Below are 57,671 nucleotides of genomic sequence, written 5' to 3'. Positions count from 1 at the left end.
ATGGGTTAAAAGCTACAACGCCACAAAACCGGCCGAGCAATATTTAAAGAAAGATTGGAATACCCTTTACCCCATAAATACTTACGTACAAAGCGCGCCGGATAATAGCCCGCGATACGAAGGTAAATTTAGTGGTACCGATGCCCCAACATTCCCGATAAAAACATCGGAGTTGTATAAAGGCAAGGCAGGTATGATCCGCTCTACGCCATACGGTAACAGCATGACGCTTGACCTGGCAAAGGCCGCTATAGAGAATGAAAAATTAGGCGCCGATTCGGTTACCGATTTCCTGGCCGTGAGCCTTTCATCAACAGATTATGTTGGCCACCAGTTTGGTCCAAACTCGGTTGAGGTTGAAGATACTTACCTGCGTTTAGATAAGGACGTAGCCGCTTTCTTCACCTATTTAGATAGCAAATTGGGAAAAGGAAATTATACCGTATTCTTGAGTGCAGACCACGGTGCTGCTCACAACTCTAACTTTTTAATTGACCATAATATCCCTGCAGGCGTTTGGAACGAGGGTGGTGTGCTTACGCGATTAAACAAAATGCTGGAAGAGAAATACAAAGTAAAAAACCTGATTATAGGCCTCGGCAATTACCAGGTTAACTTTAACAATGCCGCCATCAAAAAGGAAAGCCTGAACAGCGATGCGCTAAAATTTGAATGTATCCAGTTTTTACAGCAGGAGCCCGAAATTGCTTACGCGGTTGATATGCAACGCATCCAGATAGCGACTATTCCCGAAGAACTTCGCCTGCGCATCCAGAATGGTTACAATACGGAGCGCAGCGGAGCTATCCAAATCATCCTGAAACCGGGATGGTACAGCGGCCATGGCCAAACAGGCACAACACATGGTACCTGGAACCCGTATGATGCACACATCCCATTGGTATTTATGGGGTGGGGCATTAAACATGGCAGCCTTACCCGCGAAACCCACATGACAGATATTGCTGCAACCGTTGCCCAGCTATTACATATCCAGGCGCCGAACGGCAATATTGGTACTGCTATTGGCGAGGTGCTTAAATAGAGATTCGTGGATGGATGTCAGAGATTAGAAGAAGCTTAAATTCCCCCTCTTTCCGCGCAGCGAAGAGAGGGTCGACCAGCGAAGCGATGTCAGGGTGAGTAGAAGCGTTTGTTAAGTGTACGTGATGTCATTCTGAACTTGTAAAAAACCTTTTCAGCTTTTAATGGTTCGACAAACTCACTATTACAAAACTACCCTCTTTCCGCGAAGCGAATAGAAGGTGGTGGCGAGCGAAGCAATGACCGGGTGAGTAACTGTGCGATAGGCAACCTTCACCCACTTCTTTCACCGTTGTTGGTGTTGTCAACAACATTTAGGACGGTCTAAAAGGTGAGAGCCGTAATTGTGGACGAAAGTCAGAAAAACAGGATTTGCTTGTTCTATAATAATTACTGCCATTGGCGCAAAGCCGACGGTTTAAACCTTTCGCTCTTTTCCGACTTTCTGACTACAATCATGAAAAAATACATCTCCAAACTCCATTACCTAACGCAGGACCTGCCAAACCGCAGCCATATAGAGCAGGCCCAAATAGCCTGCGAGGCCGGTGCCAACTGGGTTCAGTACCGCTGCATGAGTAAAAGCGACGAAGAAATGATGGCCGAACTGCACCAAATAGCGTCCATCTGCGATGATTGGGGCGCTACGCTGATCCTTGCAAACCATTATCACCTGCTGGATAAAGTAGATGCGCAAGGCGTACACATCGAAGACTTAAATGCTGATCTCGCCGCCATCCGCGAAGCTGTAACAGATGAAAAAACTTTAGGCGCATCGGCCACCAATATGGAAGGGTTACTACGCATTCAAAACAGCGGCGTGGTAGATTATTGCGGCTACGGCCCTTTTGCCCACACCACTACCAAAGCGAATGATAAGCCATTATTAGGCTACGACGGGTACCGCGAACTTGAGCGACAACCTATCGAGATCCCGGTGATTGCCGTGGGCGGTGTGCAGTTACAAGATGTGGAACTATTGATGCAAACCGGCGTGTACGGCATCGCGGTATTCGGCAGTTAACCTATCGCCAGATCCGGGTGGGGTGGTTAAAGAGATCTATCGGAAGATTTATTGATTAAAAGCCTGTCAGTCTGAGCTTGTCGAAGACGTAGGTGCAATGCTAATGATTCGACAGGCTCATCGTGGCAGGCGGCTATTTATACACCACATAAACATGCTCATCCATCACTTCGCCTGCTTTAATTACGGTTTGTTTTAACACACCCTGCTGCACATACCCGGCCTTTTCCAACACCCGCATCGATGCCTTGTTTTTACCGAAAATGAATGCCAGTATGCAGTTGATATCAAAATTGGCAAAGGCATATTTGGTCAATAGTTTAACTGCTTCGGTAGCGATGCCCCTGCCCCAATGCTCCTCGCTAAGCCAGTAACCTATTAATGGAGATTTGCGGTAAACATCAGCCCTAAATTCTAAACCGATGCCTCCGGCTACCTCTCCGTTTATTTCAATGGCAAAGTTGGTAACTGTAATTTGATTGATCATAATATCTATAAAAGCCTCCGCATCGTCCAAAGAATATGGCGACGGGAACCTGTCCAGTAAATAAGCGGGCACCCTGGGGTTATTGGCGTGTTTTTGCAGGGCCGCTGCATCGGCAATGCGGAATGGGCGCAGTATAAATTGGCTTCCTTTTATTTCCATTTTGTAACAATCCAAACGTTAAAAATAGTAATATTAACTAAACTGCTAAATTGCAGCGTCTAACAGCATTTTGTGATATGAAAACACGCTTTACCTTATTGTTTCTTTGCTTCGGTTTTACCGCTTCTGCCCAATCCCTCGGCACACTAACTGTCGAAAAAATTATGCGCGACCCTAAATGGATGGGCGTATCGCCAAGCAACATCCGTTGGAGCGACGACAGCAAAAAGATCTATTTTAACTGGAACCCGGACAAGGCCGAGCGCGACGAGCTGTTTTTCATCACCCCCAATAATATCAAACCACAAAAAACAAGCACCACCGAGCGCCGCGACATGGTTCCTGAAAACGGTAAGTGGAATAAAGTGCGCACGCTGAAAACTTATGAAGAGGATGGCGACATTTACCTATGGCAGGCGGGCAGCGGTAAAACTGTGCAACTAACCCACACCGCAGGCCGCGAAAGTAACCCAACCTTTACCGGCGACGAAGGCAGCATTATTTATACTTACGAGAACAACATTTACAAGCTAAAGCTGAACAAAGCCGAGCTTACCCAGCTAACCAACTTTGTAAAAACCGCTACCACCGAAAAGAAACCTGCCAAAGATACCGAGCAAGCCCGGTGGCTAAAAAAACAGCAAACCGAACTTTTCGATATCATTAAAGTGAACGAGAAAGACCGCAAGCTGGACTCTGTGGAGCAGGCACAGGATAAACCGGCAAAAATAAAAGAGATAGCTTTTGGCGATAAACGCCTGAACGGCGTACAGCTTAGTCCGGATGGCAGGTATGTGACCTACAGGTTGATCCAGGCGGCGGAGGGCGCAAAAGCCGGGATCGTCCCTAACTATGTAACCTCATCGGGATATACCGAAGATATCCCTAACCGTACCAAAGTGGGTGCCCCGCAATCCACATCAGAGAGTTTTATTTTTGACACGCAGGGCGATTCGGTTTACGCAATCAGCACTAAAGACATCCCTGGTATAAAAGATATTCCCGCTTTTTACAGCGATTATCCTAAGCAATTGGAAGCCCTTAAAAAGGCAAATAACGACCGCAAAACGGATATTACCGCCCCGTATTGGAGCCCCGATGGCAAGTATGCGGTAGTAAATGTAGAATCGCAGGATAATAAGGACCGCTGGCTCATGAAACTGGATGCGGCGACTGGTAAACTTACCCTGTTGGACCGCCAGCATGACGATGCCTGGATAGGAGGCCCAGGTACCGGCGGGTTCTTTGCCGATGGTAGCCTGGGCTGGGCCGATAACACCCACTTCTATTTCCAGAGCGAGGCAAGCGGTTACTCGCACCTGTATATCGCCGATGTGGTAAGCGGCCAGAAAAAGCAACTTACATCCGGGCATTGGGAAGTGCAAACCCTTCACCTGTCTAACGATAAAAAAACATTTTACTTTACCGCTAATATCGAACACCCCGGAATCACCCATTTTTACCGTATCCCGGTAACGGGTGGCGTTCCGGTTAAGCTAACCAACATGAAAGGCGGTAACGAGATAGACCTTTCGCCCGACGAGAAATGGCTGGCTATCCGCTACTCATACTCCAACAAACCCTGGGAGCTTTACTTGCAACAAAACAAGCCCGGCGCAAAAGCCGTGCAGGTTACACACTCCACCACTCCCGAATTTAATACCTACCCGTGGCGCGAGGCGGAAGTGATCCGCTTTAAAAACCGTTACGGCAAAGATATTTACGCGCGGTTGTATCAGCCCAAAAATCCCGACCCTGCAAAACCCGCTGTGGTGTTTGTGCATGGCGCGGGCTACCTGCAAAACGTGCATTACTGGTGGAGCACCTATTTCCGCGAGTATATGTTCAACAATATGCTGGTTGATAATGGCTACACGGTATTGGATATCGATTATACTGCAAGCTCGGGCTATGGGCGCGACATTCGTACAGGTATTTACCGCCACATGGGCGGCGCCGACCTTACCGATCAGGTGGACGGTGTGAAATTACTGGTAGAAAAATATGGTGTAAACCCTAAACATGTTGGGTTATACGGCGGCTCGTACGGTGGCTTTATTACGCTTATGGCGATGTTTACGCAGCAAGACGTTTTTGCATCAGGCGCGGCCATACGCTCGGTTACCGATTGGGCGCATTACAACCACGGCTATACCTCAAATATCCTTAACGAACCATTTAATGACGAAAAGGCCTATCGCCAAAGCTCGCCCATTTACTTTGCCGATGGTTTAAAAGGCCGCCTGCTGATGCTGCACGGCATGGTAGACCAGAACGTAAACTTCCAGGATATTGTAAGGCTTACCCAAAAGTTGATAGAGTTGCATAAAGATAACTGGTCGCTTGCGCCATACCCGGTAGAAGACCACGGCTTTATACAACCCAGCAGCTGGACTGATGAGTATAAACGTATTTTTAAACTGTTTGAGGAGACGCTGAAGTAGATTGATGGCCCCCCGGCAAATTGACTCACTCTGTCTTTGCTTCGCTCGACCACCCTTTCTCCGTAAACGAAAAGAAGAAAAAAATAGAAATTCTCACCCTCTTTGCGCAGCAGAGAGGGTCGACCAGCGCAGCGTAGTCGGGGTGAGTAAACTAATAGATATGCAATCATGAAAAAACTATTCTACATACTTCCATTTTTAATTGCCCTTGCCTGCACCCCCGCCAAACACCCCGCTGCAGTTCAACTGTCGGTAATCGACAACGGCCAATCCATTCAATTTAAAGGGCTGGATTATGTGGTGATGCAGGATATTGCCCGCGACAGTGATAAAAATGTTTGGCAAAATCTGGTGCCCGTTTACCGTATGCCTGCCGATACCGACATGAAGAATTACCAGCCTGTGCAGCCCGGTCGCTACAGGTTAAAAGATAGCGCGGTTGTTTTCACACCCGACACCCCGTTTGTAAAAGGGCAGGTTTACTTTGCACGCAACTATCGTTTAGGAGAGGGCGCAACCCTGACGGATTATATAAAAGGCCATTCCCAACCCGGTAGAGTGCATTTTATCGATTTGATTTTTAAGCAATAAGCTTGCTATAACCAAAAAAACATCTTATATTTGCATCTGAATTAAAAAAGAGGGGGCATTTGTCCCCTCTTTTATTTTATCAATCAAATTATCAACCGCCCTGTTATCTATCGGGGGCAACCGGTAAAAACACACGATAATGAATATTGAAAAAAGAACAATTGAACTGGTAGAGGAAAAAATAGCCGATATGCCAAACTTGTTTTTGGTGGACGTTAAAATGCATAGCAACGGCCAACTGATAGTACTGGTTGATGGGGATAACGGGATAGGGATTGCGGATTGTGTTGCCATAAGCAGGCATGTAGGCTTTCACCTCGAAGAAGAGAACGTAGTAGATACCCCATATAACCTGGAAGTTTCCTCGCCGGGTATCGATACACCGCTAACGCTTAAAAGGCAATATGCTAAAAATATAGGCCGCACGTTAGCCATAAAAATGGATGATGACACCAAGCGCGAAGGCATATTGAAGGAAGCGGGCGACGACACCATCGTAATTGAAGAAACAATAAAAGAAAAAGGGAAAAAGGCTGTAACTGTTGAAAGCACTATCCCGACAGATAAAATAACAGAAACAAAAGTTTTAATATCATTCAAGTAGAACATGAGCAATATTAATTTAATTGATTCTTTTCAGGAATTTAAAGATTTCAAGAACATTGACCGCCCAACCATGATGAGCGTTCTGGAAGACGTCTTCAGAAGCATGATCAGGAAAAAGTACGGCACCGATGAAAATTGTGACGTTATAGTTAACACCGATAATGGTGACTTAGAAATTTGGCGCACGCGTGTGGTGGTTGAAGACGGTTTTAGCGAAGATGACGACCTTGAGGTTGAACTTGCAGAAGCTAAAACAATTGATGCCGACCTTGAAATTGGTGACGAACAAATTGAGCAGGTTACTTTAGAAAGCTTTGGCCGCAGGGCTATCCTTGCTGCCCGCCAAACTTTGGTTTCTAAAATTTTAGAACTGGAGAAAGACGAGATCTTTAAAAAATATAAAGACCGCGTTGGCGAAATTGTTACAGGCGAGGTTTACCAGGTTTGGAAAAAAGAAACTTTGGTATTGGATGATGAAGGCAACGAGCTTTTATTGCCAAAAACCGAGCAGATCCCTGCAGATTACTTTAAAAAAGGTGACAGTGTAAGGGCGATAATCAGCAAGGTTGATATGTTGAACAGCAACCCTAAAATTATTATATCACGTACCGCCCCTGAGTTTTTACAGCGGTTGTTTGAGATGGAGGTTCCCGAGATCTTCGACGGATTGATCACCATTAAGAAAATTGTCCGCGAGCCGGGCGAAAGGGCTAAAGTAGCTGTTGAATCTTATGACGACCGTATAGACCCGGTTGGTGCCTGTGTGGGTATGAAGGGTTCACGTATCCATGGTATCGTTCGCGAATTAAAGAACGAAAACATAGATGTTATAAACTTTACCAACAATATCCAGTTATACATCCAGCGTGCATTATCGCCTGCAAAGATCACTTCTATTAAATTAGATGATGAGAAAAAAACAGCGGCAGTGTACTTAAAGCCAGACCAGGTATCGTTAGCTATTGGCCGTGGGGGCCATAACATTAAACTGGCAGGTAAATTGACAGGTTACGAAATTGATGTTTACCGCGAGGCTGATGAGCATGACGAGGATGTGGACATCGAAGAGTTCTCTGATGAGATTGATAGCTGGATCTTAGACGAATTTAAACGCATAGGGCTTGATACCGCGAAATCTGTATTGGCATTATCTGTGGGCGAATTGGTTAAACGTACCGACCTTGAAGAGGAAACAATAAAAGAAGTTTTATCGGTTCTGCAGGCAGAATTTGAATAAACGAGATAACACAAATAAAAAATCGTATTTTTGCGATAATTAGCGAGAAAATTTAATAAATGTCAGAAGACAAATCCATAAAATTAATAAAAGCAGTAAAAGAACTGAACATTGGTATGGGTACCATTGTCGATTTTTTAGCTACTAAAGGCTATAAGGTTGAAAAGCAACCTATGGCGAAGCTGGATGCCGATATGTACACAACCCTGTTGAAGGAATTTGCTGTAGATAAAATTATTAAGGAGGAGGCCAAGCAGATCAAGATCGGTAACATCCGCAAGGAAGAAGGTGTGCAAACGCCTGAAAAACCTGTAGAGCAGCCGCGTCGTTCCCGAGATTTCGAGAACGAAGAGATCCTGATCAAAAATACCGGCCATTTTTCCTCGCCGCAGGCTGAAAAGCCAAAACCGGCCGAACCTGTACAGGAGAAAGCCGAAGAACGCAGCAGCGAAGGATTACCCGGTGTAAAGGTGATTGGTAAGATAGATCTTAATAACCTTAATGCTAAACCACCGGTTGAGGAAAAAGCAGCACCAATTGCTGAAACCCCGAAAGCACCGGAGCCTGTTGCAGAAAAACCTGCACCCGTAGTTGAAGCACCTAAAGCAGCAGAACCTGTTGCAGAAAAACCTGCACCCGTTGTTGAGGCGCCAAAAGCGCCGGAGCCTGTTGTAGAAAAACCTGCACCTGTTGTTGTAGAAACGCCAAAAGCACCTGAGCCTGTTGCAGAGAAACCTGCACCGGTTGTTGTTGCGGAAGCCCCGGCAGTAGTAGCAGATGTTACTCCTGAGGCGGTAGCGCCGGCAATAGCAGAAGGCGAAGGCGACGACGTTATCCGCGCAAGCGCAGAGCGTTTAAGCGGCCCCAAAATTATTGGTAAGATCCAACTACCGGTTAACCAGCCTAAACGCGGTGGCCCTGTTGCATCTTCATCAAGCGCGGCAGGTAACGCGGCAGATCAAAAACGCAAACGTAAGCGTAAAGATCAGCAAGGTGGCCCTGGTGGTGGCAATGGCGCAGGCCAGCAAGCCCCGCCAAGTGGTACAATTAACCCTAACCGTCCCGATTTCAGGAACCGCCCACCGGGTGCTCCTGGTGGTGGTGGCAACCGCCCCGATTTTAGAGGAGGCAGGCCTGCACCAGGCGGAGGCCCTAAAGAAGAACCTACAGAAAAGGATATACAAGACCAGATCAAGGCTACACTTGCACGTTTAAGCGGTGCAGGTAAGTCGGGTAAGTTTGCACAGCGTGCCAAATTCCGCCGTCAAAAGCGTGATGATGTTGCCGCGAATGCCGATGAACTTGCAATGGAGCAGGACGCGATGTCTAAAGTAATTAAGGTTACCGAGTTTGTTACGGCAAACGAGTTGGCTTTGATGATGGACGTATCGGTAACACAAATTATCTCAACTTGTATGAGTTTGGGTATGTTTGTGTCTATCAACCAGCGTTTAGATGCCGAAACCCTGAGCATTGTTGCTGATGAGTTTGGTTACCAGGTTGAGTTTGTGAAACCACAGGACGAGGAGTTTATACTCGATCAGCCTGATGAGCCTGAAGATCTTATCCCACGTGCACCTATTGTGACTATTATGGGCCACGTAGATCACGGTAAAACATCCTTACTGGATTTTATCCGCAAAACAAACGTAATAGGCGGCGAGGCCGGGGGTATTACCCAGCACATTGGCGCTTATGAAGTTACTTTGGCAGATGATAAGAAAATTACATTCCTGGATACACCGGGCCACGAGGCGTTTACCGCCATGCGTGCAAGGGGTGCACAGGTAACAGATATTGTTATTATAGTAATTGCTGCTGATGACAGCGTGATGCCGCAAACACGCGAGGCCATAAACCACGCGCAGGCTGCAGGTGCACCTATCATCTTCGCTTTCAACAAAATTGACAGGCCGGGTGCTAACGCCGATAAGGTACGTGAGCAACTATCTGCCATGAATATTTTGGTTGAAGAGTGGGGCGGTAAATACCAAACGCAAGAAATATCGGCTAAAACTGGTTTAAATATCGAGCTGTTGTTAGAGAAAGTATTGCTTGAGGCAGAATTGCTTGAGCTTAAAGCTAACCCTAATAAACGTGCCGTTGGTACCGTTATAGAAGCAGCCTTAGATAAAGGCCGTGGTATTGTTACTACGATATTGGTACAGGCAGGCCGCCTAAAAGTGGGCGACGCGATATTAGCGGGTTGTTACAGCGGGCGTGTTAAAGCTTTAACTAACGAACGCGGCCAAAGGGTTGAATCTGCAGGGCCGTCTACACCGGTACAGGTGTTGGGTATGCAGGGCGCGCCTACAGCCGGTGATAAATTTAACGTATTAGATACTGAGCCTGAAGCTCGTGAAATTGCAAACAAACGTTTACAGTTACAACGCGAACAAGGTTTACGTACCCAGAAACACATTACACTTGATGAAATTGGCCGCCGTTTGGCAGTTGGTAACTTTAAGGAACTTAACATTATTGTTAAGGGTGACGTGGATGGTTCTATCGAAGCGCTGTCAGATTCGTTACTGAAACTATCTACCGAGCAGATCCAGGTAAATATCATATCGAAAGCAGTTGGTCAGATCTCCGAGTCGGACGTTCTGTTAGCTTCTGCATCAGATGCGATCATCATCGGTTTCCAGGTACGTCCTTCGGGAAGTGCGCGTAAACTTGCCGAGGCCGAGCAAATTGATATCAGGCTATACTCTATCATCTACGATGCTATCAATGAGATAAAATTGGCGATGGAAGGTATGCTTGCACCAACCTTTGAAGAGAAAATTGTGGCTAACGTAGAAATCCGCGAAACCTTCAAGATCAGCAAGGTGGGTACAATTGCAGGTTGTATGGTGTTAGATGGTAAAATTACCCGTAACAGCAAGATCCGTATCGTACGTGATGGTGTGGTAATACACACAGGCGAACTGGCTTCACTAAAACGTTTCAAAGACGATGTAAAAGAAGTTGGAACAAATTACGAGTGTGGTTTGAACATCGCTAACTACAACAACATCGAAGTAGGTGACATTGTAGAAGTATACGAAAACGTAGAAGTAAAACGTAAATTAGCTTAAGCGCTAGTTACCAAATATTAAAAGGGCTGCGAATTTCGCGGCCCTTTTTGTTTATACCAATTGAAGCATCATTGCGAGGTACGAAGCAATCTCTACATAGGCAGGTCCGCTCTGTATAGTAAAGAGATTGCTTCGTACCTCGCAATGACGCGTTTTTTGAGCGGTTCTTAAAACCCCTTCTTCCTCGTAACGCCCGGTTTTCTACTTTTAGATGATGGCCTGTCGGCAACCTCATCGGCACCGTAACGACGCGCCATTTTGGCGATGCGTTCTTCCATCGTTTCGGTACTAAGGCGTTCGCGGCCAAGGCTGTCTACCAGTATCGGGAAGGCAAATGGTGTTGGGCGTTCAATTACTTTTAAAACGATGCTTTGCGTTTGGATGCGCTGTAAAGCAGCCCGCAGGCGAAACTCCTCTAATTGAAACGCCAGCGCCTCATTATTGGCCTGTCTGATCAAAAGATTATCCGGCTCGTACTCATTAAACACCTCGAAAAGCAATGACGTGGAAGCCTGCAAATGTTTATTCTTCACCTGTTGTCCCGGATATCCGGTAAATACTAAGCCGCCGATATGCGCGATATCCCTGAACTTACGCCTCGCCATTTCGTTGGCGTTCAAACTATTCTGTATATCATCTATCAGGTTTTTAATAGAAAAGAACTCGACATCTTCCAAAGCCTCTTCTATCGGGATATCCTCGTCGGTAAGTAATTCAAAGCCATAATCATTCATGGCAATGGAGAAACTGGCGGGTTTTATTTTAGAGATGCGGTAGGCCAGCAAACTTGCCATACCTTCATGCACCAACCGCCCTTCAAACGGATAAAATAACAAATGGTGGCCCTCGCGCGATTTAAACGACTCGATCAAAAACTCGTGGCTTTGCGGCAGGTGCGATAGTTTTGCCTGTAACTCAAATAGCGGTTTAAGCGCTTTTACTTCGACATCGGTTTCAATTCCGTGAGCTACTTCATCCAATTTATCGCGGAAGACTGCAGACAGTTGCGATGATAAAGGCATCCTCCCCCCAGCCCAGCTTGGTATCAACCCTTTAGTTTTGGTTGACTTTTTAACGTAGGCCGTCATTTCTTTCACTTTAATAAATTCAAGGCTGCGGCCCGCAAACCAAAAGGTGTTGCCCGGTTTTAATTTGGATATAAAACTTTCTTCCAGTGTGCCCAGGCTACCGCCGCTCAACCATTTTACACGGATGCTTAGTTCGCTGGTTATGGTGCCAATGCTGAGGCGATGGCGCATGGCCACGCGGCGGCTGTTCACTTTAAACAGGCCGTTCTCTACCTCAACCTTTAAAAATTCGTCGTATTGGGCCAACGTTTTTCCACCGTTGGTAATAAAATCAAGCAGTTGGTTAAATTCATCACGCCTAAGATCGGCAAAGGCAAATGTACTTTTAACCTGTCGGAACAATTCATCAGCCCTAAACCCGTCTGATACAGCCAGCGTCACCATGAATTGGATCAGTACATCAAAGGTAAGCAGCATAGGGTCCCGGCTTTCGAACACGCCCTTTTTGATGGCGCTTTTTAACGCGGCCCCTTCCAGTAGCTCTAGCGAGTGGGTAGGCACAAAGTAAGCTTTGGATATAGCCCCCGGATGGTGCCCGCTTCGCCCTGCGCGTTGCATAAACCTGGCTACACCCTTGGGGCTGCCAACCTGCACAACGGTATCTACAGGCCTAAAATCAACCCCCAGGTCTAAACTGGAAGTACACACCACTACCTTTAAAGCTTCGGCATGCAGGGCTTGTTCCACCCAGTTGCGTAACTCGTTATCAAGCGATCCGTGGTGCATTGCCATAATGCCGGCATACTCCGGATAGTTATCAATAATAGCATGATACCAGATCTCGCTTTGTGACCGCGTGTTGGTAAATATCAGCGTGGTTTTGCTCTTGGCTACTATCTCCATTACCTGCGGCAATAATTTTACTCCGATGTGTCCCGCCCAGCTATAGTTCTCAATATTCTCGGGGATAACGGATTCTATCACTAGTTTCTTATCCACATTAGCCTTCACCATTTTTATCCGCTCCGGCGGGAAATCGTTACCCAACAAAACCTCGGATGCCTGTTCCAGGTTGCCAATAGTAGCGGAGATGCCCCAGATGCGGAGATTTGACAGGTGTGAAGTTTCCGGAGCTGAGGGTGCGGTATTGGCGGCACTTACCATACCACTCCCCGCACTTAATCCTTTCAGTCTGCTTAAGCCAAGTTCAACCTGCACGCCGCGTTTTGTGCCAAGCAACTCGTGCCATTCATCGCATACCATCACCTGCAGGCCTTTAAACACCTTGTCGTAGTCTTTCTGGGCCAACATCAGGTGCAGGCTTTCGGGCGTGGTGAGCAGTACTTCGGGCAGTTTGCGTTTAAGTGCGGCTTTTTCGGCGGCAGATGTATCGCCGGTGCGGGTCATGATGCGCCAGGGCAGGTTTAGATCGTCACAAACTTCTTGCATGGCTTTGCGGATATCATTGGTAAGCGCGCGCAGCGGCGTGATCCAAAGCATTAGCAGGCCGTTGTTTTTTTGCGTGGTGTAGGTATCGGGGTATTTGTTGATAAAATCGGCCAAAAAAGGCAGGAACAATGCAAAGGTTTTACCACTTCCCGTAGGTGCGTTCAGCAAGCCCGAAAAGCCGGATAGATAGGCCGCTTCCATTTCTTTTTGAAACGGGAATTGTTTCCACTGCTTTTGCTTATACCATTCCTGTATTACCTTTTGCCCTTTAGATGCCATCGTTTTAACTAACAAAACCCGCTTTTACGGGTTATATGTATCAACTGTAAATTAAACAAATTGTTACGATTATGAAGATCTCAAAATATTTAATACTACCGGTACTTGTTCTTAACGTTACAGCATGCCAGCAAAACAAGACACCAAAATCGGCAGATACGGTTACCAAGGCAGATACCATATCTAATACCGATAATACTAAAACCGCCGATACCACTACCGTTGATATGCCCGGCGATAAACCGGTGCCGTTGGCGCAATTGATAGTGCCCGGCATCAGCGTAGGCCAAACAGCTATAAACCAAAGCGGCGAAGATGTACATAAAAAATTGGGCACACCCGACGGCGGGGATGCGGCCATGGGCAAAAGCGTTTCTATCTGGTATGCCAACCACGATACCACGGGTTACGTTACCCAAATGTATTTCTCCCGAGGGCAAGGTAATGATGAAGTTAAACGTGTTAAACAGATTAGGGTGACGTCGCCATTCTTCAAGATTAGCAGTAAAGTATATGCGGGCACGCATTTTAAAAACGTATGGCCGGCTTATAAATTAACAAAGGTGGCCACGTTTAATGATAAAGGCAAAGCGCTAAGCCTTTATGATGATGTTAAAGGAGGCATCGCTTTTGATGTAGACGAGAAGGATATTATTACCGGCATTACGGTACATGAGCCGGGCCGCGAGGCGGCATCAACCTACCTGCCATTCTTTTCTGACTTAAAACAGCTTAAATAAAAATGCCCCGTTAACTAACGGGGCATTTTTTATAATTTACCTAAAGTCTATTTCTTCTCGGGCATCAGGATAACTTTTGCCAGGTTGGCATTGTTCAAATACTTGATGGCCGCATCTTTAGTGCTTTGCACGGTAACATTCTCCAAGTTTTTAACGTGGCTCAGAATGTCATCCGGGTTTTGGTCGTTTTGTACTGCGCCGGAAAGTAAGCCTGCCCATGATACATTTTGTTTAAGCTGTACCTGGGTAGAGCGCGCTTCTTCGGCAGCAAATTTTTGGATGTCGGCAGGTAGCGCGCCTGTTAGTTTTATCTTACCAATCTCATCAAGCGTAGCGGCTACCAGTTTATCAACATTGGCAGCAGCACAGGTGAACGCTATGGTTACGGTGTAACGGCCTTCGGGGTTTTTAGTATAATTTGCCCTAATGCCGGGCGCGTAAATACCGCTTTCCTGTTCGCGTAAACGCTCAACAAGTTTAATGTTCAATATTTCTTCCAGCGCATCCAACTGCATATTGTTGGCCTCGTTAAACTGATATGCGCCGCTGTATATCATTTGTACATTCGCTTTATCATCCAATCCTTTATAAACGGTTTTAGTGATCTGCCCCGGTGCCGGATACATTTTAAGGTTACGGAAGGTTTCCTTTTTATGGGTTGATGGCAGGCCACCAAGGTAGGTAGAAAGGAAAGGTTTGATCAATTCCACATTAAAATTACCTACCACTACAAACGTAAAACCACTTGCATCAGCAAACCGGTCTTTATAAAAGCTGAAAGCTTTATCCTGGTTAGTAGTGTTTAAACGCTCAACCGTGGTAGCGCCAAAGCGGAAGTTGTTGTTACTTAAAACATTTGATAAAGTATCCTGGTAAACGCTCTGCGGGTCCACCCCGCGGTTTGCCAATAATGATTTGGTTTGCAGTATAGTGCCTTTCCAAATATCGGCATCCTTACGTGGCTGTGTAAAATAAAGATACACCAGTTGAAGAGCGGTTTCCAGATCTCGCGGAGACGAATTTGCACGTATCCCATGTGTAATATCGCTGATGTATGGAGATACATTAACATCCTTACCGGCCAGCATCTTATCTAATTGCCCCTGGTTAAATTCGGAAATACCGCTGCTGCCTACTATAGAGGCAGCAAAACTTGCCGAAGTAAAATCAGCATCACTTGCCAGTGATGTGCCGCCAAATGCTGCGCCATTTATCAGGATCTGGTCGTTCTTAAATTCGGTGGGTTTTAAGATAACTTTAAGCCCATTCTCGAATGTTAAGGTTGTTGTACCAATAGCCTCGTCTTTTAATTCGGAAACTATTTTTGAACCCTCGGGTGCTTTTTCCATTAAGGGCTTGCTTGTAACGTTATCTACGTAAGCAGTAACACCGTTTCCCGCCGCGCCTATCCAGCTTAGAATAGCTTTTTCATCGGGCAATTTATCTTTATCTTTTTCCGGGCCTTGTATTAGTATCACCCTGTTTTGATCGCTTATGAACTGGCCTGCAAGGGCATTCATTTCGGCAAGAGAAATTTTGCTGATGTTGCTTACATAAAAGTTGTATTCAAAATTGATACCGGGCACAGCCTCGCCGGTTAAAAAGTTTTGGGTGTATTCCCTAACATAATTAACAGAATTTGTTTTGTTACGTTCATAAAAAGCATTTTGGATGCCCACCAGTGCTTGTTGTTTAGCACGCTCCAGCTCGGTTAATGTAAAGCCAAACTTGCGGGCACGTTCGGTTTCGGCAACAACGGCTTTAACAGCAGCCTCCAAACCGTCGGGTTTAGATACTAAAATAGATGAAAAAGCGTCTTGCTTGCCAATTAGAGCGCCATAGCTTGTGCGGCCATATAAAAATGGCGGCTCTGGCTTTTGTTGCAATTCGCCAAGCCTTTGGTTAAGCATAAAATTAAAAAGCGAAATACGGATGCTTTGCATGTAGCCCGTAGTAGTGCGTATCACATTGTGCGGGTGCTTAACGATGATCTGCGCCATGGTGTACGGGAATTCCTTATCGGTAGCCACTTTTACAACAGTGCCCGGCGTTGGTGCAACATTATAATCGGGGCGTGGTTTTTTAGCGATAGGGCCTTTTAAACCCGAGAAGTTCGCTTTTATAAGGGCTTCTACACGTTTTACATCAAAATCACCAACCACAATTACAGCTTGCAGGTCGGGCCTGTACCAATCGCTGTAAAAGCTTTTTATGGTAGCTGCATCAAAGTTTTTAAGGATAGCTTCCTGCCCTATAGGCAGGCGGGTAGCATACCTGGAATTATTTAACAGAACAGGCAAGGTTTGCAAGCTTAAACGCTCTTGAGCGTTTTTACCACGCAGGCGTGCTTCTTCAAGCACCACACCACGCTCTTTATCAATTTCGGCCTGGTCAAAGGTTAGGTAGCCTGCCCAGTTAGCCAAAATGTTAAAACCTTTTTCGAATACGGCGGCGCTATCTGTAGGTAGTGGCAGCTGATAAACGGTTTCATCAAAAGAGGTGTAAGCGTTTAAGTCGGCACCAAATTTAACGCCAGATTTTTGAAGGTAATTAACCAACGCGTTCTTCGGGAAATCGCGCGTGCCGTTAAAGGCCATGTGCTCGATAAAGTGGGCAAGGCCTTGCTGTGCATCGGTTTCTAAAACAGAACCCACTTTATTTACCAGGTAAAGCTCGGCACGGTTTTGAGGCTGCTCGTTATGGCGTATGTAATAGCTTAGACCATTTGGCAGCTTGCCGGTTATAACCTCTTTATCAAACGGCAGTACATTTGGCGGGGCGACTGCTGCTGCTGCATTTGGTTTATTGCGTGGAGATGGTGTTGGCTTGCGTTTTACCTGTGCATTTACACTGCCCGATGCGATAAGTAAAGCCAGCGCCGCTACAGATAAAGTTCTGTTAATGTTCATATTTAAGTTAAAAAGGGAATATTTTACTAAGATGCTAAACGAATATCTTAGTTACAAATTGTTATGGCGTTTTAAATGCTTCCTGCATCATTTGCTGTAGCTCGGCCTGGTGGCTTTGTACGGCTTGTTGCCCAATCAATGCCGACTTTTGAAACAACGCCGGTTGCTTTTGATTAAGCTTTACTCCTAAAGGCGAGCGATAAAAGGTAGCAAGGTCTTTTAACTCTTTTTCGCTGAACTCCTGCGCATAAATAGCAGCCATTTGATCTTTCATCAAATCCCAGTTCATGTACTTGCCCATAAAGGTATTCATGATCTCGATAAATTTTGGCTTTTTGTCTTCCGGAACATTCGCGCTGGCCTGTGTTAACATTGCCGACATGTTTTCTTTTAATTGGTTGCCAGCACCAGATGCTACAAGTACATCTTCGGCCGCTTTTAAACGTGACGGACTGATTGCCGTTGTTTGCGCTTTTACCGCGCCGCATATTAATAATGCGATAATTAAGAATTTATATTTCATAGTTTGTTTGTTGAATTATTAATTTTCGTCGAAGATCCTGGTATAATTGTCAAACTCCGTATTTTTCAAATCTTCCTGTATTCTTTTCTTTGCAAGTTCAGGATCAACTACAAGGCAACATACTTCCATTGTTCCGCTTCCGATGCTTCCACCATCACAGTGGCCCAACCCGGTCCAACCGAGGGTGCCATCCATTCTATTTTGTAAACGGGTGCGTTTTTCTACATCTTCAGGTGTGCCTTGTTCATCTACCTTAAATTCGATTAAAAGAGTATAAAGGTCATCTTCAACAATTTCTGAGAACCCTTCATTAATTTTTTCTGTTACCTGCTTTTGAATTTCTTTCCGAAAACTTCTGAATAACCCCGAGGTCACCTCTTTACTCGTCCCTTTTTCACCAACCTCACCCCAATGTATAATTCCGATCTTGTCATTTTTGTCCCAGGTTTCCCAATAGTTTAAAACACCATTAACTTTATTATATAATTTGATCATGAGATTTAAAACTTAAAATTTATACCTCACAAAGGCTTCCATAGCTGCATACTCTGCCATACCTAAGCGATCGTAATTTTGGGCGGTTTCGCGGTTCCGATCTTCGGCGCGTACCCAAAACTCGCGTGCATCATCCCCCGGGAAAACGGGCTTATCCTTTTGCGACTGGTGTTTAAAGATCGCGCTGCGCTTACGCAACACTTCGGCCGGCGAAAGTGGTACCGCCATTTCAATTTCGTGGGTAGGGAACTCCTGCCATGCGCCGCGATACATCCAAACCCAGCAATCGTTTACCCAAGCCTCGGTTTTGCCCAGGCGGCGTAAAGATTCTATGATGATATTAAAACATACGATATGTGTACCATGCGGGTCGGCAAAATCGCCGGCAGTAAATACCTGCTGCGGTTTTACTTTTTGCAGCAGCTCCATAGTTAGTTTAATATCTTCCTCACCTACAGAGTTTTTTTGCGTTTTGCCTGTTTCATAAAAAGGCAAAGCCTGAAAATGGATATTACTGTCGGGCAAGCCCGCGTAGCGCGCACCTGCAATAGCTTCGGTTTTGCGGATAAACCCTTTTACATCGCGGATCTCTAACGAATCTATCTGGTTGGGTTCTTTAATGGCCATAAATCGGCGCATGTCGTCGTAAATGCTTTTCATTTTTGAGGCATCTTCGCCAACGCTTTCTTTAAAATCGATGGCAAATTCCACAAAGCGTAGCACGTCATCGTCCCAAACAGCAGTATTGCCCGATGTTTGGTAGGCCACGTGCACATCATGCCCTTGGTCAACCAAACGGATAAAGGTGCCACCCATAGAGATCACGTCATCATCCGGGTGGGGCGAGAACACGATAGAACGTTTACTTGCAGGTTCAGCACGTTCGGGGCGCTGGCTGTCGTCTGCTCCCGGTTTGCCACCCGGCCACCCGGTTATGGTATGTTGTAACTGGTTAAAAATATTAATATTGATTTGATACACCGGCCCTTGCTCTACCGCGAGTTGCGCCATACCATTACTGTTATAATCTTCTTCAGTAAGTTTAAGAATGGGTTTGCCAACGGTATCAGAAAGCCAGATCACAGCTTTTTTGATCAACTGATTTTCCCAAACACAATCTTTAACCAACCACGGGGTATCAAAGCGTGTTAGACCCGATGCTGCATCCACATCCAAAACAAACTCTACATTGTCTGATAGTTGCAGGAAGGTTGCAGGCACTTCACCGGAAATCTCGCCCTCCACAGCCTTCCGTACAATAGGTGCTTTCTTGGCGCTCCAGGCCATCAGGATAATTTCGCGGGCTTTAAATATGGTGCCCACACCCATGGTGATGGCCTTGGTTGGTACGTTTTGCTTACCACCAAAATCGCGCGAAGCATCACGGCGGGTCAAATCATCAAGCGTAACCAACCGCGTACCCGAGTTTGGTGCCGAGCCTGGTTCATTAAAACCGATGTGGCCTGTACGGCCTATCCCTAATAACTGCAGGTCTAATCCACCTAAGTCTTCTATCTGTCGTTCGTATTCCAAACAAAAATCAGCAACGGCATCCTGCGGAAGCGTACCATCGGGGATATGGATATTGGCTTTTTTAATGTCAACAAGGTCAAATAAATTTTCGTTCATGAAGGTAACGTAGCTTTGCACCGCGTCTGGCTTCATGGGGTAATACTCGTCCAGGTTAAAGGTGATCACGTTTTTGAACGATAGCCCTTCTTCTTTATGTAAACGCACCAGTTCTGCATACACCTTTATTGGGGTAACACCTGTTGCCAGGCCAAGTACGGCCTGCTCGCCGGCGGCATCTTTTTTATTGATAAGGTCGGCTATGCGTTTTGCAACAGCTACTGAGGCTGCGTTTTGGTCGGAGTAAACGGTAACGGGTAGTTTCTCGTACCGGGTTTCTTCTAATAAATTTAATCTGGCCATTGGCTTAGGGTGTAATTGGTTTACAATGATGCTAAACAAATATATCAGATATTTATATACAGGCGGTTTTAATTTATCTTTTGTGGCTGGCGGCAAAACAGGTAAATTAGCGCATGCCCGCACTCAACAAAAACCTGCAAAAACTATTTACCATCGCTCAAAAAGACGAAAAGCTGGGGATAGGGCTCATGTCGGGCACATCGTTAGACGGGTTGGATATCGCACTTTGCAAATTTAAAGGCAGCGGCATCCACACGGAGTTTAAGCTTATAGATTTCATCACTATACCTTACGCGGACGGATTTAAGCACGAGGTACAAGAGGTGTTCGCCAAAAAAATGGTGAGCCTGCAGAAGGTTACTTTACTAAACGCACACATCGGGAATTTTCATGGCGAATTGATATTGCAGGCATTAACTAAGTGGGGTATTAAACCTACGGATGTTGACTTTATTGCCAGCCACGGCCAAACTATTTACCATGCGCCAAAACGCCTGCACAAGCAGCCCGGCTATGGTAACGCTACCCTGCAAATTGGCGATGCCGACCATATAGCCGTTAAAACCGGCATTTTAACCATCAGCGATTTTAGGCAGAAGCACATTGCCGCGGGTGGCGAGGGTGCACCTTTGGCCTTATATGGCGATGTGATACTGGGTAGCAAACCCGGCGAGAACCGCATCCTGCTGAACATAGGGGGCATAGCTAACCTTACTTATTTACCTGCGGATATAGGGGCGGAAGTTTTATGTAGCGACATCGGCCCCGGCAACACCTTAATAGATGCTGCCTGCCGCGAATATTTTGGTAAAGCTTACGATGAAGATTCAGAAATTGCTAAATCGGGCGAGGTGAATGATGTTTTGTTGGATGCGCTGTTAGACCATCCTTTTTTTAGGGAAACCGCACCAAAAACTACCGGCCCCGAATTGTTTAATTTAGAATTTGTGGCCGACGCGCAACAGGCGGTTAGGCTATTCAACATCAATAAAACCGATCTGGTAGCTACCCTAAGTGCTTTAACAGGACGGTCTATAAGTAATTTTATAAAAGCCAACTTTAACAAGCCCGATCTTAAAATATTTGTTAGCGGCGGCGGTGCCAGGAACCCGTACATTATTAATTATTTAAAAAATGCACTGCCCAACACCACCATCGCCAATACCGCCGAACTGGGGATTGACCCTGATGCGAAGGAGGCCATACTTTTTGCTTTATTAGGTAACGAAGCCCTTTGCGGTGAACCGATTGCTATTGGTAATAGCCCCGCCGTACTAATGGGGAAGTTTAGTTTTCCCTTGTAAACACAAACCCTCTTTCCATAATTAGAAAGAGGGTTTTTATACGCGAATATGGCTTTAATAAAGCAAATTATCATACGGGTATCTTTCCGCATGCGCCTTTTTCACGTACTCGTAAAGCAGTTCCCTAAACTCGTCTACATTTTCCTTTTCAGTAGCCGAGATAAATATGGCAGGGCTGTTGTTTTTAGCCATCCAGCTATGTTTAAAATCATCAAGGGTTAGTGGTTCTTCGGTTACGTCAACATGGTGTTGCTCGGGCACAAAGGCATCTATCTTGTTAAACACCGTGATGATCTGTTTATCTATAGCGCCAAGTTCTTTAAGCGTTTCGTTAACCGTACGGATCTGGTCCTCAAAGCTTGGGTGGGAGATATCTACCACGTGGATCAAAATATCCGCCTCGCGTACTTCGTCTAATGTCGATTTAAAACACTCTACCAAATGGTGAGGCAACTTGCGGATAAACCCAACCGTATCCGACAGCAGGAACGGTACATTCTCGATAACCATTTTTCGAACAGTAGTATCCAGCGTAGCAAACAACTTGTTTTCGGCAAACACCTCCGATTTAGACAGCATGTTCATGATGGTAGATTTACCAACGTTGGTATAACCCACCAATGCTACACGAATGAGTTGCTGGCGGTTTTTGCGCTGTGTTTCGTTCTGACGGTCGATCAGCTTAAGGCGCTCTTTCAGTAACGAGATCTTGTTCAGGATTAAACGCCTATCTGTTTCTATCTGCGACTCGCCTGGTCCGCGCATACCGATACCACCCTTTTGGCGCTCTAAGTGAGTCCAAAGGCGGGTTAGGCGGGGTAGCAGGTATTGTAGCTGGGCAAGCTCCACCTGTGTTTTAGCCTGCGCTGTTTGGGCACGGCCGGCAAAAATATCAAGGATAAGGTTGCTACGGTCAAGTACCTTTACATTCAGTTCGCGCTCAATATTACGTAACTGAGACGGGGTAAGTTCGTCGTCAAAAACAACGATGTCTATTTCTTCGGCAATTACATATTCTTTTATCTCATCCAGTTTACCGGTACCTACAAACGTAGATCGCTCGGGACGCTGTAATTTTTGGGTAAAGGTTTTCACGGTGAGGCCGCCTGCGGTCTCCACCAAAAATTCTAATTCCTCTAAATATTCTTTTTCGCGTTCTTCGGTTTCGTGTGGTGTAATTACACCAACCAAAACCACTTTTTCCTGCTTTTGGGCAGTATCAAAAAACTTTGGTTTCATTTTAAAAATGATTAACAATTAAAGTATAAAGGTAAACATTAAGTTACCTCCTATATAACTCACTCTATGGTGTTCTGTTCACATGGTAAACAATTGTTTTATATTAATAATTTCGCTTCGGGGTAATACATCGGGAAGCGATTAACAAGGACGTTATAAACAGTCGAGTTTATAACAAAACTTTCAGGCACATCCCGATAACGGGCAGCAAAATGGAAAGTTACTGTTTGGGAGAGTATTATATCAACATGATGGCACAAAGATATTGAATTAAGGGCTAATTACAAACCCTTCACAATCATCATACCATCAAAACCAAGGCACCATATAAAAGCTGCTTCGCTCCACCTTAATTTCAAAGTCCCTTGTCAGGATAAAGATGTTGTCTGGATTATTCGCTAACAAAACATTTATTGCAAAAAGAAGTGTTGCCATTATGATTAAGGCACGTGATATAAATTGGGGTATCTTATTGGGGTTAATAAAGTTTTTGAGAATCAAAAAGATGACTAACCAAATTAGTAGATACACTACAAAATCGACAAGTAAGGGCACTAAAAAGAATTGCTGAGACATGGACGTATGAAACCCTTTACACGTGTAAAGAAAAGGAAACCCTATAAAATCTATCGACCCGATATCATCTACAAATGCAATTGATCGCATAGTAATTATTGAAAAAGAAATGATAGTAAGCGGAACAACAAACTTTGCAATAATTTGCTTCATGATAATTATTACAAACCTTTCACAAAATCGCGCATTGCAGCCCCCGGGTCCTGTTGTTTCATAAAGTTCTCGCCAATTAAAAACCCGTTGAAACCGGCTGCCTTTAATTGCTTAATGGTTTCGGTATCGCTGATGGCGCTTTCCGAGATCTTCATGAACTCGTTAGGGATATGCTCAGCAAGTTTAAAGGAGTTTTCTACCGTTACAGTAAAATCGGCCAGGTTACGGTTGTTTACACCAATAGCATCCAGGTTTGTATCAATGCTTCGTTCCAGCTCTTCTAAGTTATGCACCTCTAACAATACATTCAAATCAAGGCTTTTGGCAAGCGATGCCAGGTTCTTTATTTCGGCAGGGGTTAGGATTGCTGCTATCAATAAAATAACATCGGCACCCAATGATTTTGCTTCGATAACCTGGTACTCATCTATCATAAAATCTTTACGCAGTATGGGGATATTGGTAGCGCGGCGGGCACGGGTAACATCCATTTTTCTACCCATAAAAAAGCCGTAATCCGTTAATACCGAACATGCTGAAGCACCCGCAGCAGCGTAATCTTTGGTTACATCTTTTACCAGCGCGCCATCATTAATTATACCCTTAGATGGCGACTTGCGCTTAAATTCAGCGATGATGCCCGTCCTGTCAGGTGCCAATAAAAAATCTTTAAAAGAATAAGTTTCCCGGTGGAAATATTCAGATTCTTCCAACTGCGTATAGGTAGTGCGCACCTTATCACGCTCGACTTCTATCTTTTTATAAGCAACTATTTTATCAAGTATGTTCATTGTTTTCTTTATTGTCATGCTGAGCGATAGCGAAGCATCTGTTTGCCGATTGCACAGTTCATGAATAGATCCTTCGCTATCGCTCAGGATGACAAATTTACTTATTTAATGTTTTACTAAGCCTTCAACCAGTTCTGCATCATTTCTTTCCCGTACTCGGTTAGTACCGATTCAGGGTGGAACTGTACGCCGCGCACGTTGTATTCCTTGTGCCTCAAAGCCATAACCGAGCCATCTTGTTCATCAATAGCGGTAATTTCTAATACAGCGGGCAGGTCTTTCTCTACCACCCAAGAGTGGTAACGGCCAACTTTAAAGGTATCGGGCAGGCCTGCAAAAAGGGGCTCGGCGCTATCCGTAACTTTTATTGGCGTAGCTATACCATGCATAGGTTGTGGCAGGTTATAAAGCTTGCCGCCAAATACCTCCGCAATAGCCTGCTGACCAAGGCACACACCAAACATGCTTTTTGTTGGTGCATATTTTTCTATCACCTGCAGAAGCAAACCCGCTTCTGACGGTATGCCCGGCCCCGGCGAAAGGATGATGTGGCTAAACGCGTCTACATCCTCCAGTTTAAATTTATCGTTCCTCCAAACCTCGCATTGCAAACCTAACTCGTTTACCAGATGCACCAGGTTATAGGTGAAAGAATCGTAATTGTCTATGATTAATATTTTCATTTTTTACACACCCCTAACCCCTCTCAAGAGGGGATTCTTTTTTTTAACTAATTTATAATCACCAGTCTCTAACCTTTAACTACAGCTCCTCCGCTAATTCTATCGCTTTCCTCAGCGCGGCTATTTTATTATCAACTTCCTTCAATTCGCTTTCGGCGATAGAGCCGGCCACAATGCCCGCGCCTGCCTGGTAATGCAGCGTATTGTTTTTGCTGAGGAACGAACGGATCATGATGGCGTGGTTAAAATCGCCGTTAAAGCCAAAGAAACCGATGGCACCGCTGTAAAAGCTGCGTTTGCTTTTTTCGTTCTCGTCTATGATTTCCATGGCGCGGTACTTTGGAGCACCGCTAAGCGTACCTGCCGGGAAAGTATCTGCCACAATTTTAAATGATGTAGTACCCGGTTTAAGCGTACCACTTACGTGCGATACCAGGTGAATAAGGTGCGAGTAATATTGCACCTCTTTAAATGCTTTAACACTTACGTTTTCGCAATGGCGGCTAAGGTCGTTGCGGGCAAGGTCAACCAGCATCACGTGCTCAGCAGATTCTTTGGGGTCGGCCTCCAGCTGGCGGGCAAGCTCTGCGTCTTTCTCGTCATCGCCGCTGCGTTTAAATGTGCCGGCAATAGGGAATATGCTTGCAGTATTGTTTTTAATGGTGATCTGTGCCTCGGGCGACGAGCCGAAGATGCGGAAGTCGCCGTAGTCAAAATAAAATAAATATGGCGATGGGTTGATGGAGCGCAGCGCACGGTACACGTTAAATTCATCACCTAAAAACTTGCGCGAGAACGCCCTTGAAGGTACTATCTGGAAAACATCACCACGATAAATGTGCTGTTTCATTTTCTCGACGATAGCGATAAAATCCTCATTGGTCAGGTTAGACTTTTCGGCCTCGTTGCTTTTAAAGCTATACTCGGGGAAGTTTTTGTTTTTGATAAGGTCTTCTATCTTCTCTAACCCGTTGGTTTTCGGTTGCCCTTCTACCTGGTTGTGGAAAATGTACAGCTCGTTTTTAAAGTGATCTATAGCAATGATGTAACTGTAGATATGGTACTGCATCACCGGGATCTTGCGGGTGGTGTCAGCACTTTCCTTTAAACGGATGGTTTCGAAATGCTCAACCGCCTCATGCGTAAAGTACCCGAACAAGCCGTTAGATAGGATCTTGGAAGTATTTGTCTCTACCTCAAACCGGGCAGTAAAATTGTTAATCTCGTCGGTAATATCAAATTCGCCGGGGGCGCTTACTTCCTCAGTTCCATCTGGGAATTTCTTTTTAAGGGTTTTGTTGTCTAAAACCAAGCCGCTAAAAGGGGCGCAACATACAAAGCTTAAGCTGTTTTCGCGGCTGTGGTAGTCCGAACTTTCCAGCAGCAGCGAGTTAGGGAAAACATCTCTTAAGCGCAGGTAAATACTCACCGGTGTAGTGGTATCTGCAAGTAGCTTTTTATGGGTAGTGGTAATTTTATATTTTTTCATTAGTGATTATCTCAGAGCGCATTAAACAAAAAAACCCGGCGAATTGAGCGTTCGCCGGGTTTCAAATTAGGTTTACATTTGATTAGTACTGCATATCAAAAACTATCCGGCCTGCCATGTTTTCACATAGTGCCACCAATTGGTATTAAGAGTAGTTTTTTTCATATCGTGGCGACAAATTTATACAAAAAATTGAATTAACAAATTTTTTGTCGACTTTTTTAGTGGGATATCCCGAAAAAAGTATGTCCGGGTGCATCTTTGGTCATTAAAGCGATGGCTACCACGATGATAACCAAGGCCAATGAGTAAAAAATAGCGATAGCTTTATGCTTGTTTTCGGGCAAAGTTGTCTTTTTTGATTTGCTGTGGCCAATGGTGATCAGGATCATGGCGATGATCATCATGGTAATGTGTTCCACCGTCCAGTAGCGTGCAGTAGGGTCTTTCATTACACCCCCGCCAAACTTAACGTTAGGGCTTATGAAATACAACACAAGCCCAATTAAAATTTGACTATGCACTGATATCATGGTAAACAGGTTGAGTTTGCGGTTACCGTTGCTGTACGCTTTTTTGCCAAACCAATTGGCAAAGGCCCTAACAATAGCAATTACAACCAATAAAAATACGATGTACCTGAAACCGGAGTGGAATGACAGGAAAAACTGATAAGCGTTCATGCGTTTAAAATTTGACCCGAATATAAATATAAGTTAGCATTGAACAATCATCGCCTCTATTATCCCTTTTCTTCCCAAACCATACATAAGTGCAAAATGGTATCAACCGCTTTTTGCATATCCTGTACAGATACCCACTCCTGCTTGCTGTGAAAAGCATGTTCGCCTGCAAAAATATTAGGTGTAGGCAAACCCATGAAAGATAACCGCGAACCGTCGGTGCCGCCACGGATGCTGCAAAGTTTTGGCTGCAGGCCTGCACGGCGCATGGCTTCCATCCCGTAATCTACAATTTGCGGGTGTTGGGCCAGCACATTTTTCATGTTGCGGTATTGCTGGTGCGTTTCTAATGTATATGTAGTGTTTGGATAACCTTTTAATATTTCGTCGGCCACCTTCCGTATAACATCTGCATGCTTTTCTAAATTCTCTTCTTCAAAATCGCGGATTATAAAATCGATAACGGCGGTTTCTACATGGCCGCTTATATCAACAGGGTGCACAAAACCCTGCATATCTGTAGTGTGTTCCGGCGACAAGCTATCTGGCAAGGCCGAAACTATTTTACCTGCAATTTTTATTGCGCTTTCCATTTTGCCCTGCGCAAACCCGGGGTGCGCGCTTATGCCGTTTATGGTAAGTTTTGCACCATCGGCGCTAAAGGTTTCGTTTTCCATGTTGCCGGCGCTTTCGCCATCCATAGTGTAGGCGGCAAAGGCACCAATCTTGGCAATATCGGCTTTATCTACCCCTCGGCCAATCTCTTCATCGGGTGTAAATAATATTTTTATGGTGCCATGTTTTATTTTGGAGTGATGTATCAACTGGTGGCAGGCGTCCATTATTTCGGCAAGTCCGGCTTTGTTATCCGCCCCCAAAAGTGTAGCGCCCGATGCGGTTATGATGTCATTTCCCAGTTGTTCTTTCAGGTCGGGATGGTCTTTCAATTTGATAATTTGTGCAGCATCATCCGGCAGGGAAATATCACCCCCCTGGTAATTTTTATGGATGATGGGTTTAACGCCCTTGCCGCTGCAATCCGGCGAGGTATCCATGTGTGAACAAAAGCAGATCACCGGTATGTCGGCCTTATCAGAATTAGACGGAATGGTGGCATACACATAGCCATATTCGTCGAGATGGGCATCAGTAATGCCTATTTCTAATAGTTCGGTTACAAGTAAACGGCCAAGGTCTTTTTGCTTTTGGGTAGAGGGTATTGTTGTGGATGCGGGGTCAGATTGTGTATCTATCTGCACATACCGTAAAAATCTATCGGTAGCAGTGTAACTTAAGGGTGTGTTAAAATCCATAGAAAGCCTATATTAGTGGAAATTTTATTTGCCCGGTTGTGTTTAACCGCAGCTAATTTGTAAATATCAAACATAAATTCAATTGAAAAAGTATCTTTTATTTATTGTACTGGCATTAGCCTTTTATAAAGGTAAGGCGCAGGGTAGTTTAAACTATGCCACCTTTGGTATTGGTTTAAGCGCAAGTTTAAACCGCCCGTATGCCGATCTTAAAAAAGAGTATAATAATAAATCTTTTGCGTTAACCCTCAATTATTTTTATACGCCTTATGTGCCTATTGGTTTAGAGTTCCAGATAGGTAAACTATCCGGCGGTGGCACAGACCTTAAGATAGATAAAGACGGCCGCCAATACGAAAACAATTATAAGGCGGTAATAGTGCATATGGATGTGCAGGCCGGCGAAATAATGAATTACCAGGGCAGCACGGTATTGAATGTGCTGAAAAACTTTTACCTGGGGTCAGGTATAGGTGGTATCATGAATAGCGTTAAAACACAAAGGGTAAGTGTTATTAACCCTCCTTATATGTTTCCGGGCACAGATAGCGGCGTTAACCTGATAATCCCGTTGCGTTTTGGTTACGAGTTTAAGTTTTATAACGAATATGACCAGCCAAACATCCGCCTGGACATTGGTTATCAGCATAATATAACCTTTGGCGAGGGTATTGATGGTTACGCCGACCCTACCACTAAGTTTAAGAACAACGCGCTTGACCAATACAGGCAAATTACCGTAGGTATTAAGGTAAACTTTGGCGGACAAAATTCATACGATAAAGAGATTAGGGGGTACTAAGTTGAACATAGAAGAACTGCGCGATTACTGCCTGGATAAACCAGGTGTTACCGAAAGCTTCCCGTTTGGTGAGGATACACTTGTTTTTAAAGTGTCCGATAAGGTTTTTATGCTTACCGGATTAGATTCGCCAAGTTTTAACGTAAAATGCGACCCGGAGTGTGCCATTGAACTACGGGAGCAGTACAGCGAAGTGCAGCCCGGCTTTCACATGAATAAAAAACATTGGAACACCGTACATACCGATGGTTTGCTTACCAATAAACAATTGCGTGAGATGATAGACCACTCATACGACCTGGTTTTTGCGAGTTTAGCCAAAAAGCTGCAGGCCGAAATTGCCGACAGTAAATAATGTTATGAAAAGAAATTTCTTTCTGCTGATTGCCTTTTGTTGCTGGCTGCAGGGTTACGCCCAGCTTACCCCCTTTGAGCAAAGCAAGGATAAAAATTACACGGCCACGTATGCTGAGGTGATGACCTATTATAAAAGCCTCGCCAAAGCACAGCCGCAAATGCACCTTTTTAATTATGGTAGCACGGATATTGGCAAGCCGCTAACACTGGTAGTCTTATCGAAAGATAAGGTGTTTGACCCGGCGCAAATCAAAAAGCAAAACAAGCGTGTATTGCTCATCAACAACGGCATCCATCCCGGCGAACCCGAGGGTATTGATGCCAGTATGATGCTGGTGCGGGATCTGCTAAAAAAGAATCAATTGCCAAAAGACGTAGTGCTTTGCTTTATTGCCCTGTACAATATTGATGGTAATATGAACCGCGGCCAATCGCGAGCAAACCAGAACGGCCCGCGTGCTTATGGCTTTAGGGGTAATTACCGCAACCTGGACCTTAACCGGGATTTTATAAAGGCCGATAGTAAAAATGCCCTTGCCTTTACGCAGATCCTGAATACCTGGCAGCCCGAAGTACTATTGGATAACCACACCAGCGATGGTGCCGACTACCAGTACGTGATGACGCTGATAGAAACCCAAAAAGATAAACAAAATCCAATATTGGCAGCCTATACAGATAAAACCCTTACGCCCAACCTGTATAAAGGGATGAAAAAAAGTGGTTATGAAATGATCCCTTACGGTGCAGGTGAACAAGGCCTGCCCGATAGCGGAATTGTTAGCTTTATGGAAACGCCACGCTTTTCTACCGGTTTTGCTGCCCAGCATAACATCATCAGTTATATGACGGAAACGCATATGCTGAAACCGTTTGATAAGCGTGTATGGGCAACCTATGCTTTTATGCAAAACCTAATAAACATTTGTCAGCGTGATGCGACAGTTTTAGGCATTATGAAAAAGCGGGTTGATGCCGAAGTGAGCAAACAAAAAACCTTCGCCCTTAACTGGATATTGGATGAAAACAAAGTAGATACCATCACCTTCAAAGGCTACGCCGCCGAATATAAAACCAGCGATGTAAGCGGCCTTAAACGGCTTTTTTATGACCGTGAAAAGCCTTACAGCAAACCTATAAAGTTTTATAACACCTACAAAGCAAGTGCTACTGCAGATAAGCCTGTAGCGTACATTATCCCGCAGGCGTGGGGCAAGGTTATCGATTTATTTAAGTTAAACAACGTTGCCATGAGCCGCCTGGCGCATGATACTACGCTGAGTTTGCAGATGTATAACATTGCCGATTACAAGACGGGTACAAGGCCTTACGAAGGGCACTACATCCATACCAATGTAAAGCTAAATCCGGTGGATGATAAAGTGAAGTTTTACGAGGGCGATTACGTGGTGTATGTAAACCAGCCCATTAACCGTTACATTGTAGAAACGCTGGAACCGCAAGGCGTAGACTCCTTCTTCGCCTGGAACTTTTTTGATAGCGTGCTCGGCCAAAAAGAATACTTTTCTGATTATGTTTTTGAAGATGTTGCCGCCAAAATGCTAAAGGATAACCCGGGGCTCCGCAAGAAACTGGATGATGCCAAAGCGGCCGACCCTAAATTGGCGGCAAGCGCGGGCGCGCAACTCAACTGGGTGTACCGCAACTCGTCTTATTTCGAAAAAACTTACCTGCGCTACCCGATAGGCAGGTTGCTTACCAATTCTAAACTCAACCTGCAATGATGCAAATTTTCCTGGCGTCGCCCGTGGCGTCAATCATATTTGTAATTACAATGGCTACCTCGCTTTGGGCTTTCTCTAACGAGAATATCTATGGCGAATTTATATTGAATCCCTATAACGTATCGCGTGGGCACAAGGTGTACACAGTTATCACCAGCGGGCTGATCCATAAAGACTGGAACCACCTGTTTTTTAACATGCTGTCGTATTATTTCTTTGCTTTTCAGTTAGAGAGTATGCTGGGGCACTGGCAGTTTGGTTTGCTATATGTGCTCAGTTTGATATTAAGCGACCTCCCATCCATCCAAAAACATAAAGATAACATTTGGTATAATAGCCTTGGCGCCTCAGGTGCCATCAGCGCAGTGATATTCAGCTTTATCATGTTTAACCCAAAGGCACAAATGGGTTTAATGTTTATACCGATACCTATCCCCGCCTGGATCTTCGGGATACTATACCTGGTGTACTGCCACTTTGCATCCAAACACGCGCGGGATAATGTTAACCACGATGCCCACTTATATGGCGCGGTTAGCGGCGTAGTGATTACATTCGCGTTGCACCACGATGTTATTAATGAATTTGTAAGGCAGTTTTAATTAGGCAGATCGATAGCTTCTTTGCTTATTTTGTTACCATCGGCATCAAACAAAAAGCTCATGGGTTCATTCGGGTTTTTGATGATCTCTAAGAGCAGGAAGCCCCAGTTTTTCCAGAAGTTTTCTAATACTTGCCCGTAGGTTTTGTTGGTCCATTCATCAAATAATGGCTTGCTGCTTATGCCGCGCAGGGGCATATCTTCAATATAAATATCTTCGCCAACGGGTAAAATATTATACTCCGGCAAGCGGTTAAACAGGTAGTTGCTGTAAAATACCCGGCCGCTAAACTCTTCGAACTGGATAGGGTGCAGCAGGTCGTCTTTTATCTGGCTGTAAATTTTATGATGATAACCAAAGTTAGCGGTATTGTCCTGCAGGCATATCACCAGGCCAAAATCTTTTATCCGCAAAGCAAATGTTTGGGTGTTGATCTCATCGCGGTAGCCAAACTCTTCGGGCTTGTTATCTACCTTAAACAAAAATAGGCTGTAAGGTTTAAACTCTTCGAATATGATAGGTAGGTTAATGCTCTGCAGCATCAGGTGCAGGTGGCTAAACTTATGGATAATGGCTTGCGATACGCTAAACTCCTCGCCCTGCGCGTGCATCATTTTAATGCCCGATTGGATCTCGTTAAAGATGATACCGTACAAAAGCTTGCTGGTCCATTGAAAAAGTTTTAGCTCATCAAGCGCTTTTATGCCTTCATATCCATTGGCAAACGCGGCTGCAATTTCGAGTTCAAGCGGCTCTAAATACTCCTCGTTAACGGCAGCTGAGCACGGGATCTTCAGGTCTTTGTATGTAGCTATGCTTTCGTCGAGCAGTTTAAAGGGCTGGTCTTCCAGATTGTAAAGGCTCATTAGCCATTGGGGGAACACCTGGATCTTTTCTTCTTCGCTTTGCAGGGCCGCGCCTGTTAAAAAGCAGTTGCGGTTACTAAAGTTAAAACGTTCGAACGGTGCGTAAATTTGTGCCGGCATGGCTGCAAAGATAAGCAGGAAATTAACTTAATGTTTTAGCTTTGGTATTATTGACATGCGGCTTACTTATCAACCCTTCGAGCTACTTCTAAAGCACACATTCACCATCGCCAAATTTTCGCGTACAAGCACGCCTTTGATGCTGGTACAGCTTACTCACGAAGGCCAAACCGGCTATGGCGAAGCGTCCATGGTGCCTTACATGGGCGAAAGCCACCAAAGCGCCGCGGCGTTTTTAAGCAAAGTGGATGTAAGCCAATTTAAATTCCCCTTTGATTTTTCTTCGGTCATCAACTACCTGGATAGCATTGCACCCGGCCAGCCGGCCATAAAAGCGGCTATTGATATTGCCCTGCATGATCTGGATGGAAAACTACAATGTAAGCCATGTTGGGAGTTATTAGGCAGCATCCCCGCCAAAATGCCGGTTACGAGTTATACCATTGGCATCGATACAAAAGACATCATCCTGCAAAAAGTTAAAGAAGCCAAAGGCCTAAAAGTGATAAAAGTAAAGCTTGGCCGCGATAGCGATAAAGAACTGATCCGAACCATTCGATCGGTTACCGATGTGCCGCTGTATGTAGATGCCAACCAAGGGTGGACTGACCGAAAACAAAGCCTCGACCTGATCTATTGGCTGCACGAACAAGGTGTAAAACTAATAGAGCAGCCAATGCAAAGAACGGACATAGATGGCAATGCCTGGATAACAGAACACAGCCCCATCCCCATCATTGGAGACGAAGCTGTGCAACGTTTGTCAGACGTTGATGATGCCAAAGGTGTTTACCACGGCATCAATATCAAACTCATGAAATCTGCCGGGATATACGAGGCTAAACAAATGATAAACAAAGCCCGCGAACTTAATCTTAAAATACTTATAGGCTGTATGAGCGAAACCAGCTGCGCCACCCTTGCCGCCGCCGCCCTTGCCCCACAATGCGATTGGGCCGACATTGACGGGCCGTTACTCACCACAAACAATCCATATCAAATACCCGCGATGGTTGATGGTAAGTGGGTGTTAAGTGATAAAGTAGGGTTGGGGTTGAATGTTATCGGGTAATTTACTCACTACGCTTCGCTGGCGACCCTCATTGCGACGCAGAGAGGGTAGAAAAAAATAAAATCTTTTATCCTCTTTGCGCGCAGCGAAGAGAGGGTGGTTGAGCAAAGCAATGACCGGGTGAGGAATAGCCGCAATGAAATTGGAAAAAAGTCTTTAAATCAAAAAAGGGATGCTTTCGCACCCCCTTTTCTTCGTTAGTTAGTTTAGTCAGTATAGTGTTGTTATTATAGTTCTTCGTCGTGCTGGCTTACGTCCAAACCTGCAAGCTCTTCTTCAGGAGTAACGCGTAGCGGGCTGATCAGGTCAGTAACTTTAAGTAGTACAAATGCACCTACAAAAGCAAATACCGATACGGCAACCAATGCAATTAAGTGTGTTTGAAATAATGAGAAATTACCATTTATCCAACCATCGTTACCAGCGCTGTTAACAGCTTTAGTAGCGAAGATACCGGTCATTAACATACCTACCATACCACCTACACCGTGGCAAGGGAATACGTCAAGTGTATCATCAATGTTGGTTTTGCTTCTCCAGATAACTACCAGGTTACTAATAACCGCGGCAACTATACCTACAATAAGCGAGCTTGATACGGTGATATAACCTGCAGCAGGTGTTACAGCAACCAAACCTACAACAGCACCAATACAAGCGCCCATTGCCGATGGTTTTTTACCTCTCAGGATATCAAAGAAGATCCATGACATGGCAGCAGCAGCAGATGCGGTAGTAGTAGTAGCCAATGCAGTAGCAGCAAGTTCACCAGAACCTAATGCAGAACCTGCGTTGAAACCAAACCAGCCAAACCAAAGTAAGCCTGTACCTAATATTACGTAGCTGATACGTGCAGGGGTGTGAACCTCTTCGGCACCTGTACGTTTTTTAAGATATAGTGCTGATGCAAGTGCAGCCCAACCGGCAGACATGTGTACAACGGTACCACCTGCAAAGTCTAACACTCCCTTTTTAAAGAAGTAGCCTTGTGGGTGCCATGTTGCGTGTGCTAACGGGATGTAAATAATAACGATAAATAGAGTAATGAAAATTAAGTATGAGTTGAAACGGATACGTTCGGCAAATGCACCGGTAATAAGCGCTGGTGTAATAACCGCGAACTTTAACTGGAACATGGCAAAAAGAATAACCGGGATAGTTCCCCATGAAACACCTATAGTATTTTGCATCATGAAGAATGATTTTGGGTTACCAATTAAGCCCAAGCCGCCCACATCTTCGCCAAAAGCCATGCTGAAACCAAATACTACCCAAATGATAGTGATAAGGCCCATACATACAAAGCTTTGCAACATGGTAGAAATAACGTTCTTTTTACGCACCATACCGCCGTAAAAGAAGGCAAGGCCAGGTGTCATTAATAATACCAGCGCGGTTGAAATTAGCAACCATGCAACATCGGCACCATTGTAAGTTGCCGGTTTGGCAGCTACTGTTGCTCCCGGGTACATAAACGCCAGGATAACTACAATAACGAGAATTCCAAAGGGTACAATTTTTTTCATGTTAAGATTTAAGTTAATAATTGATTGTTTAGTACATAGTTAATTAATCGGGTGGTTGGGCCGATAATTAATTTTTATAATTAATGTAATGATCAGTTTAACCTCATAGCCGGTTCATTCATAGAAGAGTTTTTCAACTCGTCGGTTAAATGCTGGATATTGGATTTAATGTTAAGGATTATGAAATAAGCGAGACTGAATACCAGGGATAATAGTACGCTTACCAAAATGGCCACTTTTGCAATATCCTGCAATGCTTCTACCTTAAAAGCAAGCATTGTTGTAAAGATGGACATGGTAAAACCGATGCCGGCCAACGTGCCCATACCAAAAACCTGTTTCCATTTAACATTATTTGGCAGGCTGGCCAATTTTAATGCTACAAGCACACGGCTGAACAAGAAAATGCCTGCCGGTTTACCTATAACCAAGCCAAATATGATACCCATACCCAAGCTTGTCCCTAATGAACTTACGATGTGCTCGGGCATTAATATGGCTGTATTAGCAAGTGCAAAAAGGGGCAAAATCAAAAAGTTAACCCAGCCGTGAATGGCTTTTTCAATTTTAGGCAATGTTTTTACAGGGGTAGCAAATGCCACCAATACGCCTGTTATACTTGCCTCAACACCAGAGTTAAATATCGCATACCATATCAATAACGACAATGTTATTTGTATCACACCAAACTTTACCTTAAAATAGTTGCAGGCAAATAATGCCGCGTAAAGTATAGCTGCAATACCTAACAACACCCAGTTAAGATGGCCGCCGTAAAATAAGGCTATTACCGCAATGGCGCCAAGGTCGTCAATTATAGCAAGGGCCATAAGTAATATTTTTAACCCTACAGGTACCCGGCTGCCCAATAACGACGCAACCCCTACAGAAAAAGCAATATCAGTGGCGGTAGGTATGCCCCAGCCATGTACATAGCTGGTGTGTAAATTAAACGCCACAAATATCATAGCAGGAACAGCCATGCCACCAAGAGCAGCGCCAAATGGCAAAATGGCTTTTTTTAAGCTCGAAAGTTCACCATTGATCAACTCCCTTTTAATTTCCATCCCGGCCATTAAAAAAAAGAATGCCATCAGGAAATTATTTATAAAGCTCGTAAAGTTTTCAGGTGCATGAAAAGATGTGGGGTTATGTAACCAGTCGCGGTTCCAAAAATCCCGGTACAAGTGCGTAACTCCGCTCATATTAGCCAGTAACATAGATACCATGGTACACACAATAAGCATGATGCCGGTAAAGCGGCTGTCATTTATTAATATCCTTAACGGATTAATTGCTTTGATCAGTAATTTTTCCATGGCAATGTTATAGTTATAAATACCCGGCTGTATTTGATGTAGCCAGGTATTTATTATGATTCAAATTAATCTACGTAGCCTAAAACGCCCATTTCAGGTATGTCAAGCCCTGCAATCTCATCTTCTGCTTTAACCCTGATAGGGGTAATTTTATTTGATATTTTAAAGAAGATGTACATCACGATAAATACAAATACTACACAGGTTACTGTGCCAATGCACTGTGCGCCAAGCTGGCCCCAATCGCCATAAAAGCCACCTTTTACAGTGCCTTTAACACCATTCCAGCCATCGCCGTATGAACCATCAGCAAAAAGGCCTAATGATAAAACGCCCCATGCGCCATTGGCGCCATGCACTGCAAACGCGCCTACAGGGTCGTCAATTCTAAATTTATTATCCATCAGATGAATAACTAATACAACCAGGCAACCCGCTATTGCGCCAATTATAACCGATGATAATGAGTTAACAAACGCGCAAGGTGCTGTTATAGCTACCAAACCTGCAAGCATGCCATTTGCAAGCATACCCGGGTCTGGTTTTTTACCTTGCATGTACAATATAGCTAACACAGCCAGTGTGCCAGCGGTACCGGCCATCATGGTATTTACGGCAACTATACTGATACGAAAATCGCCACCGGCCAATGTAGAGCCAGGGTTAAAGCCAAACCAGCCTAAAGCCAAAATAAAAGTACCTAATAATGCCATTGGGATATTGTGCCCGGGGATAGTGTTAGCTGAACCATCGGCATTAAACTTGCCGATACGCGGGCCAATAATTATAGCGCCTGCAAGGGCTGCAATACCACCAACAAGGTGCACAACAGATGAGCCCGCAAAATCAACCATGCCATGCCCTAATCCAAAATTAGCGCCCAGTTGAGACAGCCAGCCGCCACCCCAAACCCAGTTGCCGTATATTGGATACACGAACATGGAGATGAATAAGCCAAATATCAGGAAAGACTTAAATGACCATCTTTCAGCCATTGAACCCGTAGGGATAGTGGCGGTCGTATCCATAAATACCATTTGGAATAAGAAAAGGGTAAATACACCCACATCATAAACCTTGCTGTTTAAGAAAAATCCAACAGAGCCGGCAATGCCAAAGTCGTGCCCAAACAAGTGTATCACAACTTCGTGGCTTACTACGCCCGGTGCGCCGCCTAAAGTAGCCGCGTTAAGCGCGCCGCCAAACATAAATGCAAAGCCGCAAACCCAAAATCCGAACATGCCGATCGCATAAACCATAAAGTTCATACCCATGGTATGTGCAACATTTTTCTTTTGTGTAAACCCGGTTTCAACCAAAGCGAAACCAGCTTGCATAAACATTACCAGGAACCCTGCTATAAGGGTCCACATGATGTTGATGGCAATTTTGTTGTGCCCAATAGCGTCAACAATTTCGGTAGCGGTTGGCTGACCGGATTTTGCAGCTGTAACATCGGCTGCGGTTCCGGTTTTAGCGCCTGTAGCATCTTGTGCCAGAGAGCGCAGTGGCTGGAAAACCGTTAGCAACACTAATACTATCAGGCCAACAAGCAGGTAGGATGGGATTTTTTTTGGTAGAAATTTTAATTTCATAGTTTTAAAGGATAAAGTTTAGTTAATAGTTATTATTAGTCAGGTCAGTATTTTAGTGCGCGATAATGAATAATAGCCCTGGTGTTGTTAGCTTAAATAGTACTAAGAAAACAGCACCAGCCCAAGGTGCAACCTGTAAGCTGATGCCGGTTTAATTAAATCACAATTAGAAACATTTATATAAACTGTCGCGGTGTTTAATGCAAATTTTGGCTTGTTTTGGATAAAAATGAAAGCCTTATCAAGGGTTTTGGTGTTTTTAATATCATTAATCATGTAAACAAACTTATTTTTTACGATGATTAAGGTTTCAGCAATGTTATTTAAACGAAAAACAACTATTAAATTAATAATATATCTAAATGGCGCGGAAATTAAATCCCTTAATGGCGTAAATCTATTACTAATCATTAAAATATCTTTCAATACTGTCAATTGCACATGCTAAAATAACAATATTAAAACAATATTATCAATAAAAATTGTATTTTTTTGTAAATTCTTTCAAAAAACCGGTCTTATAATGAAAAATTAATCTTATTTATTTAATATCTGGTGTCTGAAAAACCTTTATTTTATCATTTTATGGGCATATTTTTAAATTCAGGCCAGATATTATATCTTTTCAGAAAATTCAGGAAATCGGCAGGGATTATTGGATTATTTCAAATGTCAAAGAGAAAAAGCTGGTCTGTTTGCGGTTTTACCTTAGTTTCTATAGGCAAAAAGTTAGAAATTGTGATTCCCAACAACCTTACCCGGCTATTTTCGGTATCGGTAGCGGCAAGTAATGTTTTAGATGTGCTCAATATAGTATTGGCATCATCTATATTCTCCGGGAGTGAAAGGCTGCGTGTTATTTGCTTAAAGTCGCTGTATTTTATCTTGAGGGTGACGGTGCGCCCTTTTAAATGATATTTTAATAGCCGGTCATGCACTGTTTTGGCTATCTTTTCCAACTCGGCGTGCATTTCCTCAATATCGGTCAGGTCGTAAGCAAAAGTATCTTCAGCGCCCATTGATTTTGTTTCGCGATGAGGTTGCACGTCGCGGTCATCAATACCCCGCACTATATTATAATAAAAGGTGCCTGCTTTACCAAAGCGGCCGGTCATATCTTTCAGGGTTAATTTCTTTAGGTCGGCACCCGTAAACAGGCCCTGTTTTTTCATTTTTTGGGCTGTTACCATGCCTACGCCGTAAAACTTTTCTACCGGCAGCTGCTCCATGAAATTTTCTATGGATGACGGGCCTATGAACATCAAACCATCGGGCTTCTTAATATCCGACGCGATCTTCGCTACAAACTTATTGATAGATACCCCGGCAGATGCAGTAAGGTTCAATTCATCTTTTATGGCTTGTTTTATTTGTTGCGCGATCTCGATAGCAGAGCCTATCGATAGTTTATCGTTAGTAACGTCCAAGTACGCCTCATCCAACGAGAGCGGTTCTATCAGATCGGTATATCGCCCAAAAATCTCGCGGATCTTCTGCGATACCTCCTTGTAAGCGGCAAAACGTGGCTTTACAAATATGGCATGCGGGCAAAGCTGCAATGCTTGTTTAGACGACATGGCCGAACGGATCCCAAACTTGCGGGCTTCGTAACTGGCGGTAGCAACCACACCGCCCCGTCCTTCGGGCAGGCCGCCAACAACAAGAGGCTTGCCCTGGTACTCGGGGAAATCGCGCTGCTCTACCGACGCGTAAAATGCGTCCATATCAATATGGATTATTTTACGTTTTATCGATATTTCGTTGTCGGCCACTGTATGTTACGGATATTAAAACTGGTTATTTAATTTACCTTTGGCAAAATTACTCAACTGCATATAAATATAATGTCATCCCATCACATTGTACGCGAAAAACAGGAACCTGCCCTGCTGTTATTAAGTGTCGATAATTTCGAGGAAGAGTTATTGGGCCAATTGCTGGAGTGGAGCCCCACAGTAATAACCACGCCGCTAATTGCTGAGCAGATGAACAGCTACGAAATAAAGATAGATATTATTGTAGCCGATGAAATTGACGAAACCCTGCAATCAGATATCAAACAGATCCCGCAAGCGGGGACATCGCAGGTAGAGGCCGCTTTAAACTTCCTCATCCAAAACGAATACAAAGCCGTTAATGTAGTGGCCGATGTGGTTAGCTTTGATGATTTTACGGCCTTCGCCCCTAAAATAAACATCGTGATATACAGCGGTAACCAAAAAATTTACCCGGTTACACCAGGCTTTAATAAATGGAAACCCGCGGGCGAAGATATTCGCATTTTATCGATATCTTCAAACCTACAAACCAGTGGGTTGATTGATAATGGTGATGGTGGTTTTGTAACCACAAGCGATGGGTTTATCAGCATTGATTTTGACGGAGATTTCCTTTTTATCTCAGAAGAGATCTGATTAGGATACAAGCCTGACAAACAGGCTGATTAGCGGCCTGTTTTTTGTACAAAAATAATTATACATTAATTAAACCGTTGATGTGTTTCATAGTCTTATACATACATCGGCCTTGAAGGTGCCGATCAATTATAAATTTCAAGATGAAAACAGGATATAAAAAATTATTAACTATTGCCTTAAGCGGAGTGTTACTCCTGTCTTTTGGCCTATCTGCCAATGCCCAACGTGGTAGCAGAGGCGGTGGTGGTGGTGGCGGCGGCGGAAGCCGTTCATCAGGTGGCTTTAGCGGCGGTGGTGGTGGCGGCGGTTTTAGTCGTCCGTCAAGCGGTGGCAGTAGCGGTGGTTTTAGCCGCCCATCATCCGGAGGATCTGCCGGTGTTGGCGTAAGCCGTCCATCAGGTGGTTTTAGTCGCCCGTCAGGTGATGCAGGTGTTAGCCGTCCGTCTGGTGGATTTAGCCGTCCAAATAATAGTGGTTTCAGTCGCCCTTCAGGTGGTTTTAATCGCCCTAACAATAGCGGCATAGCAGGAACAAGAGGTACAACAGGCTTTGGCGGCCGTGGTACAGCAGTTGCGGGCAGCCGTGGTAATTATGGCTATAGCCGTGGTAATTACGGTAGTGGCGTAAGAGGCGGTTACCGTGGTGGCAACTATGGCCGTTACGGTTATGGTTACAATCGTGGCTACTATGGCGGTTCACGCTATTTTAACCGCGGATTTTATAACAACCGTGGGTTTTACAATTCGTATTATTTGCCACGGATAGGTTTTAGCATAGGCGTGTTGCCATTTGGCTACTACCCTTTCTATTACGGCGATTACCAATACTACTACAGCGATGGTTTATACTACCAGCAATACAATAACCAATACACGGTGGTTGAACCGCCGGTAGGTGCCGAGGTAAATTCATTACCATCTAAAGCTGATGCTATTACCATTAATGGCGAGCAATACTACGAAAGTAACGGTGTGTATTACCGCGCGGTTACCAAAGATAATGGTACCGTTGTTTACGAAGTTGCCGGTAAAGATGGTGAACTGAATACAGCCGATGGTGGCGCAGGTGCCGGTGCTGAATATGACCAGCCTTATCAGATAGGCGACGTTTTAACCACCTTGCCGCAGGATAGCCGTAAGATCAAAGTAAACGGTGAAAAATTATACGTAGCTCCTGATGGGACTTATTTCCAGGAAACACGCGATAACGATAATAACAAAGTATATAAAGTTGTAGGCCTTGCAACAGACGAGCCCGAAGACAATAACTAAATTATTAAAAATGTATTTAACGGCGGGTGCTGCAAAGCACCTGCCTTTTTTTGTGCCCTATATTTACAGATAAACCCGGGGCTGGAATTCATCCAAACAATTTTTATCCCCCGTGCATTATTTGTTAAGTTAGGTTATGAGACATGCGCATCATGGGCATTACCGAAATGTGCCGATGTTTGTCAGGCTCGCTCAAACGTGTGCCATAAACCTATTTACAGGATTAATAATTATGAAAGCCCTAATATTAAATTGCACCCTTAAGCCGTCGCCGGCAGCATCAAATACTGAAGCATTGGCTAATGAGTTTGTTGGCGAGCTGGAAAGCCTTGGGGTTGAAACGAACATGATTCGCGTGGCAGATCTCAATATTATCACGGGCATAAAATCTGACTTGGGCGAAGGCGATGCCTGGCCCGCTATTTTAGAAGAGCTTTTAGCATCCGAGATATTAATCATAGCCACCCCCACTTGGATGGGAACCATGAGCAGCGAAGCTCTGAAAGTTTTAGAACGTATAAACGGGCTTTACCCAAAACGTGACGCACAGAACCGGCCGGTTACTTTTAACAAGGTTGCGGGCTTTGTAGTGACCGGTGCAGAGGATGGCGCCCGCCACGTAGTATCAGAAATAGCAGGCGCGCTGATGGACGTTGGCTTTACCATCGCGCCGCAATCTTACACCTATTGGAACAATGGTCCCGGTCCCGGGGATAACTACCTGGAGAGCGATTATCGAAAAGAATGGTCGATACAAACGGGTAGGGCTGCTGCCGCAAATGTGGTGGCGGTTGCTACAGCCTTAAAAACCACACCCATTCCCGGCAGGGAATAACATTGGCGTTGATATCATTACCTTTGCGGTATGATCGACGTTGTATTAAAGAAAGGTAAAGAGAAAGCCGTATTGCATAAGCACCCCTGGGTATTTTCGGGCGCGATAGAAAACGTGAAGGGCAAACCTGTTAATGGCGAAATTATCCGCCTGTTGGATAGCAAGAATGGTTTCCTGGCTTACGGTTTTTACAACGATCAATCGCGCGTTGCCGTCAGGTTATTGGAATGGGATGAAAGTGTTGCTGTTAATGATAATTGGTTTCGTGAAAAGGTAAAGGTTGCTGTTGCCGGCCGTGCCCATATCCTTGCCGACGGAACAACGGATACCTGCCGTTTGATCTTCAGCGAATCTGATTACCTGCCCGGCCTTATCGTAGATAAATACGCCGACCACTTAGCTGTGCAGGTGTTAACATCGGGTATGCAAAACGCCATGCCGGTTATTATAGATGAGCTTAACGCACTTTTAAAGCCGACCAGCATCTTTGATAAAAGTGATGCAACATCCCGCTCGCACGAGGGGCTGGAAACCACCAACGTTTTATTGGCCGGCAACCAACCACCCGAATTGGTGATGGTAAAAGAGAATGGCATCAGCTATGGCATCAACATCACCGAAGGCCAAAAATCAGGCTTTTATTGCGATCAGCGTTATAACCGCCAATTATTGGCAAGCTACGCGAAAGGCAAGAAGATGCTGGATTGCTTTAGTTATACCGGCGGTTTTACTTTAAATGCGTTCAAACATGGTGCGGCATCTGTTACCAGTGTAGATAGCTCTGCACTTGCGCTGGAAACGCTTGAGGAAAACATCCGCTTAAATAAATTTGAGGGGATGGAGCATAACGCCATAAAATCTGACGTGAACGCACAACTGCGTAAGTTTAGGGATGAAGACGCCAAGTTTGATATCATTGTGCTCGATCCGCCAAAGTATGCGCCATCGCGGTCGGCGTTGGATAGGGCATCGCGGGCTTATAAAGATCTTAACCGGTTAGGCATGCAACTGCTAAACAGCGGCGGCTTGCTGGCTACCTTCTCCTGCTCGGGCGCTATGGATATGGAAACTTTTAAACAAGTATTGGCCTGGGCTGCCCTTGATGCCGGCAAGCAGGTGCAGTTCATCTACCAGTTTCACCAACCCGAAGACCATCCCGTTAGGGCATCATTCCCGGAAGGGGAGTATTTGAAGGGGTTATTGTGCAGGGTTTGGTAGAATAATTTCCTGCTAACTAAATATGTCATTAATATATAGGCTTGGTCACGGCAACCCATCCATAACAAAGCAACCTCCAAACTATGCGTAATACACAGTTTGGAGATTGCTTTATACCACGCAATTATGCGCGGTTATACTATCGGCAGGAAACCTAAGTAAAAATTAATCTAAAGTTATTTGCCTTTTGATGCTTTCTTCAAGAGATATAAAGGTCTCGGTGCGTTGTATGCCCTTTACGCTTTGGATGTTTTCGTTTAACACTTCGCGCAGGTGGTTGGTATCGTGGCATACAATTTTAGCGAAAATGCTGTAGCTGCCGGTTGTATAATGCAGCTCTACAATTTCGGGCACGGCCTTTAATTGTTTTACGGCATCGTTATACTGCGACCCTTTCTCCAGGAATATTCCCAGGAAAGCGGTTACATCATAACCCAGCTTTTGCGGGTTTACTTCCAGGCTGGCACCTTTAATTACACCCATCTCCTCTAACTTTTTCATCCGCACGTGTATGGTTCCGCCTGAAACGATCAATTCTTTTGCGATTTCGGTGTAAGGTGTGGTCGCATTTTTCATCAATATCGATAAAATCTGTATATCCAGATTATCAATTTCTAAATTTTGAGGTTTCCTGTGAGGCATAATTTTAAATATCTATATTCAAATACAAGTATAATTATAATAAAAGTAAAAATAAAAATATTTTGTTGAAATATTTGCAAGAAAGTATCAACTCTGTTAGATTTGTATAGAGCAAATGACAATTGCTTTATCGTTCTTTAAAAACAAACATTGTTGGGTGGTGAAATTTTTGGCAGACACACCTCCTTGTCCCGGTGGCGGAGAATATGGAAAACCCGAAGCGGGCTAACTACTCTTTGAAGGTTCGAACCCTTCCCCAACAGCTATTAGATCGGAAGATCTAATTAACATCCTGTAGGATGGTGAAATTTTGGCAGACACACCTCCTTGTCGCGGTGGCGGAGATAATGGGAAACTCTTAGCAATAAGAATAACCACTCTTTGAAGGTTCGACCCCTTCTCCTACAGCTCTTCTCATAATTTAGGTTTATAATTGGTTAGTAAAGGCCCCTGCCCATCAGGGGCTTTACTTGTATAAGAGATTTTTTTTCTAACCTATCACACGACCATTTAATATCGAATAATGAATTTGAACTTCGGGTATTGGATTTACTTCATTATTCCGTGTTGATATACTAATAAACAAAAAATCCCGGCTGTTTACCGGGATCTTCGCATAATATTTAATAATCAGATCTCTCATTAAAAGAATTTAAAGCCTACGCTTAAAGCCCATATATTTTGGCGCTGGCCATAACTTTCGTTTATTTTAGTAAGGCCACCCTCGTAACGCAAATCGGCAGTTATATGGCCAATATCAATACCGCCACCTACCTGGTAACCCAGCGTGCTTTTTTTGTAATTGCCAAAATCATTGTAAGCGCCACTTACGTTATCGCTAAAGTTTTGGTTTTTATCCATCAGGTAGCTGTAAACCGGGCCGCCCATAATCCTAAAGTTTAGGTTATCGCCACCAAAACCTTTACCTATTAACAAGGGTATATTGATGCTGGTAAAGGTTACCTTACCATTTGTAGTTACAGTGCCGCCGTTGTTATTAAAATCGAACTTACCGCCGCTGCTGGCTACATATAGCTCGGGCTGTAAATAAAGGCTGCTTCCAAAACGCGCAAATAAACCTGCCTGATAGCCCGCCACGGTAGATTCGCTTACATTATTGGCACTGATCTTGGAAAAGTTGACGCCCGCTTTGGCACCCAGCGAGAACTGTGCTTGGGCACTTATTGCCGCCATAAATAGTATGGCAACGCTTAACAAACATTTCTTCATAGTAGTAATTGTTTAGTTGATAAAAAAAGTTAGATGTGCAGAGTGTTAAAAGTTTAACACTCTGCAAGATATTAAACGCCTGTAGCGGGGTATTTTTTATATTTTTGCTTAAATATTTTATTGTATGGCAGAGATAACGATCAGTAACAAGGATTGGGAACGTATAAAAATTAAGGTTCAGCGCAAATATAACAACCTTACCGACGAGCAATTACAATATACCGAAGGCCAGGAAGACAGCCTGATAACCCGCCTGATGGACCTGGTTAACCGCGACCGTAAATACGTGGTATTTACTCTTACCAAAGCGTTGGTGAACATGGATACTAACCGCCTTTAAATTTAGTTTATTATATAAAAGCCGTTTGGCTTTTATATATTTATAGTTCAAGAGGTTGGGAGCATGGAAAAAAGTGTGATAAGCAAATACAAAAAACCGGCGATATATATTGGCGGGCTGGCAATTGCTGTTAGTTTATGGAGTTTTCAGGACGATCTTTTCCAAATCTCGAAAAACCTGGATGTATTTGCATCGGTATATAAAGAGGTTAACATTAATTATGTTGATGATATAAACTCGGCAAAACTGATTAAAACAGGTGTTGATGCTATGCTGGAGGGGCTGGACCCTTATACCGAGTTTGTGCCCGAATCTGAAATTGAAGATTACAAACTGCATTATGTAAGCACCCAATATGGTGGCATAGGTGCAAGCATTTTTTTGCGTGATAGCAAAGTTTATGTGTCTGATGTATTTGCCGGTTTCCCGGCCCAAAAGGCAGATATACGCCAGGGCGACCAGATGCTAAAGATAAACGATATTGAGCTTATCGGTAAAACTAACGACCAGATAAGCCAATTGCTTAAAGGATCTAAAGGCGCGGTTATTAAGTTGTTAATGAAGCGTGACGCAGATACTCCTCTTGTAAAAACCCTCACCCGCGACGAAATAAAACAGCCAAATGTAGTTTACACCGGCATAGTAGCCAACAACATGGGTTATATAAAACTGAACAAGTTTTTAGAAAACTCGGCCGAAGAAGTAACTACCGCGCTTATTGCTCTTAAAAAGAACAACCCCAACGGTATCATCCTCGACTTACGATCTAACGGTGGCGGCATCTTGCAGGAAGCCGTAAAAATTGTGAACTTGTTTGTACAAAAAGATGTACAGGTGGTATCGCAACGCGGAAAAGTCAAAGAAAAGAATTTTACTTATAATACGGTATCAACTCCGTTAGAACCAAATTTACCGTTGGTGGTATTGGTTAACAGCCGCTCGGCATCAGCATCAGAAATTGTAGCCGGTGCGTTGCAGGATCTGGATAGGGCTATTATAATAGGCCAGCGCAGCTACGGTAAAGGCTTGGTACAACAAACCTTTAACCTGCCTTACAATAGTTTGGTAAAAGTAACGGTGGCTAAATACTTCGTACCATCGGGCCGTTGTGTTCAAGAGTTGGATTACAGCCATCGTAAAGATGATGGTAGTGTTATTAAAATGGCCGATTCATCTATCCACGAGTTTAAAACCCGTAATGGCCGCTCGGTTTATGATGGCAGCGGCATATACCCGGATATCTATATAAAGCAGGATAGGTTCGCTAACATTACCCAAACGCTGGTAAGCAAGCTGTTTGTTTTTGATTACGCTACAAAATACCGTAACGCGCATCCGCAGCTTATAGACCCAAAATCCTTTACTTTAACAGATGAAGGGTATGCCGATTTTACCAAATACCTGGAAGGTAAGAATTATACTTATAGCACCATATCCGAAAAAATGCTGGGCAGCTTAAAAACAGAAGCGACCAGAGAGAAGCAGTTTACCGAGATCCAGGCCGAGTATGAGGCGCTTAAAGCCAAAATGGCCAGCAGCAAAAAGAACGATCTGCAACTACATAAGGAAGAAATAAAGCAGGTGCTTGAAAACGAAATAGCATCGCGATATGCGTACGAGAAAGGCCGCTACGAAGCTAACTTTAAGTATGATAAGGAACTGGCCGAAGCTGTAAAAACGATGCAGGATAAAGCTCAGCTGGCAGCTATCCTTAAAGGAATAGGCGATTATAAAACCATAGGCAAACCCGTATTAGCCATGGCCGGTAAAAAAGAAGATAGGGATTAGAAGCAAGAAATAAGAGCCAAGAATCGAGACGATTTAACCATACAAATACAAAGCTTTTCGACTATTTGGAGGTTATTTTGCATCCTCTGCCTTTCCTCTTTTATTTTGATGTAACATCGATGTTATAACTATTTTAAGTTTAAACTATAACAAGCTATATCTGTCATACCTGCATTAAAACATAAAAACAACGTTATGAAAAAGATTATCATCACTGCAGCAATATTTTTTAGCTGTATAGCATACAAATCTGCCGATGCGCAAATTAGTTTAAGCCTTAACATCGGCAGCCAGCCTGAGTGGGGCCCGACAGGTTACGACCATGCAGATTATTACTATATGCCGGATATTGATAGCTACTACGATGTACCGGCTCATCAATACATTTACCTTGAGAACAATAGTTGGGTGCGCCATGCAAGTTTACCGGCAAGATACAGTAACTACAACCTATACAATGGTTATAAAGTCGTTGTAAACGAGCCAAGGCCATGGACCCGCGCCACCGTTTACCGTACTAAGTATGCCAATTATAAAGGCCATAAAGGTCAAACCATTATACGCGATAGCCGTGACGTTAAATATAGCAACCATTGGGCTGGCAACAATTATAACCGCCCCGTTCGTGTTGTAGAGCATAAAAAGGTTGTAAAATACAAAGGAAACAATGGCAACCACGGGGATAATGGCAACCATGGTAATAAAGGAAACGGGCACGGTAAAGGCCATTAATAATTGCCATATAATATAAAAAGCGTCCCGAAAATTTCGGGACGCTTTTTATTCCTTATTGTTTTTAGTTTTTTATTAGCACTAAGTTGATCACTTTTTCCAACTCCTCCAAGTCGAAAGGCTTGGCAAGATATGTTTCCGCGCCGGCATGATCTGCAAGCAACTGAATGTCGCTATTGGCCGAAAAATACACCACAGGTATGTTTTTTAGCACTTCGTCTTTTTTAAGGGTTTGGGTAGCAATGATGCCGCCGGCGTCAGGGATCCAATTGTCCATCAGAATAACATCGGGCGATATACCGCTAACTTTTTCGGTAATATCATTGCAGTCCGTAAAGGTATGAACCTCCCAGCCTTGTTCTTCTAAGATATAACTACAGATCGATAGAATGTCTTCATCATCATCAAAAATGATGATTTTTTTTGCTTTGTCGCTCATTGGTAAGTAGAGGGGTGAAGCTATAAATAAGTTTTAAAAAAAGCAAATTTTTTAATTAGATATATAATGCATCACGCACATCACAAACACGTTCACAATTCTTAAAACTCAAGTTCCAGCAATACGGGACAATGGTCTGAATGTTTTGCCTCTGGCAGTATAGCGCAGCGTTTAATATTATCTACAAGTTCCTTACTTGCCATGGCATAGTCAATACGCCAACCAAGGTTTTTGCCACGTGCACCAGAGCGGAAACTCCACCAGGTATAATTATGCGGCTCTTTGTTACAATGCCGGAAAGTATCTACAAAGCCCGACTCTACAAAATTCTCCATCCATTCGCGCTCTTCGGGTAAAAAGCCCGATGAGTTGGCGTTTGACTTTGGGTTATGAATATCAATAGGTTTATGGCAAATGTTGTAATCGCCGCAGATAACTAAATTTGGATGCTCTACCTTTAAAAGGATAAGATATTTACCAAACTCATCCAGGAAACGGTATTTGAAGATCTGGCGCTCATCGCCGCTTGATCCGGAAGGGAAATAGGCGCTCATTACTGATACTTCATCGAAATCAACCCTGATGCAACGGCCTTCGCGGTCAAAATCGTGGATGCCACATCCGTACTCTATGTGGTTTGGGGTTGTTTTGCTGAATATCGCAGTGCCACTGTAGCCTTTCTTTTCGGCAGGGAACCAGTAGTGGTTGTAGCCTAATGCATCAACAAGGCCAAGCTCTTTAATTACATCTGGCGTGGCCTTAATTTCCTGTAAGCATATCACATCAGCGTCGGTGGCTTGTAACCATGCCAACCAATCTTTACTTATAGCCGAACGAATGCCGTTAACATTATAGGTAATTATCTTCATTTTACTTTGGGCCATAGCAGTTTGTCCATCTGTTTACACTCTTTTTTGCTAAGTAGTTCCACGGTCATGGGTATGTTATTGTCCGGCCTGTCGTTTCCATCTTTTTTAACAGCGGCTATCTGGTCAACCATATCAATACCTGTAACCACTTCGCCATAAACGGTGTAATTTTGGTCGAGATGTGGCACGCCACCTGCGGTGGTATAAATATCGCGCTGCCAGGTTGGGATCTTACGTCCTTTTAAGCGGGTCATTTCTAATGTATCAAGTTTACCGTTCGTCCAGCGTTTGCCCTCTACAATATAAAACTGGCAGGCGCTTGACGCTTTCTTAGGGTTGTCATCACGCGCAGCGGCCAATACGCCTCGTTTATGAAATAAGCTATCGCGAAACTCTGCGGGCACCGTGTACTTTAAATCCCCGTTGCCCAGTTCGGCGCCGGGTTTGTTTTTCGCGGTATCGCGCGAGTCCGGGTCGCCGCCCTGGATCATAAAGTTTTGTATCACCCTGTGGAAAAATGTCCCATTATAAAAGCCCTGCTTGGTAAGCTTTATAAAATTATCGCGGTGGAGCGGCGTTTGGTTATATAGGCGGATTATAACGTTTCCATACGTTGTTTTAATACGAACGTATTGGTTTTTGGGCGGTTTGGCGAAAGCTATACTTATGGTAAGCAGCAATAAACAAATAATAAATATTTTTTTCATATCGTTCGGTTATCCTATTAAAAAATCCATTCCATTTCCGATTCAAAATAGTCGATTATAAGCGATTTTATCAACATCTCTTGCTCTAATATCGTGTAGTTGGGAACAACTTTCACCAGTTTCCAGTGCGGCCAGCCATCTTGATCAAGCCCCTCCAATTCATAAAAGCCCATTTTGCTAAACAGCTTGCAGTTGGCAATATGCATTAGTTCTTCCTTTTGCCTTTTACTGAATTTTTTGGCGCCCTGCCCCAGTTCCTGAACACCTATCAAAAACATCACTACTTTAATGTCGGGTTTTTCATTGTCGAATTCTGTTGCAATTTTGTCTTGCAATGCGGCCCATTTTAAATTTATCTCAGCAGGTTTCATAAGGGCAAATATACTGATGTAGCACGGTTATCAGCATTTATCATTGTGCTCAATTAACAACATTGTTACGTACTTAAAATATGATTAGCATTTTATTAACTACTTTTGCGTTGTATTGCTAAATGCATAGCTTGTTTTGAAAAAAAGCACTTACCATATTTTTTGCGCATGGGCGCTGATGCTCTGTTTCATAACAGGGCAGTATATGGTATTTGCCCACCAGCACAACATCATAAAAACATTACACGCAAAAAACTGCACCGATTGCCATAACACCTCAAAGCAGGACATTAAAGAAAAATGCCAGCTTTGCGATAGTATGCACCATACTTACATGGAGCTGCCCGGCAATAATCAATACGCGTCATTTACCCCTTCAAATCATACCTTCATTACTTTTGAGTATGATTTTAAAAGCATTGCCCTTGTATTATCGCAAGGCCGTGCGCCCCCTGTAGTTTCATAATACTTACCTATCTTTTCAACGCCGCGTCATGTGGCATTTTATCGTATTTCTTTAATTTATTATTATGAAACTTAAGCTTATATATTGCTTTATATTTTTGTTCGTTCAGTTGTCTGCATTTGCAGATGTTATAGACTTTAAGGGTAAAGTTGTTGATGCCAAAACCAACGAGCCGTTGATTGGCGCCACTGTAAATATTCCCGATCTTCGCCTTTCTGTGGCCACCAACAACAATGGCGAATTCTCGTTCAAATCGATCCCGGCCAAAGGCCGTTTTGTAGTGCAGGTACAATATCTTAGCTACAAAACGCTGACCCAAACCGTAGATTTTTCATCTGCTGCACCAATGGTCTTTGCTCTGCAACCAAGTGTAATAGAATCTCACGAGGTGGTGATCACCGGCACCCCCATTACATCAGGCAGCCGCAGTAACAGCACATCGGCATCGGTAGTTACCAAAGAGCAGTTGCAGGGTTCATCAACAAACTTAATTGATGCGTTAGCCAGGCAGGTGCCGGGTGTAAGCCAGATAACAACCAGCCAGGCCATCTCAAAACCCGTTATTCGTGGATTGAGCTACAACCGAGTAGTTACCTTAAATGATGGTGTTAAACAGCAAGGCCAGCAATGGGGCGATGAGCACGGTATAGAAATGGACCAGTTTGCTGCCGGCCGTGTAGAGGTGCTGCGTGGTGCTGCATCATTACAATATGGCTCTGATGCATTGGGGGGTGTTATCAACGTGATTGACCCGCCGACGCCCTCAGAAGGCAACATTGCAGGCGAGGTTTTAACCAACTATTCCACTAATAACGGCCTTAACAATACATCTGTAATGTTAAGCGGTAACGAGAATGGCTTTGTGTGGAGGGGCCGCGGCACTTACCAAAATGCTTATTCATTTAATACACCTGCGGGCCGGTACATCAACAGTGGTTTTAACCAAACCAATGTTAGCGGTATGTTAGGGCTTAATAAATCTTGGGGCTACTCGCACTTAAACTTCTCATACTTTAAAGATAACATCGGCTTTTACGATGCAGAACCTGGCGACCCTTTGTATAACGACAATAAAAGCCGCACATTAGATTACCCCCGCCAGGACATCCGCCACTATAAATTAGCGCTTAATAATAACTTCCAGTTCGGTGGCAGCTCGTTAAAGTTAGACCTTGGGTACCAGAAAAACCAGCGCCGCGAATTGGAGGACAATCCAACGCCAAACCTGTTCTTCGATATGAATACTTATTCGTTAGATGCTAAGTATTACCTGCCCGAGCATAACGGATGGCACCCGGTTGTTGGTTTAAGCAGCAGCCTAAGCCATAGTGTTAATCTTGGTGAGGAACTATTGATCCCGGCTTACGATGAGTACAGCACGGGCGCGTTCGTTTATGCTAAAAAAGTATGGGGACAAAACACGTTTAGCGCAGGTGCTCGTTTCGATTATATTATAAACAAAGGCAAAGCCCAAAATGACGACGCCGGCAACCCTATATTTGTTGGATTTGATAATAAATTCTCTAACGTGAGTGCAGCCCTGGGTTACACCCATATTTTTAACGATGTGCTAAGCTTTAAGGCTAATGCCGGTTCTGCTTTCCGTGCGCCAAACCCTGCTGAGTTGGGTAGCAACGGGGTACACGAAGGTACAAGCCGATACGAAATTGGTGATGCTAACCTGAATCCGGAGAAGAGTTACCAGGCAGATGGTACCTTAGAATATGGATCTGGCTTCGTTACCGGTAGCTTTGGGGTCTACGAAAATTACATCCACAATTTTATTTATGCATCAAATACCAACAAAGAACAAACTACGGTAGTTGACCCGGCTACAGGCTTGCCGAGGCAATTTGATACTTATCGCTACGGGCAGGTGAATGCTAACTTATATGGTTTTGAAGGTAACTTAACGTTGCACCCTGTATCATTCATCCACTTCGAGAATACTTTTAGCTACACCGAAGCAAAAAACACCACGTTCGACAGGCCTTTGCCGTTGATACCTGCCGGCACATTGCATAATACCCTTCGTTTTGAACCAAAAGTTAAAGGCATTAAGGACTTTTACTTCTACGCGGGTATAGACAACTTTTTTAAACAGAACCGTGTTGACGCCACCTTCGAAACGCCAACAGATGGCTACACCTTACTTAACGCAGGTGTAGGCGCTACGTTTAATATTGGTAAGCAGTCTTTGAAACTTTATGTATCGGGCACCAACCTTACCAATAAAGCATATTACGATGCCCTTAGCCGCTTAAGGCCGGGCCGCTACAGCCAGGAAGACCCGACTTACGGGGTTTACAACATGGGCCGTAACATAACCTTGGGGGTTTATATACCTTTTGGAACCAATAAATAGTATAGTTAGTTTAGTTAGTTAGAAAGAGAGCCCCGGAGTAGTTACCGGGGCTTTCGCTTTTTATATGATCGGGTTGATCCCTAAAATTTCCAGGTCGCGCTTTAGCTTTTCCGGGGAGGTGAAGAGCAGGGATTTGATACCCAGTTTTTCTGCCGCTAAAACATTGCGGAGGTTATCGTCAATAAACAGAGCGTTTTTAGCTTTTACGTGATACCTGTCTAATAATATCTTATAAAAAGCAGGTGTGGGCTTGCGCATTTTTTCGGTGCCCGATACAACGATGCCGTCAAACCAGTTAAGAAAATCAAAACGTTCTACAGCAATGGGGAAAGTCTCGGCCGACCAATTAGTAAGGGCATAAATTTTATAATTGCCGCTATCTTTAAGTTGTTTAAAAATCTCGACCGAGCCTTCAATGGCATCGCCAAGCATCTCGTTCCACCGGCCATAAAACGCGCGGATGTTTTCTTCGTGATGAGGGTGTTGGGCAACCAGCAATTCGGTTCCTTCATGCAAGGAGCGGCCGGCATCTTGCTCTTCATTCCAGTCAGGCTTGGTAATGTTCGCCAGGAAATCTTTCATCTCCTGCTCGTTGGCAAATAAGTTACGATAAAGATAATGCGGGTTCCAGTCGATAAGCACCGCCCCAAGGTCGAATATGATGGTATTAATCATTTCTTAGCAGCATTCTGTTTTTCAAATTTCAGTTTGAGCTTTTCCTTATTGTCTTTCTCAGTTAACTTATAATCGCTCACCACCGAATCCTTACTCATGTAAAGTACAAGCGTTTTAGCGTAAACCGTATCAATACCATCCATCTTACGGACGATCTCGTATTCAAATTTCTTTTCGGTAATACCGGTACGTTGTGGGTATTTAAGCAACCCTAAAGCTTGTTTAAAGGTTAGCCCTTTTAGTTTATGCGTAGCCAGCAGATCATCAACCATGCCGTTACGCTTAGGGAAGGTAATACCATCTCCATCGTTCCAGCCTTCTGTGGTAAACTTTTCTTTTTTTATATCGCAACCTGATAACGCCGCCATAAATGTAACTACAGTTAGGGCCTTTAAAAACACACTTTTGAACATGGCAATATTGCTAAACATTGTTTAGCAAATATCCTTTAAATTCTTCAAAGCTTGTACCTAAACTTGTTGCGTGATGCGCTTTTTTCGCCAAGGCGTTTACTTGCTCAGGGATTTCAATTTTATTTGCAATTTCAGGCGTAAATACATCCGGGAATTTACACGGGTGCGCCGTTGCTAAAAATACGCCGGCAGTATCTTTAACACTGTGATCTTGCTGGTAGGCTTTTAAAGCTTTCCAGGCAATAGCTGTATGCGGGCATGCCACATAATTGTATTCCTGGTATATTGCCTCTATTGACTTCAGTGTTTCTTCATCACTATAGGTATAGCCCACAATAAGTTTTGTGAGGGCCTCGGGGTCTTCTTTAAATAAGTCGGCTATGCGCACCCAGTTGCTTGGGTTGCCCACATCCATTGCGTTTGATAATGTTGCTACAGATGGCTTAGGTTGATAAACACCTGTTTTTAAAAATGCAGGTACTGTATCATTGGCATTGGTAGCCGCTATGAATTGCGCTACAGGCAAACCCATTTTCCAGGCTAATAAACCAGCGCCAATGTTGCCAAAATTGCCGCTTGGTACGGCGAATACAACATTGCTTATACCCTCGCGAAGCAATTGCGCGTAGGCATTGAAGTAGTAAAATGTTTGCGGGATAAGGCGGGCTATGTTGATAGAGTTTGCCGAGGTAAGGCGGAATTTCTCATTCAATTCCTTATCAGCAAAAGCGTGTTTAACTAAAGCCTGACAATCATCAAAAGTACCGTCAATTTCCAGCGCACGGATGTTTTGGCCGTTCGTGGTCAACTGCAATTCCTGGATCTGGCTTACCTTGCCTTTGGGATAAAGGATGGTTACCCTTGTATTGGGCACACCTAAAAAGCCAAGTGCAACTGCGCCGCCCGTATCGCCGGATGTGGCAACCAGTACATCCAATTCCTTTTCGCCTTCTTCTAAAAAGTAACTCATTATGCGGCTCATAAAGCGCGCGCCAAAATCCTTAAACGCCAATGAAGGGCCGTGGAATAGCTCTAAAACGTAAACATTCGCCTCTAACTTTACCACAGGTGCGTAAAAGTTAATGGCATCATGGACAATAGCCTTCAGGTCATCCGCAGGAATATCGTCACCCAAAAAGTTTTGTGCCACGTGGAACGCGATCTCCGGCAGGGTATATTGATCAATATTATTTAAAAATTTATCATCAAGCCTTGGTATCTCAACCGGCATGTATAAGCCTTTATCCTGCGGCATACTGTTAAAAACCGCCTCTTTGAATCCAACCCTTAGGTTTGTATTATTAGTGCTGTAGAATTTCATTTAAGCCCCCTCTAAATCTCCCCCGAAAGGGGAGACTTTAATTTTATGTGTTAATATTGTATTGATGTATTCCCGCTTTTCTAATAAGCCCTCCCTTTCGGGGAGGGCTTGGGTGGGGCTATTATCCCAATACCCGTGGCCCGGCATCATTTATGGTTGACACGTAGCCGTTAGAGCCTATTTTGATACTTGTTAAATGCTTTTGTAGTTTAGCAGTGATGCGTTTAGCCGTTTCCTCATCGCGGGTAAAGGCAAATACCGAAGGGCCCGAGCCCGAGATACCGAAGCTTACCGCGCCCAATTCCATGGCCATTTCGCGCATTTCGTAAAAATCGGGGATAAGCATGCTGCGCACAGGCTCTACCAAAACGTCTTTCATGCTGCGGCCAATAAGGTCAATATCTTCCATAAATAAACCGCTTACCAAACCTGCAATATTTCCCCACTGGGTTACGGCATCTTTCATCTGGATGTTTTTGCGGATGATCTGCCTTGCTTCTCTTGTAGGTACATCCACATCGGGGAATACAATGGCACACCATAGATCTTTAGGATGAGGCAAACGCACTACATCCAATGGCTCATAGCTACGGATCAATACAAAACCACCCAGCAAAGCAGGTGCAACGTTATCCGCGTGGCCATGCCCGCATGCCATCTCTTCGCCTTTCATGGCAAAAGGCAGCAGAGTTGATGGATCGGTATCATCGCCCATTAATGTTTTAATTGCAAATAGCCCAGCAACGGTACTGGCCGAGCTTGACCCCAAGCCGCTGCCTATCGGCATTTTTTTGTGAAGTTCGATATCCAGGCCAATGTCCATCCTATTGATACTGCGCAGGTAATGTTCTACGCTTACGCTCACCGTGTTTTTTGCCGGGTTAAGCGGCAGCCTGCCATCGTCGCCGGTAATTTTACTAATGGTGATGCCGGGTTTATCGGTGATTCTCATAATTACCTCATCGCCGGGTTCATTAACCGCGAAGCCCAGCACATCAAACCCACAAACCACATTGGCAACCGTAGCCGGGGCAAAGACGTGGATGCTATCCAATGCGTTTTTACCCGCCTTGGCTGGTTTTTTTAAATCTTGTATATCGTTACTCATATTATCTTATTCATTAGAACACATCGTTGTCCTCTAAGAGGAGATCAAGCCTTATCTTGTATTCAGATTAAAATTCCGCGCCCTTAATTCGCCCCTACATTTATCAAGTCGGCAAACACGCCTGCTGCGGTTACTTCAGCACCTGCGCCGGGTCCTTTTACAACCAATGGGCGGTCTTTATACCTATCGGTAGTAAATGATA

The 57,671-nt window shown here is 44.2% G+C and carries 52 protein-coding genes and 1 tRNA gene (2 of these 53 running past the window's edge); 24 read left to right on the top strand and 29 right to left on the bottom strand.

The window, feature by feature from the left end:
- Both pafA and ABIB39_RS02820 read left to right on the top strand, forming a co-directional pair.
- Positions 1-1,045, top strand: partial view of an alkaline phosphatase PafA gene (gene pafA / locus ABIB39_RS02825; protein WP_354427110.1) — the 3' portion only. The gene continues 614 nt to the left of window position 1, outside the view; 1,045 of the gene's 1,659 nt are visible here — the last part of the coding sequence; its start codon lies beyond the left edge, outside the window; it ends in the stop codon at positions 1,043-1,045.
- Between the two features lie 456 nt (positions 1,046-1,501).
- Positions 1,502-2,068 carry a thiamine phosphate synthase gene (locus ABIB39_RS02820; protein WP_354427108.1) on the top strand — a complete coding sequence of 189 codons (567 nt, stop codon included), beginning with the start codon at positions 1,502-1,504 and terminating at the stop codon, positions 2,066-2,068.
- Positions 2,069-2,201: 133 nt separating this feature from the next.
- Here ABIB39_RS02820 and ABIB39_RS02815 read toward each other — a convergent pair whose 3' ends face one another.
- Complete coding sequence (locus tag ABIB39_RS02815) at positions 2,202-2,714, bottom strand: GNAT family N-acetyltransferase (RefSeq protein ID WP_354427106.1); 513 nt, start codon at positions 2,712-2,714, stop codon at positions 2,202-2,204.
- A gap of 77 nt (positions 2,715-2,791) precedes the next feature.
- Here ABIB39_RS02815 and ABIB39_RS02810 point away from each other — a divergent pair, with 77 nt between their 5' ends.
- From ABIB39_RS02810 to infB, 5 genes are all read left to right on the top strand, one after another.
- Entirely contained in the window at positions 2,792-5,158 is a 2,367-nt protein-coding gene (locus ABIB39_RS02810; RefSeq protein ID WP_354427104.1) for a S9 family peptidase, read from the top strand.
- Between the two features lie 168 nt (positions 5,159-5,326).
- Positions 5,327-5,749 (top strand): hypothetical protein, encoded by a 423-nt coding sequence (locus tag ABIB39_RS02805; RefSeq protein WP_354427101.1) that lies wholly within the window; start codon positions 5,327-5,329, stop codon positions 5,747-5,749.
- A gap of 139 nt (positions 5,750-5,888) precedes the next feature.
- On the top strand, positions 5,889-6,353 hold the full coding sequence (gene rimP / locus ABIB39_RS02800; protein ID WP_354427100.1) for a ribosome assembly cofactor RimP: 465 nt from the start codon (positions 5,889-5,891) through the stop codon (positions 6,351-6,353).
- A 3-nt stretch (positions 6,354-6,356) separates the two neighbouring features.
- Complete coding sequence (nusA, locus tag ABIB39_RS02795) at positions 6,357-7,592, top strand: transcription termination factor NusA (protein WP_354427098.1); 1,236 nt, start codon at positions 6,357-6,359, stop codon at positions 7,590-7,592.
- Between the two features lie 59 nt (positions 7,593-7,651).
- Positions 7,652-10,672 (top strand): translation initiation factor IF-2, encoded by a 3,021-nt coding sequence (gene infB, locus ABIB39_RS02790; RefSeq protein ID WP_354427097.1) that lies wholly within the window; start codon positions 7,652-7,654, stop codon positions 10,670-10,672.
- Between the two features lie 167 nt (positions 10,673-10,839).
- Here the strand turns inward: infB and ABIB39_RS02785 are convergent, their stop codons facing one another.
- Positions 10,840-13,428: a ligase-associated DNA damage response DEXH box helicase gene (locus ABIB39_RS02785; RefSeq protein ID WP_354427095.1), complete on the bottom strand. Its 2,589-nt coding sequence runs from the start codon at positions 13,426-13,428 to the stop codon at positions 10,840-10,842.
- A 71-nt stretch (positions 13,429-13,499) separates the two neighbouring features.
- On the opposite strand from ABIB39_RS02785, the gene ABIB39_RS02780 reads away from it, so the two are divergent.
- Complete coding sequence (locus ABIB39_RS02780) at positions 13,500-14,168, top strand: hypothetical protein (RefSeq protein ID WP_354427093.1); 669 nt, start codon at positions 13,500-13,502, stop codon at positions 14,166-14,168.
- 47 nt (positions 14,169-14,215) lie between these two features.
- Here the strand turns inward: ABIB39_RS02780 and ABIB39_RS02775 are convergent, their stop codons facing one another.
- The 4 genes from ABIB39_RS02775 to ABIB39_RS02760 all read right to left on the bottom strand — a co-directional run bounded on the left by ABIB39_RS02775 (position 14,216) and on the right by ABIB39_RS02760 (position 20,027).
- Positions 14,216-17,077 (bottom strand): M16 family metallopeptidase, encoded by a 2,862-nt coding sequence (locus tag ABIB39_RS02775; protein WP_354427091.1) that lies wholly within the window; start codon positions 17,075-17,077, stop codon positions 14,216-14,218.
- 61 nt (positions 17,078-17,138) lie between these two features.
- Positions 17,139-17,600 (bottom strand): DUF2059 domain-containing protein, encoded by a 462-nt coding sequence (locus tag ABIB39_RS02770; RefSeq protein WP_354427089.1) that lies wholly within the window; start codon positions 17,598-17,600, stop codon positions 17,139-17,141.
- Positions 17,601-17,618: 18 nt separating this feature from the next.
- The gene (locus ABIB39_RS02765; RefSeq protein WP_354427088.1) at positions 17,619-18,095 is read right to left on the bottom strand and encodes a hypothetical protein; all 477 of its coding nucleotides are present in this window, start codon (positions 18,093-18,095) and stop codon (positions 17,619-17,621) included.
- 12 nt (positions 18,096-18,107) lie between these two features.
- Entirely contained in the window at positions 18,108-20,027 is a 1,920-nt protein-coding gene (locus tag ABIB39_RS02760; protein ID WP_354427086.1) for a glucosamine-6-phosphate deaminase, read from the bottom strand.
- Between the two features lie 113 nt (positions 20,028-20,140).
- Between ABIB39_RS02760 and ABIB39_RS02755 the strand changes: the two genes are divergently transcribed.
- Positions 20,141-21,331, top strand: coding sequence for an anhydro-N-acetylmuramic acid kinase (locus tag ABIB39_RS02755; RefSeq protein ID WP_354427084.1), 1,191 nt, complete (start codon positions 20,141-20,143; stop codon positions 21,329-21,331).
- A gap of 54 nt (positions 21,332-21,385) precedes the next feature.
- On the opposite strand, the gene hflX is transcribed toward ABIB39_RS02755, so the two are convergent.
- The 6 genes from hflX to pepT form a co-directional block, all read right to left on the bottom strand.
- Complete coding sequence (hflX, locus tag ABIB39_RS02750) at positions 21,386-22,570, bottom strand: GTPase HflX (RefSeq protein ID WP_354427083.1); 1,185 nt, start codon at positions 22,568-22,570, stop codon at positions 21,386-21,388.
- Positions 22,571-23,307: 737 nt separating this feature from the next.
- Positions 23,308-24,090, bottom strand: a complete 783-nt coding sequence (trpC, locus tag ABIB39_RS02745) for an indole-3-glycerol phosphate synthase TrpC (protein ID WP_354427081.1) — start codon at positions 24,088-24,090, stop codon at positions 23,308-23,310.
- A 116-nt stretch (positions 24,091-24,206) separates the two neighbouring features.
- On the bottom strand, positions 24,207-24,773 hold the full coding sequence (locus ABIB39_RS02740; protein ID WP_354427079.1) for an anthranilate synthase component II: 567 nt from the start codon (positions 24,771-24,773) through the stop codon (positions 24,207-24,209).
- A 79-nt stretch (positions 24,774-24,852) separates the two neighbouring features.
- Positions 24,853-26,262 (bottom strand): anthranilate synthase component I family protein, encoded by a 1,410-nt coding sequence (locus tag ABIB39_RS02735; protein ID WP_354427077.1) that lies wholly within the window; start codon positions 26,260-26,262, stop codon positions 24,853-24,855.
- 221 nt (positions 26,263-26,483) lie between these two features.
- The gene (locus ABIB39_RS02730) at positions 26,484-26,945 is read right to left on the bottom strand and encodes a cytochrome B (protein ID WP_354427075.1); all 462 of its coding nucleotides are present in this window, start codon (positions 26,943-26,945) and stop codon (positions 26,484-26,486) included.
- 59 nt (positions 26,946-27,004) lie between these two features.
- Complete coding sequence (gene pepT, locus ABIB39_RS02725) at positions 27,005-28,258, bottom strand: peptidase T (protein WP_354427073.1); 1,254 nt, start codon at positions 28,256-28,258, stop codon at positions 27,005-27,007.
- Between the two features lie 82 nt (positions 28,259-28,340).
- On the opposite strand from pepT, the gene ABIB39_RS02720 reads away from it, so the two are divergent.
- The 4 genes from ABIB39_RS02720 to ABIB39_RS02705 are packed head-to-tail and all read left to right on the top strand — an operon-like array spanning position 28,341 to position 31,764.
- The gene (locus ABIB39_RS02720) at positions 28,341-29,060 is read left to right on the top strand and encodes a hypothetical protein (protein ID WP_354427071.1); all 720 of its coding nucleotides are present in this window, start codon (positions 28,341-28,343) and stop codon (positions 29,058-29,060) included.
- Position 29,061: 1 nt separating this feature from the next.
- Entirely contained in the window at positions 29,062-29,415 is a 354-nt protein-coding gene (locus ABIB39_RS02715; protein ID WP_354427070.1) for an MmcQ/YjbR family DNA-binding protein, read from the top strand.
- 4 nt (positions 29,416-29,419) lie between these two features.
- Positions 29,420-31,162 (top strand): M14 family zinc carboxypeptidase, encoded by a 1,743-nt coding sequence (locus ABIB39_RS02710; protein WP_354427068.1) that lies wholly within the window; start codon positions 29,420-29,422, stop codon positions 31,160-31,162.
- A complete protein-coding gene (locus ABIB39_RS02705) occupies positions 31,159-31,764 on the top strand; it encodes a rhomboid family intramembrane serine protease (protein WP_354427066.1) in 606 nt (201 codons plus the stop codon). The genes ABIB39_RS02710 and ABIB39_RS02705 overlap by 4 nt, the downstream gene beginning before the upstream one ends.
- On the opposite strand, the gene ABIB39_RS02700 is transcribed toward ABIB39_RS02705, so the two are convergent.
- Complete coding sequence (locus ABIB39_RS02700; RefSeq protein WP_354427064.1) at positions 31,761-32,750, bottom strand: hypothetical protein; 990 nt, start codon at positions 32,748-32,750, stop codon at positions 31,761-31,763. The two genes, ABIB39_RS02705 and ABIB39_RS02700, sit on opposite strands and share 4 nt — an antisense overlap.
- Positions 32,751-32,805: 55 nt before the next feature.
- Between ABIB39_RS02700 and ABIB39_RS02695 the strand changes: the two genes are divergently transcribed.
- The gene (locus tag ABIB39_RS02695) at positions 32,806-33,822 is read left to right on the top strand and encodes a dipeptide epimerase (protein WP_354427063.1); all 1,017 of its coding nucleotides are present in this window, start codon (positions 32,806-32,808) and stop codon (positions 33,820-33,822) included.
- Between the two features lie 227 nt (positions 33,823-34,049).
- Here the strand turns inward: ABIB39_RS02695 and ABIB39_RS02690 are convergent, their stop codons facing one another.
- The 5 genes from ABIB39_RS02690 to dinB all read right to left on the bottom strand — a co-directional run bounded on the left by ABIB39_RS02690 (position 34,050) and on the right by dinB (position 39,986).
- Entirely contained in the window at positions 34,050-35,348 is a 1,299-nt protein-coding gene (locus tag ABIB39_RS02690) for an ammonium transporter (protein WP_354427061.1), read from the bottom strand.
- A gap of 92 nt (positions 35,349-35,440) precedes the next feature.
- On the bottom strand, positions 35,441-36,667 hold the full coding sequence (gene nhaA / locus ABIB39_RS02685) for a Na+/H+ antiporter NhaA (protein WP_354427060.1): 1,227 nt from the start codon (positions 36,665-36,667) through the stop codon (positions 35,441-35,443).
- Between the two features lie 65 nt (positions 36,668-36,732).
- Positions 36,733-38,262: an ammonium transporter gene (locus ABIB39_RS02680; RefSeq protein WP_354427059.1), complete on the bottom strand. Its 1,530-nt coding sequence runs from the start codon at positions 38,260-38,262 to the stop codon at positions 36,733-36,735.
- 102 nt (positions 38,263-38,364) lie between these two features.
- On the bottom strand, positions 38,365-38,688 hold the full coding sequence (locus tag ABIB39_RS02675; RefSeq protein ID WP_354427058.1) for a hypothetical protein: 324 nt from the start codon (positions 38,686-38,688) through the stop codon (positions 38,365-38,367).
- 239 nt (positions 38,689-38,927) lie between these two features.
- Positions 38,928-39,986: a DNA polymerase IV gene (dinB, locus tag ABIB39_RS02670; protein ID WP_502916149.1), complete on the bottom strand. Its 1,059-nt coding sequence runs from the start codon at positions 39,984-39,986 to the stop codon at positions 38,928-38,930.
- A gap of 120 nt (positions 39,987-40,106) precedes the next feature.
- On the opposite strand from dinB, the gene ABIB39_RS02665 reads away from it, so the two are divergent.
- From ABIB39_RS02665 to ABIB39_RS02650, 4 genes are all read left to right on the top strand, one after another.
- Positions 40,107-40,676 carry a thiamine pyrophosphokinase gene (locus tag ABIB39_RS02665; RefSeq protein ID WP_354427057.1) on the top strand — a complete coding sequence of 190 codons (570 nt, stop codon included), beginning with the start codon at positions 40,107-40,109 and terminating at the stop codon, positions 40,674-40,676.
- Positions 40,677-40,819: 143 nt separating this feature from the next.
- Positions 40,820-41,950 carry a DUF6515 family protein gene (locus ABIB39_RS02660; RefSeq protein ID WP_354427056.1) on the top strand — a complete coding sequence of 377 codons (1,131 nt, stop codon included), beginning with the start codon at positions 40,820-40,822 and terminating at the stop codon, positions 41,948-41,950.
- Between the two features lie 232 nt (positions 41,951-42,182).
- Complete coding sequence (locus ABIB39_RS02655) at positions 42,183-42,785, top strand: flavodoxin family protein (RefSeq protein ID WP_354427055.1); 603 nt, start codon at positions 42,183-42,185, stop codon at positions 42,783-42,785.
- Between the two features lie 30 nt (positions 42,786-42,815).
- Entirely contained in the window at positions 42,816-44,003 is a 1,188-nt protein-coding gene (locus tag ABIB39_RS02650) for a class I SAM-dependent rRNA methyltransferase (protein WP_354427054.1), read from the top strand.
- Positions 44,004-44,168: 165 nt separating this feature from the next.
- On the opposite strand, the gene ABIB39_RS02645 is transcribed toward ABIB39_RS02650, so the two are convergent.
- Positions 44,169-44,645, bottom strand: coding sequence for an Lrp/AsnC ligand binding domain-containing protein (locus ABIB39_RS02645; protein ID WP_252758844.1), 477 nt, complete (start codon positions 44,643-44,645; stop codon positions 44,169-44,171).
- Positions 44,646-44,796: 151 nt separating this feature from the next.
- Here ABIB39_RS02645 and ABIB39_RS02640 point away from each other — a divergent pair.
- Positions 44,797-44,908 (top strand) — tRNA-Asp (locus ABIB39_RS02640).
- A gap of 379 nt (positions 44,909-45,287) precedes the next feature.
- On the opposite strand, the gene ABIB39_RS02635 is transcribed toward ABIB39_RS02640, so the two are convergent.
- A complete protein-coding gene (locus ABIB39_RS02635) occupies positions 45,288-45,875 on the bottom strand; it encodes a porin family protein (RefSeq protein ID WP_354427053.1) in 588 nt (195 codons plus the stop codon).
- A gap of 124 nt (positions 45,876-45,999) precedes the next feature.
- On the opposite strand from ABIB39_RS02635, the gene ABIB39_RS02630 reads away from it, so the two are divergent.
- The 3 genes from ABIB39_RS02630 (at position 46,000) to ABIB39_RS02620 (ending at position 48,735) form a co-directional block, all read left to right on the top strand.
- The gene (locus tag ABIB39_RS02630; protein ID WP_354427052.1) at positions 46,000-46,215 is read left to right on the top strand and encodes a hypothetical protein; all 216 of its coding nucleotides are present in this window, start codon (positions 46,000-46,002) and stop codon (positions 46,213-46,215) included.
- A gap of 63 nt (positions 46,216-46,278) precedes the next feature.
- Positions 46,279-48,003: a S41 family peptidase gene (locus tag ABIB39_RS02625; RefSeq protein WP_354427051.1), complete on the top strand. Its 1,725-nt coding sequence runs from the start codon at positions 46,279-46,281 to the stop codon at positions 48,001-48,003.
- A gap of 195 nt (positions 48,004-48,198) precedes the next feature.
- Positions 48,199-48,735 carry a hypothetical protein gene (locus ABIB39_RS02620; protein WP_354427050.1) on the top strand — a complete coding sequence of 179 codons (537 nt, stop codon included), beginning with the start codon at positions 48,199-48,201 and terminating at the stop codon, positions 48,733-48,735.
- Between the two features lie 64 nt (positions 48,736-48,799).
- Here the strand turns inward: ABIB39_RS02620 and ABIB39_RS02615 are convergent, their stop codons facing one another.
- From ABIB39_RS02615 to ABIB39_RS02600, 4 genes are all read right to left on the bottom strand, one after another.
- Positions 48,800-49,174: a response regulator gene (locus ABIB39_RS02615; protein WP_354427049.1), complete on the bottom strand. Its 375-nt coding sequence runs from the start codon at positions 49,172-49,174 to the stop codon at positions 48,800-48,802.
- A gap of 101 nt (positions 49,175-49,275) precedes the next feature.
- A complete protein-coding gene (locus ABIB39_RS02610; RefSeq protein ID WP_354428788.1) occupies positions 49,276-50,043 on the bottom strand; it encodes an exodeoxyribonuclease III in 768 nt (255 codons plus the stop codon).
- Entirely contained in the window at positions 50,040-50,750 is a 711-nt protein-coding gene (locus ABIB39_RS02605; RefSeq protein WP_354427048.1) for a peptidylprolyl isomerase, read from the bottom strand. The genes ABIB39_RS02610 and ABIB39_RS02605 overlap by 4 nt, the downstream gene beginning before the upstream one ends.
- A 17-nt stretch (positions 50,751-50,767) precedes the next feature.
- The gene (locus tag ABIB39_RS02600; protein WP_354427047.1) at positions 50,768-51,121 is read right to left on the bottom strand and encodes a hypothetical protein; all 354 of its coding nucleotides are present in this window, start codon (positions 51,119-51,121) and stop codon (positions 50,768-50,770) included.
- Positions 51,122-51,326: 205 nt separating this feature from the next.
- On the opposite strand from ABIB39_RS02600, the gene ABIB39_RS02595 reads away from it, so the two are divergent.
- Positions 51,327-51,587, top strand: a complete 261-nt coding sequence (locus ABIB39_RS02595) for a hypothetical protein (protein WP_354427046.1) — start codon at positions 51,327-51,329, stop codon at positions 51,585-51,587.
- A 64-nt stretch (positions 51,588-51,651) separates the two neighbouring features.
- The gene (locus ABIB39_RS02590) at positions 51,652-53,952 is read left to right on the top strand and encodes a TonB-dependent receptor (protein WP_354427045.1); all 2,301 of its coding nucleotides are present in this window, start codon (positions 51,652-51,654) and stop codon (positions 53,950-53,952) included.
- A gap of 60 nt (positions 53,953-54,012) precedes the next feature.
- On the opposite strand, the gene ABIB39_RS02585 is transcribed toward ABIB39_RS02590, so the two are convergent.
- The 5 genes from ABIB39_RS02585 to thrA all read right to left on the bottom strand — a co-directional run.
- Positions 54,013-54,627 carry an HAD family hydrolase gene (locus ABIB39_RS02585; protein WP_354427044.1) on the bottom strand — a complete coding sequence of 205 codons (615 nt, stop codon included), beginning with the start codon at positions 54,625-54,627 and terminating at the stop codon, positions 54,013-54,015.
- Entirely contained in the window at positions 54,624-55,058 is a 435-nt protein-coding gene (locus ABIB39_RS02580) for a hypothetical protein (protein WP_354427043.1), read from the bottom strand. The genes ABIB39_RS02585 and ABIB39_RS02580 overlap by 4 nt, the downstream gene beginning before the upstream one ends.
- Entirely contained in the window at positions 55,051-56,361 is a 1,311-nt protein-coding gene (thrC, locus tag ABIB39_RS02575; RefSeq protein WP_354427042.1) for a threonine synthase, read from the bottom strand. Before thrC ends, ABIB39_RS02580 begins: the two co-directional genes overlap by 8 nt.
- Positions 56,362-56,482: 121 nt before the next feature.
- Entirely contained in the window at positions 56,483-57,469 is a 987-nt protein-coding gene (locus ABIB39_RS02570; RefSeq protein WP_354427041.1) for a homoserine kinase, read from the bottom strand.
- Positions 57,470-57,552: 83 nt separating this feature from the next.
- A protein-coding gene (gene thrA / locus ABIB39_RS02565; RefSeq protein ID WP_354427040.1) for a bifunctional aspartate kinase/homoserine dehydrogenase I crosses the window boundary here: on the bottom strand, positions 57,553-57,671 show its final stretch. The gene runs 2,332 nt beyond the window's last position; 119 of the gene's 2,451 nt are visible here — the last part of the coding sequence; its start codon lies beyond the right edge, outside the window — the gene reads right to left on this strand; its stop codon occupies positions 57,553-57,555.

The organism is Mucilaginibacter sp. UYP27, from assembly GCF_040547175.1.
GTDB lineage: Bacteria > Bacteroidota > Bacteroidia > Sphingobacteriales > Sphingobacteriaceae > Mucilaginibacter.
The sequence above is the reverse complement of the archived record's forward strand: the minus strand, read 5'-3'. Positions and strand labels throughout refer to the sequence as shown.

Bases quoted from the DNA above. Each gene is read 5' to 3' on its own strand.
- ABIB39_RS02820 (WP_354427108.1), top strand. From the start codon at position 1,502: ATGAAAAAATACATCTCCAAACTCCATTACCTAACGCAGGACCTGCCA.
- ABIB39_RS02815 (WP_354427106.1), bottom strand. From the start codon at position 2,714: ATGGAAATAAAAGGAAGCCAATTTATACTGCGCCCATTCCGCATTGCC.
- ABIB39_RS02810 (WP_354427104.1), top strand. From the start codon at position 2,792: ATGAAAACACGCTTTACCTTATTGTTTCTTTGCTTCGGTTTTACCGCT.
- ABIB39_RS02805 (WP_354427101.1), top strand. From the start codon at position 5,327: ATGAAAAAACTATTCTACATACTTCCATTTTTAATTGCCCTTGCCTGC.
- rimP (WP_354427100.1), top strand. From the start codon at position 5,889: ATGAATATTGAAAAAAGAACAATTGAACTGGTAGAGGAAAAAATAGCC.
- nusA (WP_354427098.1), top strand. From the start codon at position 6,357: ATGAGCAATATTAATTTAATTGATTCTTTTCAGGAATTTAAAGATTTC.
- infB (WP_354427097.1), top strand. From the start codon at position 7,652: ATGTCAGAAGACAAATCCATAAAATTAATAAAAGCAGTAAAAGAACTG.
- ABIB39_RS02785 (WP_354427095.1), bottom strand. From the start codon at position 13,428: ATGGCATCTAAAGGGCAAAAGGTAATACAGGAATGGTATAAGCAAAAG.
- ABIB39_RS02780 (WP_354427093.1), top strand. From the start codon at position 13,500: ATGAAGATCTCAAAATATTTAATACTACCGGTACTTGTTCTTAACGTT.
- ABIB39_RS02775 (WP_354427091.1), bottom strand. From the start codon at position 17,077: ATGAACATTAACAGAACTTTATCTGTAGCGGCGCTGGCTTTACTTATC.
- ABIB39_RS02770 (WP_354427089.1), bottom strand. From the start codon at position 17,600: ATGAAATATAAATTCTTAATTATCGCATTATTAATATGCGGCGCGGTA.
- ABIB39_RS02765 (WP_354427088.1), bottom strand. From the start codon at position 18,095: ATGATCAAATTATATAATAAAGTTAATGGTGTTTTAAACTATTGGGAA.
- ABIB39_RS02760 (WP_354427086.1), bottom strand. From the start codon at position 20,027: ATGGCCAGATTAAATTTATTAGAAGAAACCCGGTACGAGAAACTACCC.
- ABIB39_RS02755 (WP_354427084.1), top strand. From the start codon at position 20,141: ATGCCCGCACTCAACAAAAACCTGCAAAAACTATTTACCATCGCTCAA.
- hflX (WP_354427083.1), bottom strand. From the start codon at position 22,570: ATGAAACCAAAGTTTTTTGATACTGCCCAAAAGCAGGAAAAAGTGGTT.
- trpC (WP_354427081.1), bottom strand. From the start codon at position 24,090: ATGAACATACTTGATAAAATAGTTGCTTATAAAAAGATAGAAGTCGAG.
- ABIB39_RS02740 (WP_354427079.1), bottom strand. From the start codon at position 24,773: ATGAAAATATTAATCATAGACAATTACGATTCTTTCACCTATAACCTG.
- ABIB39_RS02735 (WP_354427077.1), bottom strand. From the start codon at position 26,262: ATGAAAAAATATAAAATTACCACTACCCATAAAAAGCTACTTGCAGAT.
- ABIB39_RS02730 (WP_354427075.1), bottom strand. From the start codon at position 26,945: ATGAACGCTTATCAGTTTTTCCTGTCATTCCACTCCGGTTTCAGGTAC.
- pepT (WP_354427073.1), bottom strand. From the start codon at position 28,258: ATGGATTTTAACACACCCTTAAGTTACACTGCTACCGATAGATTTTTA.
- ABIB39_RS02710 (WP_354427068.1), top strand. From the start codon at position 29,420: ATGAAAAGAAATTTCTTTCTGCTGATTGCCTTTTGTTGCTGGCTGCAG.
- ABIB39_RS02705 (WP_354427066.1), top strand. From the start codon at position 31,159: ATGATGCAAATTTTCCTGGCGTCGCCCGTGGCGTCAATCATATTTGTA.
- ABIB39_RS02700 (WP_354427064.1), bottom strand. From the start codon at position 32,750: ATGCCGGCACAAATTTACGCACCGTTCGAACGTTTTAACTTTAGTAAC.
- ABIB39_RS02695 (WP_354427063.1), top strand. From the start codon at position 32,806: ATGCGGCTTACTTATCAACCCTTCGAGCTACTTCTAAAGCACACATTC.
- ABIB39_RS02690 (WP_354427061.1), bottom strand. From the start codon at position 35,348: ATGAAAAAAATTGTACCCTTTGGAATTCTCGTTATTGTAGTTATCCTG.
- nhaA (WP_354427060.1), bottom strand. From the start codon at position 36,667: ATGGAAAAATTACTGATCAAAGCAATTAATCCGTTAAGGATATTAATA.
- ABIB39_RS02680 (WP_354427059.1), bottom strand. From the start codon at position 38,262: ATGAAATTAAAATTTCTACCAAAAAAAATCCCATCCTACCTGCTTGTT.
- dinB (WP_502916149.1), bottom strand. From the start codon at position 39,986: ATGGACGCATTTTACGCGTCGGTAGAGCAGCGCGATTTCCCCGAGTAC.
- ABIB39_RS02665 (WP_354427057.1), top strand. From the start codon at position 40,107: ATGTCATCCCATCACATTGTACGCGAAAAACAGGAACCTGCCCTGCTG.
- ABIB39_RS02660 (WP_354427056.1), top strand. From the start codon at position 40,820: ATGAAAACAGGATATAAAAAATTATTAACTATTGCCTTAAGCGGAGTG.
- ABIB39_RS02655 (WP_354427055.1), top strand. From the start codon at position 42,183: ATGAAAGCCCTAATATTAAATTGCACCCTTAAGCCGTCGCCGGCAGCA.
- ABIB39_RS02650 (WP_354427054.1), top strand. From the start codon at position 42,816: ATGATCGACGTTGTATTAAAGAAAGGTAAAGAGAAAGCCGTATTGCAT.
- ABIB39_RS02645 (WP_252758844.1), bottom strand. From the start codon at position 44,645: ATGCCTCACAGGAAACCTCAAAATTTAGAAATTGATAATCTGGATATA.
- ABIB39_RS02635 (WP_354427053.1), bottom strand. From the start codon at position 45,875: ATGAAGAAATGTTTGTTAAGCGTTGCCATACTATTTATGGCGGCAATA.
- ABIB39_RS02630 (WP_354427052.1), top strand. From the start codon at position 46,000: ATGGCAGAGATAACGATCAGTAACAAGGATTGGGAACGTATAAAAATT.
- ABIB39_RS02625 (WP_354427051.1), top strand. From the start codon at position 46,279: ATGGAAAAAAGTGTGATAAGCAAATACAAAAAACCGGCGATATATATT.
- ABIB39_RS02620 (WP_354427050.1), top strand. From the start codon at position 48,199: ATGAAAAAGATTATCATCACTGCAGCAATATTTTTTAGCTGTATAGCA.
- ABIB39_RS02615 (WP_354427049.1), bottom strand. From the start codon at position 49,174: ATGAGCGACAAAGCAAAAAAAATCATCATTTTTGATGATGATGAAGAC.
- ABIB39_RS02610 (WP_354428788.1), bottom strand. From the start codon at position 50,043: ATGAAGATAATTACCTATAATGTTAACGGCATTCGTTCGGCTATAAGT.
- ABIB39_RS02605 (WP_354427048.1), bottom strand. From the start codon at position 50,750: ATGAAAAAAATATTTATTATTTGTTTATTGCTGCTTACCATAAGTATA.
- ABIB39_RS02600 (WP_354427047.1), bottom strand. From the start codon at position 51,121: ATGAAACCTGCTGAGATAAATTTAAAATGGGCCGCATTGCAAGACAAA.
- ABIB39_RS02595 (WP_354427046.1), top strand. From the start codon at position 51,327: ATGGTATTTGCCCACCAGCACAACATCATAAAAACATTACACGCAAAA.
- ABIB39_RS02590 (WP_354427045.1), top strand. From the start codon at position 51,652: ATGAAACTTAAGCTTATATATTGCTTTATATTTTTGTTCGTTCAGTTG.
- ABIB39_RS02585 (WP_354427044.1), bottom strand. From the start codon at position 54,627: ATGATTAATACCATCATATTCGACCTTGGGGCGGTGCTTATCGACTGG.
- ABIB39_RS02580 (WP_354427043.1), bottom strand. From the start codon at position 55,058: ATGTTTAGCAATATTGCCATGTTCAAAAGTGTGTTTTTAAAGGCCCTA.
- thrC (WP_354427042.1), bottom strand. From the start codon at position 56,361: ATGAAATTCTACAGCACTAATAATACAAACCTAAGGGTTGGATTCAAA.
- ABIB39_RS02570 (WP_354427041.1), bottom strand. From the start codon at position 57,469: ATGAGTAACGATATACAAGATTTAAAAAAACCAGCCAAGGCGGGTAAA.